This is a genomic window from Thermovenabulum sp. (genome assembly GCF_049723235.1).
Classification (GTDB): Bacteria; Bacillota; Thermosediminibacteria; order Thermosediminibacterales; family Thermosediminibacteraceae; genus Thermovenabulum.
In genome coordinates, this window is record NZ_JBNARB010000017.1 from 1 (window position 1) to 55,124 (window position 55,124).

Consider the following 55,124-nt stretch of genomic DNA (forward strand, 5'->3'; position numbering starts at 1 on the left):
TTGTGGTGAGATGGTGAGTTTTTAAAAAAAAACCTAAAAATACTTGACGCGATCTCAAATGTAATTTACTATTGAATAATAAAAGATCTTGTGGTATTATATTTATTGCATCAGGATGTGCCGAAGTGGTGGAATTGGCAGACGCGCTGGACTCAAAATCCAGTGGGCCCCAAACCCGTGCGGGTTCGACTCCCGCCTTCGGCACCATTTTATTTTGATAGAAACTTCCCCAAAAGGGGAAGTTTATTGTTTGGTATGTATTGGTATGTATTGATATGTTATAATATTGGTGTAAAGTAAAAATATTTAAGAAGGGTAGTTCGTGCAAAATGAGAAAAATTCTGAATAAAGATGAAGTTATTTCTTGTATAAAAGGGATAATCGATCCTAAGGAATATATAAAATTCGCTTATATTTTTGGTTCGTTTGCAGAAAACAGAGAAAAAAAAGATAGTGATATTGATATAGGATTGTTTATTTCGGGGATTGGGGAGGAAAATTACTTTAACATAAAAGTTGATATACAATTGGAAATTCAAGAAATTATTAAAAAAACTGTAGATGTTATAATTATGAATACCGCGCCTCCTTTTTTAAACCATGAAATTTTTAGAAATGGTATTATTATAAAAAACGACGATCCTGCGTTACTTTCACAATTCAGAGCAAAGAACTTTTATTATTACCTGGATCAAATGTATATTATAAATTCTTATTTAAAATCGGTTAAAGAAAAGATAGGGATGAATTTGAAAAATGGTTAAAAAGGAAATAATTTCAAAAAAGATTAATTTAATAAAATATCATTTAGATAGAATAGTTTTAAAAAGTAATATTTCTTTGCAGGAATTTTTGAATAATGAAGATGTTAAAGATATCGTTTGTCACAATTTATTTGTTGTACTGCAAAATATCATTGATATTTGCAATCACATTATTTCGGATGAGGGAATGGAAGAGCCCGTTTATTTATCGGATATGGCGGATATTTTAGCAAAAGAAAAGGTAATACGAAAAGAATTGATAAAGCCCTTAAAAAAAATGATGGGTTTGAGGAATTTACTGGCTCATCAATATGGAGATATAGATTTTAAGGTTATTTATTTTATCGTGCAAAATGAGTTAAAAGATATATATGTTTTCATGGAAGATATAATCTCGTATTCAAAGTTATAATAAAAGCCAATTCAAGCACTTTATCGGATACTCTATATATTGATTATTTCGTACAATTTTTTATAATATATTATAAAAGATATCTTTTAGCTTTCAGGTGCCCCAAAAAAGGGGAGAATAGGGAACCGGGTGAAAATCCCGGGCGGTCCCGCCACTGTAACGGGGATTCCCTTGCAATGTGCCACTGGGAAACCGGGAAGGCGTAAGGGAAGGTGAACCGAAGCCAGGAGACCTGCCTGAAGAGCTTACATCCTCGGGATGATGGTAAAGTCCCTGAGTTGTGTATTTATACGCAGCTTGGGGACTTTTTAATTTATAAAATTTAAAGGAGGGACTTTATGGAGATTTTAAAAGAAGCCATAAAGAGTATTGGCGTGCTGGATGAGATGTCAATGAAAAAGGCTCAAGAAAGGCTTGACAGTCTTACAAAGCCGCGGGGAAGCCTGGGAGTTTTAGAAGAACTGGCGGTAAAGGTAGCGGGTATAAAAAAAGAGGTATTTCCCCGGATAAATAACAAGTTTGTTATTGTAATGGCCGGGGATCACGGAGTGGTAAAAGAAGGAGTAAGCGCTTTCCCCCAGGAAGTAACACCTCAGATGATCATAAATTTCCTTTCCGGTGGTGCGGCAATTAATGTACTTTCCCGTCATGAAGGGGCAAAAATAGTATGTGTGGATGTGGGCACAGCAGCGGATGTGGAGCATCCGGATTTACTTGTAAAAAAAGTAAAAAAAGGTACCGACAATATGACAAAAGGGCCGGCCATGAGCAGGGAAGAAGCCATAAAGGCAATTGAAGTGGGTATTGAAACCGCCTGGGAAGTTATAGATAAAGGAGCCGACCTACTTGCAACGGGCGATATGGGCATAGGTAACACAACGCCGAGCAGCGCTATTTTGGCGGTTTACGCCGATGAACCGATTGAAAATTTGGTGGGGAGGGGGACCGGCGTTGACGATGAAAGGTTATTAAAGAAAATAAATGCGGTGAAAGAAGCTATAAAAATAAACAGGCCTGACCCCGATGATCCAATTGACGTACTGTCTAAGGTGGGTGGTTTGGAGATTGGCGCAATTGCGGGCTGCATTCTTGGGGCGGCTTCCAGAAGGGTTCCTGTTATTATAGACGGGTTTATTTCTACTGCCGGCGCATTGATAGCATCAAAAATCGAGCCTAAGACGGTAAACTTTATGATCCCGTCTCATGTTTCGCAGGAACCCGGGCATAAAGTTATGCTGAAACTTTTAGGGCTTGAACCCATGCTCCATATGAATATGCGCCTCGGAGAGGGCACCGGGGCCGTCCTGGCAATGAATTTGGTAGAAGCTGCTTTAAAAATAATTAAAGAAATGGCTACCTTTGAGGAAGCCGGTGTTTCAAAAGAATTATAATTTATTTATATTTTAAATCATCTACATCCTGTTGGCATAAAACGCAATTTTTCCCTTTTTCTTTTGCCCTGTACATCAGGTCATCCGCCCTTTTTATCAAACTATCAATTGTATCGCCCTCCATGTAACTTGCCACCCCAAAGCTTGCGGTGACTTTTTCGGGGCAAGGTAGAGTGATTCGGGATATATTCTCCCTCAACGTTTCTGCTAAAATAGAAGCTTTATCTACCGGCGTGCTGGGGAGAAATATAATAAATTCTTCACCACCCCAGCGCGCCAAAGTATCAGCCTTCCTGATTCTTTCTTTTATAGTTTTTACTACATACTTTAAGGTTAAGTCACCTATATTGTGACCGTAAAGGTCGTTTATTCTTTTAAAATTATCAATATCGAGCAAAATAATCGAAAAGCTTCCACCGTAACGTTTAACCCTTTCAATCTCTTCTTGCAGTTTTTTTAAAAGATATCTCCGGTTAAAAGCTCCTGTTAAATCATCCGTATAGGATAATCTGCGAAGTCTTATTGCCTGTCTTTTTATTTTTTCCTCAAGAATTTTTCTTTCGGTGATATCATCAAGTATAATTAGAGCCCCTGCAACTTTCCCGCTCTCAATATGGGGTTTTATATGAACCCTTGCCCAGAATTCCTTTCCCCATATGGATTTATAAAATACTTCATAAATTATGGTTTTATTATTTTTCAGGCATTCCTTTAGTTTTGCCGAGAATCCGTATCCCACAAGGTGAGGGAAAGTCAGCAAATTTATTTTTTTGGTTACCTCTTCTGAAGGTGAGCCCAGAATTTCCAGAACCTTGTTATTGATATATATTATATTCCCGTTATTGTCACATCTTAAAATGCCTACGGGTGCATTTTCTGCCAATTCATAATATATCCTCCACATGTTCTCAATTTCTGTCTGAGATTTTTTTCTTTCGGTAATATCTCTTGCTATGCCAACCGCATGCCATTTTTCATTTAATTTCAAAGGTGAAAGCGTTAGCTCAATAAAAACTTTTTCACCATTTTTGTTTTTTGCAGTCAATTCTATCGGGTTTTCCAAAAAACTCAGGTCTCCAGTTTTTCTAAAATTATCAAGGTAATCCTTAAACAGTGTTTCTGCTTTCTCATAGTTATAAGCGAGTATTCTGTGTACATCCTGGTTTATAATTTCCTTTTCCGAATACCCAAAGATTCTTTCGGCAGCGGGATTCCAGAAAACTACTTTTCCCTCGTCGTTAATAACTACAATAGCATCAAAGGCAAAAACGGTAAGTAATTTAATTATATAGTCCTTTTCCGCAAGCTTTTTTTCAAAGACTTTTTGATAGGTAAGATCTTGTACATTAGCAACGCATAATTTCTTTCCAAGGTAATCCAGCATATTCAGTTCTACCTGTACAGGATAGGTAGTTTTATCCTTTCGAAGATGATAGGTTTTAAAAGTTACTGAGGTTTCCTTCTTATCGGATAATTTCTGGATTAATTCCCTGATGGGACTTTTAATGATTTCTGGCGCTATATCGCGAGGAGATAAATTTTTTATTTCCTCTTCTGAATAGCCAAGGTTTTCCCGGGCTTTATTATTTGCGGTGATAAATTTATTGATTTGTAAATCCGTAATTAAAAGCTCATTGGGAGCGTTTTCAAAAATATATTTAAACATACTGGCAAGGCTGTTTGCTCTGTAAAGCTTTAATGCCATTTCAATAGCGGAAATAATTGCCTCATTGCTTACCTTTTTTTCTAAGTAACCATATGCCGTTGTTTCCTTTATTCGATTGATTATTTCCGGGGAGGTCTTAGCCGTCAAAAATATTATGGGAATATCCTTTTTTTGAAGGATCTTTTTTGCTGCCTCTATTCCGTCCATTTCGTCTCCGAGTTCTATATCCATTAAAATCAGGTCGGGTAAAAATGTATAAAAGACCATATCCATAGCTTCAAAAGGATTAGATGCGGTCTGGACTTCATAGCCATTTGCAGAAAGAAGATCCGACATCATTAACCTTAAAAGACGGCTGTCATCTACGACAAGTATTTTTATCCTTTCAGAATCTGAAGTTCTATTGTCAGATATTCCCATTTACGTGCCCCCTCAAGAAAATGTTAAAATTTAGCTTTTAATCAGTATTATACCATTTTGATTTTTATATGTTATCAGGTATTTACAGGTTTATGAAATTTTTTATTATTATCAAAGAATGATAAAGGATGTGGTTCTACCGGCAGGTTTTTAAAATACGGATTTTTTGAGCTTAAGAAGCTTTAAAATTCTTACAGATAAGATATAATTAAAATGATGATTATGTTATTTTCTTTTTTAAAAAATAGACAAAATAAAACGGGGGGGAACTCGCCGGTCCATTCCCCGCGGGTGGTGTCCTTCTGAGTTTTAGGAGGTAAAATTGTGAACATCGAAAGGAACAAGGATAATTTTCGGGAGATGTTTAGAAAAAAGGACTTTATGGCATTAAAAGAAGAAATGTCTATGTTACCCAGTCAGGATGTGGCTGAAATATTAAACCAAATGGAAGCAAAAGAAAGTTTAATTGCTTTTAGACTCCTACCCAAGGATAAAGCAGCAGATGTATTTTCGTATTTATCTGACAAAATAAGAGCCGCTTTTTCCAAAATGATTGAAGAAGATGAATTGAAAAGCCTCATCGAAGATTTATTTTTTGATGATAAAATAGATTTTTTGGAAGAAATGCCAGCTAATGTGGTTAAGAAAATACTCCAAGGGACACCGGAAAGCGAACGAAGGTTAATTAATCAATTTCTGCAGTATCCAGAGCATTCAGCTGGAAGTATTATGACGATTGAATTCGTAGATTTAAAAGCCGATATGACTGTAGAAGAAGCCCTTTCTCATATACGCTATACAGCACCAAAGAAAGAGACCATTTACACATGCTACGTTATAGATAAGCAAAGGCACCTTTTAGGAACTGTCTCTTTAAAAGACCTTGTAGTATCTGAAACGAATCGAAAAATCGAGGATCTTATGGACAAACATATAATTGCGGTAAAAACCGATGATGACCGGGAATACGTAGCTTCACTTTTTAAAAAATACGACCTATTAAGTATGCCCGTAGTGGATCGAGAAAACCGGCTGGTTGGGATAATTACAATCGATGACGTTGTGGATGTTCTAGAACAAGAAAATACAGAAGATATTCAGAGGATGGGAGGAATAAGACCAAGCGAGGAATCGTATTTTAATCAGAGCCCTTTTACGATGGCCAAAAATCGATTACTATGGTTAATTGCCCTTATGGTTTCTGCTACCTTTACTGGGCGTATTATACAATGGTATGAAGAACTTTTACAAACTATGGTAATACTTGCCGCATTTATTCCAATGCTTATGGATACTGGAGGGAATGCAGGTTCTCAATCTTCCACAATGGTTATTAGAGGACTGGCTCTGGGTGAAATAAAATCACGAGATGCTTTAAAAGTTATGTGGAAAGAACTTGTCGTTAGTATTATTGTAGGTATATCTCTTGCAGGTTTAAATTTTATAAGGCTTATCGCTATCGAAAAAGTAAATTATTCAATAGCTTTTGTGGTAAGTACTACTTTGATTGTTGTGGTAGTACTGGCGAAAGTAGTAGGCGGACTGCTTCCACTTCTTGCTAAAATGGTTAAAATCGATCCTGCGATAATGGCAAGTCCCTTAATTACTACAATAGTCGATGCCATGGCGCTTATTTCTTATTTTAAGATTGCCAGGGTATTTTTAAAAATTTAAGATTTTTATGCTACGTTTGATATTGAAAAATAAACGATTTGTATTATAATAAAAATAAAGTAAATTCAAACTGAATACGGTGAACTCAGGGGTGCTTTTAGCTTAAAAGGGAAAGCGGTGAAAATCCGCTGCAGCCCCCGCTACTGTATACGGCGACGAATCCAGTCCCACTGGGAAACCGGGAAGGGTGGAGGAGGATGACCCGTGAGCCAGGAGACCTGCCTCTGGGTAAATGCCGGTCCTTCGGTGGGAAGGGAAAGGCAAAAGGACGAACTTTAAACTGCAAAAAGCCTACCCTTTGGGTAGGTTTTTTTAATACTCTCCGCCGAAGGTGGAGAGTAATTTTTTTGATGAGGTGCGTTATGAAGGGAATCGTAATCTCAGCTCCTTCCAGCGGAAACGGAAAAACTTTGTTTACAATGGGGTTGATAAAAGTATTAAAAGATATGAGTTTTTCAGTATTCCCGTGCAAGGTAGGACCGGATTACATCGATACGGGGTTTCTAGGGAGGGCCGCGGAGGTAACCGCTCAGAATATAGATCCTTTTCTTCAGGGGAAGGATTATAAAAAACTGATAGAAAAAAATAACGACCTTTGTGTAATTGAAGGGGTCATGGGCTTTTTCGACGGTATTTCCAATACATTTATAAATTCCACCTTTCATATAACGAGGGAACTCGGCTTGAATTCGGTGCTCGTATACACACCGAGGGGAGAAATGTTTTCGGCAGCGGTAAAGATCAAGGGGATGGTGGATTTCAGTAAAGGGGCAATAAAAGGTGTGGTGTTAAACAGGGTTTCCCCTACCACTTATAAGTTATTAAAAGAGGCCATAGAAAAATGCGCGGGTGTAAAGGTGCTGGGTTATATTGAAGAGGACAAAGGGCTTGCAGTAAATTCCCGGCATCTCGGGCTCATTCAGAATACGGAGATAGAGGGGTTTGACGAAATCCTGGACAGAATGGCCTATCGTATAAAAGAAAGCGTGGATGTAAAAGCGCTGCTTGGGCTTTTTGAAGAAATAGACCTGCCCGGAGACGGATTTATCCAGCCCTTAAAAACCAACCGCAAAGCAGCTGTAGCATTTGATAAAGCCTTTTCCTTTTACTACAGGGAAAACATTAATATTTTATCAAACCTTTTTGATGTTACTTTTTTTTCTCCGATGAAAGATAAACGCCTTCCCGATTGCGATTTCCTTTATATAGGCGGGGGATATCCCGAGGTCTTTAAAGAGGAGCTTTCGGAAAACCGCTCCATTCTCAGTTCCATAAGGGAATTTGCCGAAGGAGGGGGGTATATATTCGCCGAGTGCGGAGGGCTTATGTACCTCACCCGAAAAATTGACGGGTTTGAGATGGTCGGGGTATTTGACGGAGAAAGCCATATGACCGATAGGCTGCAGAACTTTGGATACGGTAGGGCAAAGGTTCTGGAAGACTGCCTCATAGGACCGAAAGGCTTTCAATTTAACGTCCATGAATTTCACAGGTCCGTTTCAAATATCAACAGAAAAAGCTGCCTGCTGATTAAGAGGATAAGGGATGATGGGGAAAACTTGTGCGGTTATCAGTACAAAAATACCTTCGGCATGTATCCCCACGTGAGTTTTCTCGGCAGCTTTAAAATCCTCGAAAGTATATTAAATAAAATGGGGAGGAGATGAAATGGAAGCGATTTTACTGGTAAGCCACGGAAGCAGGGAAAGCTCCACGGCAATGACGGTGGAAAGGGTGGCGCGGGAGCTGGAAAATACCCTGGGGAGAACGGTGGTTCCTGCTTTTATGGAGTTCAACGAACCCGGAGTAGGAAAAGCCCTGGAACTATTATACCAGCAGGGGTATAAGAAAGTTACGGTGCTTCCCTATTTCCTCTTTTCGGGAATTCATATAAAAAAAGACGTACCAAAAATAATAAATTCCTTTGTAAGGGATAAAGGGGACGTGAAGGTAAATATGGTTTCACCCATAGGCTATCACCCCCTCTTAATAGAAATTTTAAAGGACAGGTTAAACGAAGGGAGGGAAAAAATAAACGATGTTCATTAAGGACCCCGAATTGATAGAAAAAAAGAGCTTTGAAATTATAAAATCGGGGCTTTTAAAAAGCCACGGGGATGGAGAACTTCAAATAATCCTCAGAGCCATACACGCCACAGGGGATTTCGATTACGAAAACCTGCTGGTTTTCAAAAATAACCCCGTGGAGGCGGCGCGCGGGGCATTTGATAAAGGCTGCAGGGTATTTGCGGATACCCGAATGGCTTATTCGGGAATAAATAAAAGGTTTTTGGGTGAAATGGGTGGGAAAATCTTTTGCTTCATAGATGAGGATGAAACCAGGGTTATTGCCGAGAAAAAAAGGATTACCCGATCCATGGCATCCGTAGAAAGGGCTCTCATGGAGGGAGTGGATGTTTTCGTCATAGGCAACGCCCCCACCGCTCTTTTTTACCTTTGTTCCCTAATCGAAAGGGGAAGGGTGCTTCCCTCGCTGGTCATTGGGGTGCCGGTGGGTTTCGTGGGAGCCTGCGAGTCAAAGGAGTATTTGAGGACCATTAATGTGGCGTCCATATCCACCCGGGGAAGCAAGGGTGGCAGCAACGTGGCGGCTGCCATTTTCAACGCGTTGATGTATTCGTACCGTCCGGAGGTGAAAAGGTGGAGGTAATAAGATACGGAAAAAAGATGAGATGCGGCTATACCACGGGAAGCTGCGCTGCCGCTGCCGCAAAAGCCGCTGTGATAAGGCTTCTGGGCGGGGACTGCCGCGAGGTCCAGGTGAATACACCTTCTGGCGAAGTGCTATTGATTGAAATATCCGAATGCCGCGTGGAAAGGGACGAGGCTATATGCCGGGTGGTGAAGGATGCAGGGGATGATGCGGACGCTACCGACGGCATAGCTATTTACGCTAAGGTTTCCCTGAAAGGGGACGGCAGGGTGCTGATCGAGGGGGGCGAGGGCATAGGAAGGTTTAAAGAAAATTCTCCCTACGGAAAAAAGGGTGAGGCGGCGATAAATAAAGTTCCCAGAAGGATGATAGAGGCCTCGGTGCTCGAAGCGCACCCGGGAGGAGCTAATGTTTTAATCTTTGCGCCGGAGGGAAGGGAAATTGCAAAAAAAACTTATAATCCCAGGATGGGCATAGAAGGCGGTATATCCATTCTCGGCACCACCGGAATAGTTTATCCCATGTCCGAAGAAGCTTACAAAAAGGTGATGTACACCGAACTTGAGGTGATGAGGAAGAATACCGACGAAGCGGTATTGACCTTCGGTAATTACGGTATGGAATACATAAGAAAAGCAGGGCTTTCAAAAGAAATGGTGAAAATATCTAACTTTGTGGGCGAGGCGCTGCTTTACTGCAGGGAACTCGGTTTTAAGAAGGTCACCCTGGTGGGACACGTGGGAAAGATGTGTAAGATTTCCATCGGGGCATTCAACACCTCCAGCAGGGTGGTGGATTCCCGGGTGGAAGCATTCGTCTACTATCTGGCGAAAAACGGCGCGCCGCGGGATTTAATAGAAAGCGTGGAGCGCTTTAAAACTGCTGAGGAATGCGCAAATTTTTTGCGGGAATCGGGGTATGAGGGCGTGCTGGAGGACATGAAGGAGGGCATAGTGCGAAGGATTAAGGCTTATTTGAAGGATGATAATATGAAAATCGAGGTTTTCATGTATACCTTTAAAGAAATGCAGGGGTGGGGAAAATGGTCCTCGTGGGGATAGGCCCCGGGAATCCGAAATATGCAAGCGTCCGGGCAGTGGAAGTGATAAAAAGCTCCAAGCGGGTTATTGCCTTCAAAAGGGTAGCCGAAAGCATAGGAGGGTTAAACAGGGTAGAATGCATACAAAATTTGGAGGACCTTTTAAAAATCGAAGGGGATTACACCCTGGTGGTATCGGGGGATCCGCTGCTTTACAGCGCGGCGGATTTTTTGAAAAGGAACAACGTGAAAATTGACGAAATAATTCCCTCCATATCTTGTTTTCAGTACATGTTATCGAAAATACAAAAAAACTGGGAGGATGCTTCATTTTTGAGCCTTCACGGTAAGAATCCGGATTGGACAAAGGTCAAAAATCCGGGAATAACCATAGTATTTACCGATTCGCAAAATACTCCGGATAAAATTTCCAAAACGTTATTTCAAAAGGGATTCAGGGGCAAGATTTACGCGGGTTTTAATCTCTCCTATGAGGATGAAATTATTCTGGAAAAAAGCATAGGGGATGAAATAGAAATTTTTTCGGATTTGAGCTTGGCGGTGGTGGAAACATGTGGATAAAAGACGAGGAGTTTATCAGGGGCAATATCCCGATGACCAAGTTCGAGGTAAGGGCTGTCACCCTTTCCTATTTGGATATTTCAATGGGGGATGTGCTTTTGGACCTCGGCGCGGGGACGGGAAGCATTTCCGTTCAGAGCGCCCTTTTGGGCGCAAGGGTTGTTGCTGTTGACAGGGAAAAAAAAGCAGTGAAGTTAATAAAGGAAAACGCGCAAAAGTTCAATGTTGACATAGAGATTTTTGAAGGAGATGCGGTGGAAGCGGTCGGCAGGTTTAATTTCAATAAGTGCTTTATCGGAGGAAGCGGCGGGAAAATGGAGGCCATACTGGAAGCCGTAGATGACAGGCTGCCCCCCGGGGGAGTGGTGGCTGCAAACTTTATAAAACCCGAAAACGCATGGAAGTTTCATGAAAGGCTAAAAAAATTAAATTACGAAGTAGATTCCTGCATGGTGAGCGTTGTCAGGGTGGACGAAAGGGGAATTTTTAAAGCCCTGACTCCGGTGATGATAGTGCGGGCTAAAAAAGGGGGATTGGGATGGGCATACTTTACGGAATAGGAATAGGACCGGGCGACCCCGAGCTGATAACCTTGAAGGCGCTGAACGTTTTAAAATCCTGCGATGTAATTTTTTTGCCCTCAAACAGGGGATACAGCCTTGCGGAGGTTGTAATAAGGGATTACCTTGGGGATGCAAAAAGGGTGTACTTAGAATTCCCAATGGGAGAGGACAACAGCCGGGCTTACAAAAACGCAGCTATGGAAATTTTTCGCATTCTCTGCGGCGATAAAAAAGGTGCTTTTGTAACCCTGGGTGATCCCATGTGTTACAGCACATTTATTTACCTTTTTGAAGAAATTAAAGCCCTCGGGGTTGAAGTGAGCATAATCCCCGGCGTACCCTCCTTCAGCGCGGTGTTTTCCCTGCTGAAAATACCCTTTGCCCGAAAGGGGCAGGCGGTGCTTGTGGCGGATAAGTGGTTTAATAATGATGAAGTTGTTAACACCGACAGGGTGCTGCTTTTGAAGGGCAGTGGGAATAAGGAGGCGATTTTTGCCCTGAAAAAGATGGGCTATGAGGTGTATTATGCCAAAAGGATTTTCATGGAAGGTGAGGGAATTTACACCCGGGAAGAGGACATAATGAACGATGCGGATTATTTTTCGATGATTATAGGGGTAAGGGGATGAGCGCATGGTTTACTTTGTAGGGGCTGGGCCCGGGGATGTGGACCTCATCACCGTCAGGGGGAGGAAACTGCTTGAAAAGGCGGATGTGGTTATTTATACGGGGTCGCTCGTTTCTCGGGAGCATTTGAAGTTCTGCAAAAAAAAAGCTGTCCTCATTGACAGCTCCGGGCTGACCTTGGAGGAAATACTGGAGGTTATTAAAACCTATGAAGGTGAGAATAAGATAATTGTCCGGCTTCATACCGGAGACCCGACTATATACGGTGCCATTGCAGAGCAGATGGAGGGACTGCAAAAGATGGGCATAGATTACGAAGTAGTGCCCGGTGTGAGCTCTTTTACTGCAGCGGGAGCGGTATTAAAAAAGGAATTTACCGTTCCGGGGCTTTCCCAGACGGTGATACTCACCAGACTTGCCGGGAAAACCCCCGTTCCAGAAAGGGAGGATTTAGCACAGCTTTCTAAAATAGGTGCTTCCATGGCGATATTTCTTTCGGTAAAGAATATAGAAGATGTGGTAAAAAAACTCAGGACGGGTTACCGGGAGGATACTCCGGTGGCGGTGGTTTACAAAGCCACGTGGGAAGACCAAAAAATTGTCTTAGGTACTTTAAAAAACATTTGCGATAGGGTAAGGGAGGAGGGCTTTGAAAGCACTGCGATCATACTGGTGGGAGAATTTTTAACCGGGACCGGTAAAAGCAGACTCTACTCGAAAGATTTTTCCCATGCCTTCAGGGAGGCGAAAAATTGATTGCGTGCATTTATTTTACCCAAGAGGGGGAAAAAATTGCCTTTAAGATAAAGGAGCATTTTCAAGATGCAGAGATTTATAAAAAAGATAGTTATAAAGAAAATTTGAAAGCTGTTTTTGAGAATTACGACAAAATTATTTTTATCTCTGCCGCAGGTATTGCGGTAAGGCTTATAGCCCCGTACATACGGGATAAATGGAACGACCCGGCAGTGTTGGTGGTTGACGATATGGGGCGGCACGTGATAAGCCTCCTTTCTGGTCACTTCGGCGGTGCAAACGAATTTGCTGTAAAGGTGGCCGAAGTATTAAATGCCATTCCGGTCATAACCACCGCTTCGGATTCCCGGGGATTTGAGAGCATAGACCTTTTTGCTAAAAAAAGAAATTTTGTTATAGAAAATCCGGAGGATGTGAAGGTCATCACCTCACTAATGCTGCAAAAACGGAAAATCGCGGTGTTTTCCGATATAGGTCCGGTTGAAATTAATTACCCCTTTCTTTCCCGGGAAGGGGAGGGCTTTATTTATATAACTTATAAGGATAAGTTTGATAAAAAATACCCTTCCTGTGTGTTAAGGCCTAAGGTACTGAACGTAGGAATAGGGTGCAAAAGGGGAACTACTGAAAAACAAATTGAAGAAGCCATAAACAGGGTATTTTTAGAAAATAATCTCAGCGTAAAATGCATAAAAAGGATGGCCACCGTGGATTTAAAACGGGATGAAAGGGGCCTTATTAAGTTTGCCGGGGAAAAAAACTTACCTTTAAGGTTTTTCTCAAGAGAAGAGATAAGAAAGGTTCAGGGGATGTTTACAAAAAGCGAATTTGTTTATCAGAGCCTGGGGGTCTACTCGGTGGCTGAACCCTGCGCCTTCCTTCTTTCTCCGGAAATTATTGTAAGAAAAACGGCGGTGAATGGGGTGACCCTTTCGGTATCCAGGGAGGTATTCGATGTCTAAACTTTATATTGTCGGCATAGGCTCGGGAAATGTTAAAACAATGACAATTAGAGCTTTGGAATGCATTAAATCTACCCGGGTGGTGGTGGGATACCATGGCTATATTGAGCTCATTAAAGACCTTTTAAAAGATAAAATTGTAATAAGTTCCGGTATGGGGCAGGAGGTAAAAAGATGCCGCATTGCCGTCGAAAAGGTCAAAGAGGGCTATGACACCTGCATTGTTTCTTCAGGCGATGCGGGTCTTTACGGTATGGCGGGACTCGTTCTGGAAATAGAAAGTTGTATAGATTTTGAGGTGGTGCCCGGGGTAAGTGCCGCCTTCCTTGCAGCATCCTGTTTAGGAGCCCCTCTCATGGACGATATGTGCACGGTAAGTTTAAGCGACCACCTGACGCCATGGGAGGTTGTAAAAAAGCGTTTGGTGGCGGCAGCCCAGGGGGATTTTGTGATTGCGTTGTACAATCCGAGAAGTATTTTGCGCCCGGATAACCTTGAAAGAGCGGTTCAGCTGCTTTTGAGCTACAGGGATGAAAACACTCCGGTGGGAATTGTTAAAAATGCAGGAAGGGAAGGGGAAAGTGTAATTATTACCACCCTCGGGAATATAAAATACGAGGTGGTCGATATGATGACAACGCTAATAGTGGGTAACAGCAGAACTTATATAAAGGATAATACAATAATAACCCCGAGGGGGTATCCTATTTGATCTGGATAATAGGGGGAACTTCCGATGTGAAAAAGCTGCTTTTGATGATACATAAAAAGGCGGATTATGCTGTTACCGTGGCCACTGATGAGGGGAAAAGGGAGCTCGAAGGATACCATTGTCTTGTGAAGAAAATGAACTGCGAAGAGATGAGGGTGTTTATAAGGGATTTTTCCGTAAAGGCGGTGGTGGACATGTCCCACCCCTTTGCAGTGGAGGTCACCTGCAATGCCCGAAAAGCCGCACAGGAAGAGGGAATAGAATATATAAGGTATCTGAGAAGGGGCGAAGAAGTAAAAGGCTACAGGGTATTTGAAACCTTTGAGGATTGCGCCCGTTATCTTAAGGAAAAAGAAGGGAATGTATTTTTTACCATAGGCTCAAAAAATATCGAACTTTTTGAAAGGATTAAAGGTAACAGCAGGTACGTTTACAGGATTTTGCCGGCAGAATTCAGCATTTCCCGCTGCAAAGAATTGAACATACCTATGGAAAACATAGTTGCCATGAAGGGCCCTTTTTCCGTACAGCTAAATGCGGCTCTTTTTAAGGAATACGAAGCAAAATACGTGGTGATGAAGGAAAGCGGGGAGGAGGGAGGTTTCAGAGAAAAAATAAAAGCTTGTGAGATACTGGGGATCGAGCCCCTTGTGATAAAAAGGCCCGAAGAAAGCGGGATCCAGAGCGTTGAAGAAATACTTAATAGAATAAAAAAATTAGGATTGATAAAGTAGGGGATAGATATGCTTGGGGTACTGGGAGTAAACCCTGAGCTGAATATAAGGCTCAGGGAAAAGATGGTTTTAGTGGAAAAGCGCGTGGACAAAAAACTGGAAGATTTAAGGGAAATCTGCCGGGAAAACATCATTTTGAATACCTGCAACAGGACAGAAGTATATTTCGTTTACGATGAGGAAGAAACGAAGGACGAAATATTAAAAATCCTGGGGTGGGAAGATTTCAAGGATTACGCCTTTTTTTACAAGGATGAAAAAGCGGCAAAACACCTTTTTGAGGTGGCCTGCGGCTTTGATTCACTGATACTGGGAGAAGAACAAATACTTGGTCAGGTGAAAAGGTCCTTAGAGAGGGGAAGGAATTTAAAGAGCGCGGGACCCGTATTAAACAGGCTTTTTTTACAGGCCATTACCTGCGGCAAAGAGTTCAGGACTAAAGCAAAGCTCTACGAAGTGCCCGTTTCCGTAGCATCCATAGTATCGAAGGAGATAGAAAAAAGGGGAAAAAAGAGGATACTTATCCTCGGTTACGGTGAAATAGGAAGGCTCTGTGCAAAATACCTTTGTTCGAAACATTCCTTAGAGAAGGTTTACATAGCAGTAAGGGACCTTTGCAAGGGGGAAAACCTTGGGCCTAAGGTATTGTTCGTAGAATTTTCTTTCTGGAGGGATTACCTTAAAGAAGTGGAGGTATTGATATCTTGCACTTCATCTCCCCATATCGTGGTAAAGAAGGAAGATGTGGAGGGAAAAAAGCTTTTAATTTTCGACCTGGCGGTTCCCCGGGATGTGGAGGAAGGGGCATTGGGTGTTGAAGGGCATTACAACATAGACGAAGTTTCGAGGATGAACGAGGAGAATTTGGAAGAAAGAAGAACCCTCATGGAAAATAACAGAGCAGTATTAGAAAAACATGTGAAGGAGTTTACGGAATGGTACAGGCTCAGGGAGATTACTCCGTTAATAGAAAATATAAAAAACTTTGCTGAAAGGGTTTACAAACCTCGGTTCGAACGGTTTAAAAATAAATACCGCATAGACGATGTGAGGACCGCTGAACTGCTTTTCAAGAGCACTGCGGATGCCTTCGCAGAAAACGCCATCAGGGTTTTGAAGGAAGAATTTTTGGAGGGCAGGGGTGAAGAATGCATGAGGTTAATAGCGAAGATATTCCCGGGATGAAATTCCTTGGCATTTCATTAATAGCCTGCAAGATAAGGGTTGGCATAATAGGAGGCGGAAAGGCTGCCTTTATAAAGGCCCTTTCCATTGCCGGTCGGGATTCTGAAGTAGAGGTGCTTTCCCCTAATTTTTTCAAAGGGTTTTACGGGTTAAAAAATGAAAATGTGAAACTAATAACAGGGGAGTACGAAACGGGTTTTATAAAGGATAAGCACCTGGTGATTATTGCGGTAACGGGAGAAGATGAAGAGAGAATTATAAAGGACTGCGAAAAGGCAAATAAACTTTACTTGGTTTGCAGCGACTTTAGAAAGGGCAATTTCATTAAGCCCTTTCAGGATAATACCAAAAATATATTTTTTACAGTGAATACAAGAGGCAACCCTATGGGAGCGGTATTCTTAGGCGAAAAGGTAAGGGAGGTTTTGAAGGGTTACGACGATTTTATGGATTTTATTATCAAAGTAAGAGAAAAATTTAGGGGCAGAAGGATTAAAAAAGAACTTATGAAATATGTAAACAGTGAGGAATTTTACCGTATATTCAAATCGGGAAGGCATGAAGAAGTTATAAAGGGGTTTTTAAAAGATGAGGGTAATAAGGGTGGCAACGAGGAAGAGCAATTTAGCGCTGATACAGACCGATGAAATAATAGGGCTTATAGAAAAAAAACTGAAGGTGAAGTGCGAAAAAAAATTGTTTTCAACAAAGGGAGACGAGGTTTTGGATACATCCTTGGAAAAAATAGGAGGAAAGGGACTTTTCATAAAAGAGCTGGAAAAGGCCCTTCTTTTAAAAGAAGCAGACATTGCGGTGAACAGCATGAAGGATGTGCCTACTTTATTGGAAGAACCTTTTGAAATTTGCGCGGTCCCGGTACGGGAAGACCCGCGGGACGTATTTATTTCTTTCAACAGAAAAAACTTTTACGCCCAGAAAAAGGGTGCAAGGATAGGGACGAGCAGCGTCAGGAGGGGCAAGCAACTTCTTCTCCTCAGAAAGGATTTGAACATCGTTCCCATCAGGGGCAATGTGGAGACAAGGCTGGAAAAGCTGAAGAGTGAGGATCTGGACGGCATTGTGCTTGCTGCTGCCGGAATTAAAAGGCTCGGGCTGGAGGAATACATAACCGGTTATTTTGAATTGGATGAAATGATTCCCGCTTGCGGACAGGGGGCCATTGCGGTGGAAGCATTGAGGGGCAGTGAAATAGCAGCATTGATTAAAGGCTTGGACAATGAAGAAGTTCGAATTTGTATTGAAGCAGAAAGAACTATTATGAGGATATTAAACGGCGGATGTCATACCCCCGTTGCGGCTCATGCCCGGATTGAGGGGGAATGGATAAAAATATGGGGGGTAAACCAGGTGGGGGATACCCTGGTTAAATTGCAGGTCAAAGGGAAAAAGGAAGATTACCTTAACTTATCCTGTAAACTTGCTATGAAATTACTGGAGGGGTAAGATGGGCAAGGTTTATCTTATCGGAGCTGGGCCCTACGATGAGGAGCTCCTTACTTTAAAGGCGGTAAGGGCTTTGGGAAAGTGCGATGTGGCGATATACGACAGGCTCGTAAATAAAAATATCCTCAATTACCTGAAAGAGGGCTGCAAAGTTTTTTACTGCGGTAAGGAGAGCGGGTGCCACTATAAAACCCAGGAAGAAATAAACCGGATGCTGGTCAGCTTTGCCAGGGAAGGTTACACCGTGGGAAGGGTTAAAGGAGGGGACCCCTTTGTATTCGGGAGGGGCGGGGAGGAAGCGCTTTACCTTCGGCAAAACGGGATAGACTTCGAAGTTATACCCGGAATTACATCAGCGGTGGCGGTACCGTGCTACGGCGGTATTCCGGTTACCCACAGGAGCGTATCCCGCAGCTTTCACGTGTTTACCGGAAAAACCAAAGATGAATGGGATTACGATTGGGAGGTAATTTCAAAACTCAATGGGACTTTGATTTTTTTAATGGGGATGGAAAATCTGGAAGGGATAGTTAAAAATTTGCTGGAACGCGGAATGAATAAAGAAAAACCGTGCGCGGTCATATCCAACGGTGCATCCTCTAAGCAAAGGGTTGTGACCGGTAGATTGCTCGATATCCGGGAAAGGGTAAAAAAAATGGGAATAAAACCCCCTGCGGTGGTGGTGATCGGTGAGGTGGTGAAACTAAGGGAAAACCTCAACTGGTATGAGGAAAAGCCCCTTTTCGGGAAAAAGATATGCATCACCCGGCCGCGAAAGAAAGCTTTAGAATTTAAGGAAAGACTTTACGACCTTGGTGCCGATGTGGTGGAGGTAAACTCAATAAAAATAAAGGATACGAGCGAAAATTTGGGAGAGGTTATTAAGCTGCTTGAAGATTTTGATTATATAATTTTTACCAGCGCTAACGGTGTTAGTATCTTTTTTGATTATCTTAGGAAAGTGAAGTACGACCTCAGGAGGATAAAGGCGGGTTTTGCCGTGATCGGAGAAAAGACGAAGGAAGCACTGGAAGAAAGGGGCATAATTCCCGACATCGTCCCCGGGGAGTATGTCGCCGAATCCCTGTATGAAGCATTGAAACCTCATTTGCATCCCGGACAAAAAATCCTGCTGCCCCGGGCGAAAAATTCCAGGAGCTTTTTAAAGGATGCCCTTTCAAAAACGGGAGCGGAGGTTTTCGAGGTAGAAATTTACGAGGCCGTGCCCGGTGAAGACTTTCGGGATGATATTCTGGATGCGGACTATTTTACCTTTGCCAGCCCTTCTGCGGTGAAGAGTTTCGTGGAAATGTACGGTTCGAATATTTTAAAGGGGAAAAAAGTGGTGGCAATAGGTCCGGTAACGGCGGCGGAGCTTGAAAAATACGGAGTTGACGCGGTGAAGGCCGACAAATATACCGCCGGTGGGATTGTAGAAAAAATACTCACAATGGAGGAAAATCATGTTTGCAAGGACGAGAAGGCTAAGACAAAATGAGGCGATAAGGACCTTAGTTCGAGAAACGCGAGTATCAAAGGAGGACCTGATTTATCCCGTTTTCGTGGTGGACGGGAAGGATAAAAAAGAAGAAATACCGTCCATGCCGGGAGTTTACAGGTACTCCATCGACCGGCTGGAAGAAATACTGGAAAGGGTGGAAAAGGCGGGCATAAAGGGAATAATGCTTTTTGGCATACCCTCTTATAAGGACGAATGCGCGTCCTCAGCCTACGATGACGAAGGGGTGGTCCAGAGGGCATTAAGGAGGATAAAGGAGATTTCGAAGGTTTACTGCATCACCGATGTATGCCTTTGCCAGTATACAAGTCACGGGCATTGCGGAATAATCAGGGATGGTGCTGTGGACAACGATGCAACCTTAGAATATATTGCAAAAGTTGCCCTTTCTCACGTAAGGGCGGGGGCGGATATGGTGGCTCCTTCGGATATGATGGATGGAAGGGTTGCGAGGATAAGGGCGGTGCTGGATGAAAAAGGTTTTTATTATACCCCCATTATGGCTTACAGCGCAAAATACGCCTCCTGCTTTTACGGGCCCTTCAGGGAGGCGGCTCATTCCGCCCCCCGGTTTAAAGATCGGAAAACCTATCAGATGGACCCCGCTAATATCAGGGAGGCCCTGCGGGAAATAGAAAGCGATATAAACGAAGGTGCGGACATCGTCATGGTGAAGCCAGCATTGGCCTACCTTGACGTTATAAGGTGGGCAAAGGACAAATTTAACGTACCCGTTGCCGCTTACAACGTGAGCGGGGAGTATTCCATGATAAAAGCCGCATCGAGAATGGGCTGGCTTGATGAAAAAAAGGCTATTTTTGAGGTGCTCACATCCATAAAGCGAGCGGGAGCGGATATAATAATCACCTACTTTGCGCTGGAAGAAATGTGAACCGCACATTAATAAAAAACGAGGAGGAATTTAATTATGAAAAAAGTTTTCCCTCTTTTAGTAATTTTTTTGCTTGCACCGGGGGTAGCGTACGCGATGCACATTGCCGAAGGTTTTTTGCCGCTTGGCTGGTGCTTGTTTTACTTCGTGCTGGTTGTCCCCTTTATCGCTGCGGGAATGAAAAAAATAACATCCCTTTACGGGCAGGATACGAAAAACAAAATGCTTATAGCGGTATGCGGAGCTTACATTTTTTTACTTTCAGCTTTAAAACTCCCTTCCGTGACGGGATCGTGTTCCCATCCCACAGGGTGCGGGCTTTCGGCAATATTATTCGGGCCTTTAGTAACTTCAGTCTTATCTTTAATTGTGCTGCTGTTTCAGGCTCTGCTTTTGGCCCACGGCGGGTTGTCCACCTTGGGGGCAAATACCTTTTCTATGGGTATTGCGGGGCCCTTTGTAGCCTATGTTATTTACTCAATCCTCAAAAGGAAAAACCTTAAAATAGCCGTGTTTTTGGCCGCTGGACTGGGAGATTTATTCACCTATGTAGTTACTTCTCTGCAGCTTTCGCTGGCTTTTCCGTCAAATAGCGGAATATTTTCATCTGCGGTTAAATTTTTGTCCATTTTTTCCATTACCCAGATACCCTTAGCCATTACCGAGGGGTTATTTACCGTGGTACTTTTTGACTATTTGGCGAAAAATTATCCTGAGATAAAAAAACTGGGGGAATTTAGGATATGAAAAAAAATATTCTATTAATCGCATTGGCTTTTGCCATCATAATTTTTTCCCTTTACATGGGATCTCAAAGGGGAGATCTGGGAGGTGCAGACGAAAAAATCGAAGAAGTGATAAAAGAAATATCCCCTGATTATCAACCGGCTTTCAAAAACATTTTCGAACCTCCTTCGGGAGAGATTGAGAGCTTGCTTTTTGCTCTTCAGGCATCGATAGGAGCTTTTGTCATAGGATATTTTGTGGGAAAGGTGAAAAATGATTAAAGAGGTAATTTTGTATTCCACCTCGAGCAGGGGTAGGCTTGTAAACCCCCTCGAAAAACTTATATTTGTCCTTACAGCCGTGATATCATCAAATTATTTTAATGCACCGCTGCCTTTCGCGATAAATTTTACGGTTTTTTTGTTCCTCCACCTATATTTTAAAACTCCATTTAATAAGGTAATGAAACTTCTTTGTGAAATTGCCGGCTTTTATTTTGCGTCTTCCCTTGTTTTTCTTGCGGATAAAAATATAAAGGGCTTTCTAATCGCAAATGCAAAGGGTGTTGTGAACTCTTCAGCTCTCACCTTTTTAATTTTTACAACTCCGGTAGATGATTTTCTATATTTGATGTCCAGGACGATTTTTTTAAAAGAAATAGCCGATTTAGCAAAGACTATGGAATGCTTTATACTGCTTCTTGAGGACGAACTTAGCCTGATGATACTATCTGCAAAAGCAAGAGGAGGCTTCGATGGATTTTTGAACGGCATAAGAAGCTGTGCAAAAATTGCTGCACTTTTATTGATAGATGTTTTAAAACGGTGGAAAAGCATCGATGAAGCGATTTCAAGCAGGTGCTTTTCGGGCAAAATCCCCTACTCAAAAAGGGAATTTAACCGTTCCGGGAAAAGGATTATCCTTATTTGCCTTTTTGCGATCCTGGAGGTCATTTTAGCAGTAAAATTTTAAAAAGGGGTGTCTCAGATGCAAAACCATGTAATTTACCATGAGTCAAAAAAGTACATGCCCGGCGGTGTAAACAGTCCCGTGCGGGCATTTACCGGCTTAAATATTGCTCCTCCTGCCCTTGTAAGGGGAGAAGGTGCTTATGTTTACGACGTAGAAGGTAAAAGGTATGTGGATTACGTAGGGGCATGGGGGCCGATGATCCTCGGTCACTGCGATGAAGATGTGGTAAAGGCTATAGAAGATACGGCCAATTCTTCAATAGCTTTCGGTGCTGTAACGGAATTGGAGTTGAGATTTGCAAAAATTTTATGCGACACTACAGGGATTGACATGATAAGATTTGTGAATTCGGGAACGGAAGCTACCATGAGTGCCGTCAGGCTCGCAAGGGGTTTTACAAGAAGGGATAAGGTGGTAAAATTTTCAGGGTGTTATCACGGGCACTACGACGCTTTTCTCGTTGCCGCCGGTTCTGGGATAATGACGCAGGGTATCGCAGGAAGTGCGGGAGTGCCCGAGGATCATGTGAAAAATACTATAATTTGCGAATACAATGATATAGAAAAAATTTACTATGTTTTCAGCAAATTCGGCGAGCAGATTGCCTGTGTGATTGTGGAGCCCATAGCCGGGAATATGGGCGTTGTTCCTGCAAAAAGGGAGTTTTTGGCGGAATTGAGAAGATTGTGCGATTTATACGGCAGCCTTCTAATTTTCGATGAAGTGATTACAGGATTCAGGGTTGCTTATAAAGGCGCGCGAGAAATATACGGCATAGAGCCGGACATTGTAACCTACGGAAAAATAATCGGTGGAGGATTGCCCTGCGGTGCATACGGTGGAAAAAGAGATATTATGAGTTTGCTATCGCCCATAGGGCCCGTTTACCAGGCGGGCACCATGTCGGGGAATCCAGTTATAATGGCTGCCGGTTATGCAACAGTAAAAAAAATTTATGATAATAGGGATAAGTTTTATTCATATCTTGAATCCTTGGGACAAAAACTGGAAAACGGCCTTAAAAAGGCATTTTCGGAAAAAGGAATAAAAGTTGTGATTAACAGGGTTGGTTCAATGTTTACTATCTTTTTTAATGATAATGACAAAGTTGAGAATTACGAGCAGGTAAAAGAAAGCAATGTTAATATTTACAGACATTTTGCAGAACAAATGATATTAAAAGGAAATTATATTTCTCCATCCCAGTTTGAAGCCCTGTTTTTATCAATTAAACATACGGATTATGAAGTTGAAAAATTTATTGAGGATGTTTATCAAATTTTTTAATTTGGAGGGTTAAAAAATGGCTGGGAAAGGTCTTATTCTTTTATACACAGGAAATGGAAAGGGAAAGACGACGGCAGCCCTGGGGCTTGCATTGAGAGCTGCAGGGCACGGTCAGAAAATCTTTATGATACAGTTTATGAAGGGAAATCCTAATTACGGAGAGATTCAAGCATCCAAATTAATCCCCAATTTCACCGTAGTGCAAAAGGGCAGGGATGCCTTTGTAAAAAAAGGCAATCCGGAGCCTGTAGATTTGGAGCTTGCTAAAGAAGCCATAGATCTTGCTAAAGATATTTTACAGAAAGGAGAACACGATTTGGTGATCCTTGATGAAATAAATGTGGCCATTGATTTCGGGTTATTAAAAGAAGAAGATGTGGTGGATCTAATAAAATTTAAAAAGCCAAGTACTACTTTGGTCTTAACGGGAAGGTATGCATCGGAGAAATTAATTTCCATAGCGGATATGGTAAGCGAGGTAGAAGAGATAAAACATCATTATAAAAAGGGCATACCGGCACAAGCGGGTATCGAATTTTGAAATTTTAAAGACTTCAGTAAGTTTATAAGCTAAAAAAGAAACTTTCGATGTTACAATACTTTCTTATTGATTGACGTTGACAAAGATCTTATGTGTATTATAATACACATAAGGAGGTGTATAATATGAGGACGAATATTATTATCGACGAAAATTTAATTAAAGAAGCATTAAAAATTTCAGGATTAAAAACTAAAAAAGAAGTGGTCAACTTGGCTTTAAAAGAATTTGTTGAAAATCGTAAAAGGAAGAACTTAATGGATTTAAAAGGCAGAATAGAGTTCGATGAAAATTATGATTACAAAAAAATGAGGGAAGAAAAATGATATTGGTAGATACATCGGTTTTAATATCGTTTCTAAAAGGTGTGAATAAAGAGCAGGTTAGAAAATTTGAAGAAGTAATTCAAAAAAATATACCTTTTGGAATAAATTACTTTATTTATCAGGAACTATTGCAGGGAGCAAAAAATGAAAAAGAGTTTGCTCTAATTAAAAACTATTTTAGCACTCAGAAATTTTATGACCTGAAATATGGCGCAAGGTCTTATGAAAATGCTGCAAAATTGTATATAAAATGCAGAAAAAAAGGAATAACTATTCGAAGTACCATTGATTTACTCATAGCGGAAACCGCTATAGAAAATGATTTATACTTGCTGCATGATGACAATGACTTCTCCCTAATAGCAAAAGTTGATGAAAGATTGAAGGAGTATTAAGCTTAGAGGCAGAGCCTTATCCTTTATACAAATTGGATTCCGTGGTTGAAAGATCATGCTAAAACTCCTTGGACTTGAACCGATGATTTACATGAAGATGCTCTTTGAGAGAGGGGACGGGGCAACTTTTTATTAGGCCGGAGTATCAAAAGAGATAATGGGCAAAAACTATTTCACAACGTCCACCTGACGATCCCGCTGGAGTAAAGGAGGCAAAAAGTGCAGCAGAAGCTTTCAGACTAATTGCCGAAAAAAAGCATTTTTCATATCAAGAGGAGATGAAGACAAATCCGGAATATGTAAGGCAAAATAACCCAAATGCTGCTAAGATGATTAATGTAGAGGGTGCAAAGGCCTTTGTAGAATTTATGGTGAGTCCCGAGACTCAAAAAGTGATAGGTGAATTTGGTAAAGAAAAACTCGGTCAATCGCTTTTTGTTCCTGATGCTGGCAAGAGAAATTAAACTTTCAATAACAAGATTGACAAAAAGCAAACAATATCATATAATTTAGTCAAAAGCACGTGTCAAGAAGATACGAGAACATGACCATGAAGGTCTACGGCGGATGAATCCGTCAGGGCTTCATGGTTTTTTATTTTAATATCGGGAGGTTATCTCAAATGCCATCGAAAAATTATCATCTTACTGCTTCCGGTTTGCTGATCGCCATTGGTATCCTTTTACCCGTAGCTTTTCACTCATTTAAGTTAGGAGGACAGATTTTTTTGCCCATGCACCTGCCGGTGTTCATGGCTGGTTTTATGTTGCCCTGGAAATTTGCCGGGGCCGTAGGATTAATTACCCCATTCCTCAGCTTCCTATTTACTTCCATGCCTCCGGTACCGGCAGTTTTTAGTATGATGGCAGAACTTTTTACATACGGGTTTGTTACGTCTATAGTTTATAATAAACACAGACTGGGAATCTATTCATCTTTGATAGCATCAATGCTTGCCGGGAGATTTGTATCTATTGTAAGCAACTGGATTATAACTGAATTTATAATAGGAAAAACCTTTAACTTTGTAAAATTTACATACGGGCTTTTTGTGGTAGCGCTACCGGGAATAGCAATTCAATTAATTCTGATACCGATTCTTGTAAAGTTGATTGTAATTCGGCAGCAGAAACGGGAAAGCGAGTAAAATTAAAGAAGGTGATAAAATTGGCATTGACTCAGAAAGAATTTTTTAATAATTTGGCTTTGGAATGGGACGATAAGGTAAAACACGATCCTTTCAAATTGAGGGAAATAATAAATTTAGTTAATTTTTCAGAAGGTGCTGCTGTTTTGGATGTGGGATGCGGCACCGGAGTGTTGGTCCCTTATATTAATGAAAAGATAGGGAAATCCGGGCGTATAGTGGGTCTTGATATTGCAGAAAAAATGATCCAGAGAGCTCGTGAAAAATTTTCAGAGAAAGATTTTCCGAATGTAAATTTTGTCGTAGGAGACATTATGGATTATAATTTTTCCGATTCTTTTGACTTTATTATATGTTATTCGTCTTTTCCTCATTTCCCTGAAAAGCTGCAGAGCATTGTAAAAATGGCTTCACTGTTAAAACCAAAAGGCAAGCTAATAATTTGCCATTCTGAAAGCAGGGAAAAGATAAACAACCTGCACAGGTCTTTAGATAAACCCGTATGTTCGGACATACTGCCCACCGGGCAAGAAGTTGCAGACTATATGCGTTCTGCTGGATTAGAAGTAGAGATTGTGATTGATGATGACGATAAATACGTGGTTATTGGTATTCGTGCAGCGTTATAGGATTTAAACCCCTATTGCCTGTAGTATCCTTTTCTGAGAAAATATATTTATAAGTATTGCGGATAAAAGGGGGAAAAATTTTGCTATACATAAGAAATACCTCCAACGATCCTTATTTTAATATGGCTTTAGAAGAATATGTGATAAAGAATATTGATCCTGCAAAGGAGTATTTCATATTGTGGCAGAACCGGCCAACAGTAGTAATCGGTAAAAATCAGAACGCAATCGAAGAAGTTAACCTGGAATACGTAAAAGAAAACAACATAGCTGTGGTGAGAAGGCTTTCGGGAGGCGGTGCGGTTTACCACGACTTAGGGAATGTAAATTTTACCTATGTGGTAGACTACAGGCCGGAATTTTTCAACAGTATTGAAAGATTTGCCCGGGCGGTGGTAAAAGCTTTAGAAAAACTGGGAATAAAAGCAGAATTTACCGGTAGAAACGATATAACCATCGAAGGAAGAAAGATATCAGGGAATGCCCAGTATCTTTACAAAAAAAGACTTTTACACCACGGGACGCTTCTTTTTGATTCCGATTTAACGAGGCTTTCTTCTGCACTAAATGTCAAGCCTCAAAAGATTGCTTCTAAAGGTGTAAAATCCGTCAAAAGCAGGGTGGCAAATATAAAAGAATATCTCAAAGAAGATATAGGGGTGGAAGAATTTAAGGAATTGCTTTTAAAGTATATTTTTGAAGTAGAGGGGCGGGCTTTAATAGAATACAATTTGACAAAAGAAGATATAGAAAATATAAACCGCTTAAGGGATGAAAAATACGCCACCTGGGAGTGGAATTTTGGAACATCTCCGGAATTTGACCTGGTAAAATCCGAGCGTTTTGATGGTGGGGAGTTAGAGGCAAGGATAAATGTAAAGGATGGGCGCATCACCGAACTAAAATTTTACGGTGACTTTTTGAGCATGAGGGATGTTTCTGAAGTTGAAGAAAAATTAAAGGGCCTCCGGTACAAGGAAGAAGACGTAAGGGAAGCCCTGAACGGTTTGAATTTAAAAGAGTATTTTGGCGGTATAACATTGGATGAAATATTAAAGGTTATTTTTTAATATTTTATACAAAAATATTCGCCGAGAGGCCCCTTTTTATTTATTATATTTTTTATTTCCCTTGTGGGAATTGGGAAAGTCACAAAGCCGTATGCGTAAGGCGCCAGTTCGTACAATTGAAAATATATCACTAAGGTTCTATTTTCTATATAAAAATCCTGATCGGGTTTAATTGACTTAAAATCTACTATTACCGGGATGTTTCTTTCCTTTATTTGCCTTTTTATTATATTTGATAAAGGTGTAATATAATCCACATTTTCTTTAAATAAATCTTTTAATTGATACACCTTACCGTTTTTTACATCAAAGGTCAAAGATTTTAATATGGTTATACCATGGGCGCCACCTGCAAACCAGTACATCTCAATGGATATGCTTAAAATACATCTTTCATTGGTTCTAATATGATATCTTCCTGTAACTTCAGTCATAGGGTTTTCGTAATAGCCGGTCTGTTCTATTAATTTATTGACACTACTTAATATAACTGAATTAATATAATGCTTAACGTTTTCATTTTTTATTCCGTTAACCTCCGGATATTCCACATCCAATCTTTCTTTTTTTATATAACGGGTTTTAATGGTTACTGGACCTTGATAGGAGGTCATTATTTCTCACTCCTTAAACTATTTAATATTTATTTATTGTAATATAATTTATTCAAAAAAGAGTTTTGGGGTTAATGGTAGAAGAACCTAATAAGAAAGTCTTCGGGGCAAGGTGAGAAGGCGGATTGCCTTCAATTCCTGACCGGCGGTGATAGGTTAAAAGCCTTAAGCCCGCGAGCCGCAAGGCAGATCCGGTGAGATTCCGGAGCCGACGGTATAGTCCGGATGGGAGGAGACCGGTTTTATTTTTATCTCGGAAAAGTACCCCCGAAGTCGGGGGTATTTTTTTGCAATTATTTTTAATAACCTAAGAATAATATTATTGAAAATTAGCTTTCTTAATAAAGTGAAGTTGAAAAAGGATTTATGCATATGATAATACACCTTAGGAGGTGTATATATGAGGACAAATATTATTATAGATGAAAATCTTATTAAAGAGGCGTTAGAAATTTCAGGATTGAAAACAAAAAAAGAAGTAGTAAATATGGCATTAAAAGAATTTGTTGAAAATCGTAAGAGGAAGAATCTGATGGATTTAAAGGGGAAAATACAATTTGATGAAAATTACGATTATAAAAAATGAGGTTTTCAGCACACAGAAATTTTATGACCTAAAATATGGTTTGAAATCTTATGAAAATGCTGCAAAATTGTATTTTAAATGTAGAAAAAAGGGAATCACAATTCGAAGCACTATTGATTTATTAATAGCGGAAACAGCTATAGAAAATGATTTGTATTTATTGCATGATGATAATGATTTCTCTCTGATAGCAAAAGTTGATGAAAGATTGAAGGAGTATTAGATAGATTCTTAAAAATAATCCTTTTGTATGATGTTGACATTTATAAGAAGAAAAATAATAGGGCTTCCAATTTATAGGAGATATAAAGGAAGCCCTTTACTTTTAATTTTTAATGTCTTCACCGTATTTAGCCACAACCTTTGTAGATATACCTCCTCTTGCAAGGAAATCACCGGTGATTTCCATGTACTTTGGCTTTAGTAGATTTACCAAATCATCCAATATCCTGTTTACTGCATGTTCTTGAAGTATTCCGATGTTTCTGTAAGAAGTAAGGTAGTATTTTAAAGACTTTAGTTCCACCAACTTTTCATTAGGGATATACTTAATCGTTAGTTTAGCATTGTCGGGTAGACCGGTCCACGGACAAACCGAAGAAAATTCCTCGGTATAGTATTCAACAACTGTATCTCTTCCGGGGTATTCGTAATCAATTGCTTCCAATACCCCGGTATCTATTTTTTCATATCCGTAAATATCAAATCTTCTTTCGGCATATTTATCCATCTATTTTCAAACCTCCTTTTTTAAAAACAATTAAAAGTATGAGATAACCTGCGGTCATTAGAATTGTTTCGGCAAATAAAACACCGGTAAAGGTTTGAACAAAAGGAAAATTTGCTGCTATTTTTAAAGTGATGGCGACACTTGTGGAAATCCATATACCGATAAAAATTGAACCTAAAAATTTGTTAGAATATTTACCGATATAATACCCGAGAAGGCAACCTATTAGGTTGCTTAAAGGCATGAAAATAAGTTCCATGGGACCGGCAAAGGGACTGAAAAGGTTGGAAAGGAAGTTTCCTATCATCATTGATAGCACAAATTTTTTTTGAAAGGTGGATATGGGTTTGATTAGTTCACCTATGCGAAATTGTGCCGGAAGATAGGAAAACGATGAAAAGGTTACGGTAAGAACCGCATAAAGACAGGCAACCACGGAAATTTGGACAATGTCTTCTATTCTTTTTGACATATAGATACCTCCTTGTTTTTTTTAACCGGGGTGGCTGCGACCCGGGCAAGCTTTGCTTGCTTTTTTCATTATAATAGTTTTAAGTTTGATTGACAATAATAAAACCTGCTATATAAAAAACAGAAATGCTAAAGTAAACAATATTAAAGCAGAAAAATTATATAGTGAAAATTTAATAAGATATTTTCTTTTCTGGTCTTTATATTCATTAGTGTAGATTTTATAGGATATTACGCTGGCGAGGGAAGCTATTAACGTCCCCATTCCTCCAATATCTACTCCTAAAAGAAGTTCTCTGTAATTGGTGGTAAACCCTGATAAGAAAATAGCGCAGGGTACATTGCTTATAAATTGGCTTAGAGTAATTGAAGCCAGAAAGGTAGATCTGGGTTTATCGAGAATTTTAGAAACCACAATTTTTATATACTCAAAATGAGAAAGATTGCCTATAAAAATAAAAAAGAACACAAAGGTAAAAAGCAATATGTAGTCAACCCTCTTAAAAAGTTTTTTATCAAAAATAAAGGTGACAAATAGGGTAATTATAAAAGCCGAAAGGTAGCTTATAAAGTTGAAAATAGATAACAAAATTACTGCGAAAAGCCCTGTAAAAATCAGGGCACTTTTTTTGTCTTCAATCTTAACCTCTTCAATGTGAAATATTATTTTCTTGTTAGGGATTATCCAATTAAAAAGAATTAAAAAAATGAATCCGGAAAATGCAAAAGGAAACATTATTTTAAAAAATTCGGCCGTCTTAATATTATATTTCGAATATAAAAATAAGTTTTGTGGATTTCCCATGGGTGTAAGGCTGCTTCCTATATTTGCAGCGAGGGTCTGAAAAATTACGATTTCTGCAGGATCGACCTTTGTCTTTTTTGCAATTATTAAGCTTAAAGGTACAAAAGTAATAAGGGCCACATCGTTAGTTACAAGCATCGAAAAAAGAAAAGTAATAAGCATCAGCATTAAAGAAACAGTTCTTTCGGTATTGCATCTGTCCAAAATATTAATTGAAATCATCTCCAAAATTTTTAATTTTTTAAAAGCTTCAACTACAACCATTAAATTAAATAAAGAAAGTAATACTTTAAAATCAATGTATTCTATTTTTGGTGGAGAGATAAAACATGAAAGTAAAGCAAGAAAAAATGATGCGATGAATACCGCATCTTCTTTTACTTTATTTTTTAGCTGATTTATCAAAGGTTATCCTCCTTATTTATAAGATTTTTTTCATAGTAAATAACAATGTAATTATATAAGATAAAAGATAAATTTTCTATTGCCTAAAAGCTATCAATCTAATCTATAAATTTTTTATAGCTATTTTTTATTAAAAAAAATGAATTAAAAGAAGGAATTTTAAAAAAAAGAGAGAATATTATATTTAAAATGATTGTATCCCGCATCCCGAATCCCATATAATGAGGTGATACTTTGGAAAAAACTATGGAATTGGAGTTTTCCCATCTAAAACCTATAAGAGATTTGATATATGAACATATTCGGAAAATGATATTCAGCGGAGAATTAAAAGAAGGAGAAAGGCTTGTAGAAAAAGATTTAGCCGAAAAGCTGAAAGTAAGCAGAACTCCGGTTAGAGAAGCTTTAAGAAAATTGGAAACCGAGGGCCTGGTCGTTCATCTTCCGAGAAAAGGCGTGGTGGTAAAAGGATTCAGCAAAGAGGACGTAATAGAGATATATTCGATAAGAAAGTCCTTAGAGGCCCTTGCCATATCGTTTACTGTCCAAAATATTACCGAAAAAGAGATTGAAAAACTTAAAAATTTAAATGAAAAAATGAAAGAAGTTGCGAAAGAAGAGGATGCGGAAAAACTTTTTGAGCTTTTAAGGGAGTTTAATAAAGTGCTGATAGAATCTTGCAGGATGCCAAGGTTAATTAGTTTAATAAATACTTATAGAGAGTACTTAGAACGCTTCAGGGTAGTTACAATGTCGAAGAAGGAGAGAAAACTTTTAGCACTTAAAGAACATGATGAAATAATAGATGCGATTATAAAAAGGGATGCAAAACGAGCCCAGTCTCTTGTTCAAGAGCATTTACAGGGGGCGTTGGAAGCTTTTTTGGCTAATTTTTAATTTTTTTTAAAAACAATTTGCATCCCGTATCCAATACAGAAAATTTAAAAATTTTGTTGAAGGAGATGGATAAAGATGAGAGAAGAAATAAGAGTTTTAACTCCTGCGGGAATGCTGGGTTACGGTTTTCCCGTAAAATGGTTCAAAGAGGGTTTAAAACGAAATCCAGATGTTATTGCTATTGATTCAGGCTCTACCGATAGTGGTCCTCATAAATTGGGAACGGGAGCCATGACCTGTTCGAGAGAAGCGTATATTAAGGACATTTCTTTAATGCTGGAAGCTTGTTATGAGAGAAAAATACCGGTGTTCATCAGTTCAGCCGGTGGAGATGGTAGTGATCAGCATGTAGACGAATTTTTAGAAATCATTAAAGGCATAGCTAAAGAAAAAGGTTATCATTTTAAAATAGCGGCAATTTACAGCAATGTGGATAAATCATATCTAAAAAGCAAGCTGAAACAAGGAAAAGTAAGTCCATGTGGCCCGGTACCCGAATTAACGGAGGAAGAAATTGACAGAGCTACCACTATCGTTGCACAAATGGGTGTAGAGCCATATTTAAAAGTTTTAAGGGAACATAGGGATATAGATGTAATTGTTTCAGGGAGGACCTATGACCCTGTACCGATAGCTGCTCTTGGAATATTGGAAGGATTTGACCCGGGACTTTGCTGGCATATGGGTAAAATAATGGAATGTGGAGCGATATGTGCAGAACCAGCTGGAAAAAACATTTTTGGAATTTTAAGGAAGGATCATTTTATTGTGGAGCCTTTGAATCCTGCGGAAAGGTGCACGGTCGCCTCGGTGGCTGCTCATACATTATACGAAAAAACCCATCCCTTTCTCCTACCGGGGCCGGGAGGTATAACCGATCTTTCAAATACAAAATTTGAACAGATTGACGAAAGAAGTGTAAGGGTAACTGGAAGCAAATTTTTACCTTCAGAAAAATATACTTTAAAGCTTGAAGGAGCAAAGAAGGTAGGTTACAGGAGCATTTTCATTGCAGGGGTAAGAGATCCAATTGAAATAGAACGTATTGATGAAATAATTGAAAGGGTTACAAAAGACGTAGAAGAATATTTCAGCGAAATTCCCAAAGATAGTTATAAAATGATTTTCCATCTTTATGGCAAGAACGGAGTAATGGGGGAATTTGAACCGGTAAAAGATTTTAAACCTCTTGAACTTTGCGTAATACTTGAGGTAACGGCCCAAACTCAGGAATTGGCTACTGCTATTTGTTCACGAGCAAGAACCGAGATGCTTCATTCGCCTTATGAGGGCAGGATTGCTACTGCGGGCAATATAGCATTTCCCTTTACACCTTTAGAAATACCGCTGGGCGTTGTTTGTGAATTTAATGTTTACCACTTGTTGGAAGTCGAAGACCCCTTAGAAGTAATAAGGTTTAAGTATTTGGAGGTGTAAAAAATGAAAAAGGTTTATCTAAAGGATATAGCAAAAGTTCTAAGGAGTAAGAATTCCGGGCCTTTTGAAATGACACTGGATATCATTTTTAAAAGTAAAGAGGATTACGAGAAAATAAAAAAATTAGGGGTTATAAATGAAGATTTAATTTCTAAAATTTACGGTATTGATAAGGAAAAAATAATCACCTTCGTTTATTTTGATGCTGCCAATGCGATTAAAATAACAATACCGAGACTTAGACCTCAAGGTACAGTAGGAGAAACCGATATGCACGCAGCTCAGCAGCATGTTCCTTTGATGTTTGTAGAAATACCATGGGAATAAGAGGAGGTGGGATTAGAAACATATAACTAATACTATTAAATTGAGATTTGTGAAAGGAGGATTCAATATGAAAAAAATGCTGAAGAGAAATTATTACTTAAGTGCTTTATTGATTCTAATTTTGTTACTAACTGCAGGTTGTTCATCAAATAAATCTGCACAAAACAATCAAGTAAATTATCCTACAAAACCCTTTGAATTTGTGGCTCCCGCAGGACCGGGGGGCGGCTGGGATACTACCATAAGAACAGTAGCGAAAGTGCTTCAGGACACTAAATTAATTACCCAGCCCATGCCGGTGGTAAATAAACCCGGTGGTGGTGGCGCGGTTGGACTTGCCTACATGCAGGAGAAAAAAGGAGACCCGTATGAGGTAATAGTATTTTCACCACCTTTACTATTGATAAATCTTACCGGACAAACCCAATACTCTTACAAAAATTTAACACCTCTTGCTATGCTCATACACGATTACGGTGCTTTTGCAGTGCCGAAAAACTCGAAATTTAATAATATTAACGAGGTAATGGAAGCCCTAAAGAAGGATCCAAAAAGTGTAAAGATTGGCGGTGTTTCTTCACCTGGCAGTATGGATCACATACAGTTTTTAGCTGCTGCAAAAGCTGCAGGTGTTGAAAACTTGAAAGACATACAATATATTTCTTTCCAGGGCGGGGAACATCTTGCAGCCTTGATGGGTGGACATATTGACCTTTTATCTACAGGAATGGCAGAAGTAGTGGGGCCAATGCAGAGCGGTGATATAAAAGTGCTTGCAGTAACAGCACCCGAAAGAATAAAAGAAGGGCCTTTATCTCAGGTTCCCACTTTAAAAGAACAGGGAATTAATGCTGAATTCATAAACTGGAGAGGGCTTTTTGGTCCACCCGAAATGCCTGATTACGCAGTAAAATATTTAACGGATGCATTGTCAAAAATGGTAAATACCCCTGAATGGGATGAAATGGTTAAGAAATATGGATGGACAAAAGCATTTATGGGAAGCGAAGAATTCAAAGCGTTCTTAGAAAAGACAAATGAAAGCTATAAAGAAATATTGAAGGAAATTGATATGTACAAAGGACAGTAATAACTGCCTCGCTCCGCAGGTATACAGCCTGCGGAGCGGCTTTAAAAAAGGGGTGAGATAATAATGAAAAAGGACATGGTTACTGGGCTAAGTGCAATAATTTTAGGGCTTTTATACACATACAAAGCATTGAGCCTTCCCAAGGCATCCATAGGTAATCCAATGGCTCCATTATATTTTCCACTTAGCCTTGGTGTTTTAATGGTTTTAATGGGAGTAATAGGGATACTTACGGAAATGGGTAAAAAAATAAACCTAGAAGATAAAAAGGAAATAAAAGAGGAAAAAGATAAAAGCTACGTAAAACTTATAGCAGGGACAGTGATCGCTTCTATAATATATACTGTACTTTTTGATAAAATCGGGTTTATAATTTCTACCGTATTATTTCTAAGTTTTATTCTTTTTATGGTCAATGGAAAGGATAAGTGGATAACGAATATATTGGTATCAGTATTATTTTCGTTTTCGGTTTGGTATGTTTTTGAAAAATTGATCAATATAAGTTTACCGTAAGAGAGGTGCCCAAAATGGATATTTTACAGTACTTACTATATGGCTTTAAAGTTGCCATGACTCCTATTAATATCATCTGGCTTATTTTTGGTTCCATACTGGGGACGGTTCTCGGTATGCTTCCTGGTATCGGTCCTACCACAGGTATAGCTTTATTGCTTCCTCTTACCTTTACCATGAATCCTACTACGGCTTTGATTACCATGTGCGCTGTTTATTACGGTGCTATGTTCGGTGGGTCAAGGAGTGCAATATTGCTAAATATACCGGGAGATGGGGCAGCGGTAGCTTCTTGCTTTGATGGTTACCCTATGGCAAAGAACGGTCAGGCTGAAGCCGCGTTAGCAATTTCTGCAATAGCTTCCTTCATCGGTGGTATGCTTTCAACAATAGCCTTCGTGTTTCTGGCACTGCCGATAGCAAGATTTGCTTTGAAATTTGGGCCTCCTGAATATTTCGCTCTAATGATTTTTGCACTTGCGGCTACTGCTTCTATATCAAAGGATGAACTTGTAAAGGGATTCATATCTTTACTTCTGGGATTAATGATTTCCACTGTGGGAATTGATTTACAATCGGGTGTACAAAGGTTTACTTTCGGAATTCCGGAACTTCAGATGGGTATAGATTTTGTTGTAGTGATTATAGGTATATACGGAATGAGCGAGGTATTTATAAACTTTGAAAAAATTGCCAGACAGCATTCTTTTTCGGTTCAAACAAAGTTCAAAAGGATATGGATTACTTTGGAACAATGGAAAAGAAGTATACTGCCAATATTAAGAGAAACACCCGTAGGTTTTTTAATCGGTGTCCTTCCGGGAGCGGGCGGTACTATTGCTGCTATGATGGCATATAATAATGAAAAACAGCTGTCTAAGCAACCTGAAAAATTTGGTAAGGGTGCCATAGAAGGGCTTGCTGCGCCGGAAGCTGCAAATAACGCTTGTTCCGTAGGAGCCCTTATTCCTATGCTAACTCTTGGTGTTCCCGGGTCCGGAACGACAGCGGTCATGCTCGGCGCTTTGATGATATACGGACTTCAACCAGGACCGCTTCTTTTTCAGCAACATCCCGAAATAGGCTGGGGTGTAATTGCAAGCATGTTTTTGGGTAATGTAATATGTGCGATAATCAATATTCCTCTGGCTGGTTTACTTGTAAGGGTACTTTCTGTTCCTCCTAAAATTTTATATCCAGTTATAATTGGTATTTGTTTTATAGGTGTTTATGCAATAAACATGAGCATAATTGATTTTTATCTATTAATAATTTTTGGAATACTTGGTTACTTCATGAAAAAGTTGGATATTCCATCAGCACCTTTAATATTAGCTTGTATAGTTGGAGAAAAGATCGAACAATACTTTAGACAGTCTTTGATGTTGTCAAACGGAAGTTTAAGTATTTTTTTCCGTTCGGGAATTTCTGTAACGCTTTTATTACTTGCCTTTATTTCAATAGTGTATCCTTTCATATCTGACTATGTAAAAACAAAAAAACAAAGTCCAAAAGTTATATAAATTTGATAGCCCACCTTTTACATTGGTGGGTTTTATTATTTATTTGCTTTTATTCTTGGATTTATAGAATACTTTAAAAAATCTATGCATATTTTCAAATTAAAAAATATATATTTATGTGTGAAATAAAATATTTAAGTAAAATTTAAAAAATTTACAATTGTAATGCAGGAAAATTCCATAAAATGGAGAATACTTATATGAACCCTGCGCCTGAAAAAAATTTATATAAAGGAGGTGTGGCTGGCGTCAGGGGAACCTGGCGGCCGGCGGTGGTCATGAGGAAGATACTTATGATATCACCGGAAAAATGCACTGGCTGCAGGACCTGCGAGCTTGCCTGTTCTTTTGTCAAAACGGATGTATTTAACCCGAAAGTATCACGAATTACCGTATTTGCCTTCGATGAAGCGGCAGTTTCGGTACCAATGACTTGCATGCAGTGCGATACGCCCTACTGCATGAAGGTATGTCCGACCTCGGCTATTTCTAAAACGGAAGATGGTGTGGTAAAGGTTAACGGCGAAAAGTGTATAGGTTGCAAACTCTGCATAGCAGCATGCCCTCTGGGAAATATCACCTTAAGCACCGTAGAAGGTAAGATAGTAAAATGCGATCTCTGCGGCGGAGAACCCAAATGTGCGGAATTTTGTCCGACCGGTGCAATAGAATTTAAGGAAGTTTCCCCAAATGTTTTAGAAAGGAAGAAAGCAATAGCCAGGAAATTTAAAGAACTTTTAGGGGAGGCGAAGGAATAATGTTCGGTTGGACTGGAAAAATTATCAGGGTAAATCTCAGTGAGGGCAGCATAAAGGTAGAAAACCTAAGGATGAAAGATGCATATGAATATCTCGGCGGGAGGGGTCTTGGGGTTAAAATACTCTCTGATGAGGTTGACCCGAAAGTTGACCCTTTAAGCCCTGAGAATAAATTGATTTTTATGACCGGTCCCCTTACCGGTACTCTGGCACCTTGCTCGGGAAGATATGAAGTGGTAGCAAAGGCTCCACTTACGGGAACGGTGGGAGGTGCCAATTCGGGTGGACATTTTGGACCGGAATTAAAATTTGCCGGATATGACGGCATAATATTTGAAGGCAAAGCTGAAAAACCCGTTTACCTGTGGATAAACGATGACAAAATAGAGCTGAGATCTGCCGAACATTTGTGGGGGAAAAATGTGTTTGATACCACCGATGAGCTTTTAAAGGAGACCTCAGAGGATGCAAGGGTGGCATGCATTGGTCCCGGTGGAGAAAAAATGGTGCTTTTTGCTACTGTTATGAACGATAAGCACAGGGCTGCGGGACGTTCGGGCATGGGAGCGGTTATGGGCTCCAAGAATTTAAAGGCGGTTGTTGTAAGAGGAACGGGCTCAATAAAAGTAAAGGACCCGGATACCTTTATGAATGCAGTAAAAGAAGCCTATAAAAAATTGAAGGAACAACCAGTAACCAGTGCGGGGCTTCCCACCTACGGTACGGCAATTCTTATAAATATCCTGAACCAGGTAGGATCTCTTCCGACGAGAAACTGGAGGGATGGCGGATATTTCGAATATGCCGAAGAAATAAGCGGCGAAGCTCTCAGGGAAAAATATCTTGTTAAAAATAAAGCCTGCTTTGGATGTCCTATTGCTTGCGGCAGGGTTACAAGGATTCCGGAAGGAAAATTTAAGGGATTTGGCGAAGGACCGGAATACGAAGCTGCCTGGGCTTTAGGGGCGGATTGCGGTGTAAGGGATTTAGCGGCGGTAAGCAAAGCAAACTTTATTTGCAATGAACTGGGGATTGACCCGATAACCATGGGCGCTACCATTGCCTGCGTAATGGAGATGTATGAAAAAGGGATCATTTCCAAAGAAGAAATAGGCTTTGAGGCTCCCTTCGGAAGCGCCGATGCTCTTGTGGAATTGACCAGAATGGCAGGTTTACGGGAAGGTTTTGGCGATAAGCTGGCTTTGGGGTCCTACCGGTTGGCTGACTTTTACGGACATCCCGAACTTTCCATGTCGGTCAAGAAGCAGGAAATGCCCGCCTATGACGGTAGGGGAGTACAGGGTATGGGCCTGGAATACGCCACATCAAACCGCGGTGGGTGCCATGTAAGGGGTTATATGACCTCGGTAGAGGTTTTAGGAATCCCCATAAAACTTGATCCTCTTGTAACTACGGATAAAGCCAAGTGGCTTAAGGCTTTTCAGGATGCAACCGCGGTTGTGGATTCTTCCAATATTTGTCTTTTCACCACCTTTGCCCTAGGTGTTCCCGATATAAATGCAATGATGAAAGGCGCCGCGGGCTGGGATTATACCGATGAAGATGTTTTGAAAATTGGAGAAAGGATCTGGAATTTAGAAAGATTATTTAACTTAAATGCCGGAATTACGAAAGATGATGATACATTACCGCCAAGACTTTTAACGGAGCCTTTAAAAGAAGGCCCGGCAAAGGGCAAGGTGGTAGAGCTGGACACAATGTTAAAGGAGTACTACGAAGTAAGAGGATGGGATGAAGAAGGGATACCCACAGAAGAGAAATTAAAGGAGCTCGGGATAAAGTAATTTTAAAAAAGGTTTAATATTGCCGCGGGCCCCGTAGAAGGGGCCTACGGTATACTTAGAAGGGGAATTTTTATGAAAGTGAAATTTTTTGCCCATTACAGGGAATATACCGGAGCAAAAGAAATTGATATAAAAAACTGTAAAACGATAGGGGAACTGTTAAAAAAACTATCGGAAATCTACGGAGAAAAACTTTCAAAGGAATTTTTTGATGGAGAAAGTTTAAGCAGCAGGGTAATAGTGCTTGTAAACGGTAGAAATATAGTTCACCTGCAAAATCTAAATACTCCGTTAAATGATGATGACGAAATAAGCCTTTTTCCGGTCGTCGCCGGCGGCCTGTAAAACGGCTTTTTATTTTTGAGGAAGGTGAGCTTATGATTGAATCCATACTGAAGAGGTATCCGAAAGAAAAACGGTTTCTTCTTGCAATACTCCAGGATATTCAAAGGACTTACAACTATTTACCGCGAGAAGCCTTAAACGAAGTCCGGGAGTATCTCGATATTCCTTTAAGCAGCCTTTACAGCATGGCTACTTTTTACAGGGCATTAAGCCTGAAACCCAAAGGGAAATACGTTATAAGGATATGCGACGGTACCGCCTGCCATATAAGGGGCTCCATGAATCTTTTGGAGGAAATTAAAAGGGAGCTCTCCCTTTCGCCGGGGGAAATAACTCCGGACGGTAAATTTTCTTTGGAGACGGTTAACTGCCTCGGCTCCTGCGCGATAGCTCCCGTTATGATGATAAACGAAAGGGTTTACGGCAACCTTAAGCCGGATATGTTAAGGGAAATTTTTAGCAGCTACGGGGGTGAGGAAAATGGCCGAGGATAATATGCACAATAAAAAAATGGTACTGATATGCTGCGGTACGGGCTGTTTGGCTAACAACAGTTTTGAAATATATAGAGAGCTTAAAAAAAGGGTAGAAGCTACCGGTAAAGATATATCGGTTAAGCCGGTGCTTAAAACAACGGGTTGTAATGGCCTTTGTGAAAAAGGGCCGGTAATTACAATTCTGCCGGAGGATATTTTTTACTCCAAGGTTAAGGTTTCGGATGTCGATGAAATTTTCGAAAAGACCCTCTTAAAAGGTGAGATAATTGAAAGGCTTCTATATCTGGATATAAAAACGGGGAAAAAGGTCAAATCCCATAAGGAAAGCGAGTTTTTTAAAAGGCAAAAAAAGATTGCCCTGCGAAATATTGGTCAGATAGACCCGGCCGATATAGAGGATTATATTCAAAGGGGAGGCTACAGGGCACTTAAAAAGGCTTTGTTTGAAATGTCGCCCGATGAGATAATTAATGAAATAGAAAAATCGGGTTTAAGGGGAAGGGGAGGTGCGGGATTTCCCACCGGTTACAAGTGGAAGCAGGCAAAGAAAATAAACAGTTTTCCGAAATACGTGATATGTAACGGCGATGAGGGAGACCCCGGGGCTTTTATGGACAGGAGCGTTATGGAAGGAGATCCGCACAGCATCATAGAGGGGATGATAATAGGTGCCTATGCCGTAGGGGCCCAAAAAGGTTTCGTCTATATAAGGGATGAGTACGCCCTTGCGGTAAAGAACGTTTCAAGGGCAATAAAGGATGCCTATGAAAGGGGATTCTTAGGCGAGAATATTTTGGGCAGCGGTTTTAACCTGGATATAGAAATAGTCAGGGGCGGAGGGGCTTTTGTGTGCGGAGAATCCACAGCCCTTATGGCTTCAATAGAGGGAAGGGTGGGAGAACCGAGGGTAAAATACATAAGGTCTACCGAAAAAGGATTATGGGGACAGCCTACGGTTTTAAACAATGTGGAGACATGGGCAAACGTACCTGTCATTATTGAACGGGGAGCGGAGTGGTTTTCCTCCATAGGCACCGAAAAAAGCAAGGGTACAAAAGTTTTTTCACTGGTAGGCAAGGTAAACAATACGGGGCTTATAGAAGTACCCATGGGGGTTACCCTGAGGGAAATCATTTTCGATATCGGCGGAGGCATCCCCGGCGGAAAAAAATTTAAGGCTGTACAGACGGGAGGGCCTTCGGGAGGATGCATACCCGAATCCCTTCTGGATTTACCCATTGATTTCGATTCCCTCGATAAGGCAGGATCCATGATGGGCTCTGGCGGTATGATAGTAATGGATGAGAGCACCTGCATGGTGGAGGTGGCAAGATATTATCTGAAATTCCTTTCGGAAGAATCCTGCGGAAAGTGCACTCCCTGCCGGGAAGGAATAAGGCGGATGCTGGAAATACTGGAGGATATATGCGCCGGTAAAGGAAGGGAAGAAGATATCGAGCTTTTACTGGAACTTGCGGAAACGGTAAGGGAAGCTTCTTTGTGCGGGCTTGGGAAAACCGCCCCTAATCCGGTTATTACTACAATTAAATACTTCAAAGATGAATACCTGGCTCATATAAAAGGAAAGAGATGTCCTGCAGGGGTATGCAAGGAGCTTACCTCTTACAGGATAAATCAGGAGCTCTGCAGAAGGTGCGGAGTGTGTGTAAAAAAATGCCCTGCCGGTGCTATTTTTTCAAAACCCAAAAGCCCCTATGTAATAGACAACGACAAATGCATAGTCTGCGGAGCCTGCAGGGAAGCCTGCAGATTTAATGCAGTAGAAATTTTGGGGAGGCGGGAAGGATGAAAATAAAGATTGACGGCAAAGAGTGCGAAGCAGATCACGGTGAATATATACTCGATGTTGCTAAAAGAAACGGCATACACATACCCACATTGTGCCATACGGACGCCCTGCCGGGACAGGGAAGCTGCAGGCTCTGCATTGTAGAGGTGATTGAAGGGGGTAAAAATAAGGTAGTTGTGTCCTGCCTTTACCCCGTTACCAGTGAAATAGAAGTTGTAACAAATTCGGACAAAATAAGAAGGCTGAGGAAAAACATAATTAGGCTTCTTGCGGCAAGGGCACCGGAAAGCGAACGGATAAAAAAGCTTAAGGAAGAATACGGAGTCTATGAAGAAAAAAGGTTTGAGATAGATAAAGGAGAAAAGTGCGTACTTTGCGGACTTTGCGTGAGGGCATGCGAGGCAATGGGCGTTTATGCCATTTCATCGGTGGAGAGGGGCATAAAAAAGAGGATATCTCCTCCCTTTGAAGAACCTCCCGTAGACTGTATAGGATGCAGTGCGTGTGCCGTGGTTTGTCCTACGGGGGCGATAGCTTTAACGGAATTTGAGGGCAAAAGGATTATTTGGGATAAAACCTTTGAGCTTGTAAAATGCAGCGTTTGCGAAAACTATTTTGCGACCCGCGAACAGTATGAATTTTTAAAGCAAAAATACGGCTTAGAGGCAGGAGAGCTTCTTTGTGACAAATGCCGGAAAAAGTTTACTGCTCAAAAATTGGTTTTCTAAAATTTTACCGCCCTGTTGGAAATTTCGGGGCGGTTTTTAAAAATATGTTGATAAATTTTACGAAATAGTGATAAAATTTTAGTAGATTCTCACCTTTTCCGGTATAAATCGTTAATTAGCTCCGTTATATCTAAGATGTACTCTCCTCGCCCGGGCCAATCTATTTTAATATAGGGCGAATTCAGTGCGGCTATGTGAGAATTTTTTTCCGAGTAAATTTTTAAAGATAGTTCCTCCACGAATCTACCGGGATCTAAAAAAATATTTGTGTTCACCTTCAGGTAAATTTTATCTTCGGGATCTAAAAAAAGTATTTTAAACGGTTTTGCCGGTTCTGCTTCAAAAGTCTCCGCATAGTTTTTAAAATCGTAAACTTTTTTTCTTCCTATGGCAGCAATTCTCTTTCCTCCAAGAACACAGCCGGAAAACTTGAAAATATCGCTGGATGAGGTTTCTTTTATTTCGGAATTATTAATAAGTATTATATTATGAAACTCATAAAAATCCGAAATGAATGTAGTCCTGTTGGTAAAAAACTCAACGCCTATTTCCATTTTATTTTACCCCTCCTCAAGTTAACGGTATATCTTATATTATTCAAAATATAGTAAATAGGTTACTTATTTTATTAAAGGAGGAGACTATGAATCCAAAAAAGCTTGGGGACTTTAAACAGCTAATTATGAAAATAAATAACAAAGTAAATGAGGAAATGTACGGCAGGGGGCTGGACTGGCAGAAGGTAGAAATCTTTGGAGATAAAATAGTGATAATAGCCTGCAATAAAAGAATTTCCGTTTTAAAACACTTAGATGAAAAGGAATATTTTGTCACCAGGTTGATGGATTTAGCGCTACTCTCCGAATTTAAACTGAGGTTCAAACAAAAGTTTGAAGAAGATACCGGACTTAAAATAAAAAGCCTCCTGAAAGATTACGATCCGGAACAGGAATATGCTGGCACTATTATAATTACCGCAATGCCCGTGGAAGAATTTTTGGAGAAATCTTCGTAGTGAAAATAAATACTATTGACAAAATAATATATTCACTGTATATTTTTATATAGACAAGCTTATACTACTAAAATGACTGGATAAGAGAGATCCCCTGTGAGGGATAGCTCGAGGCCGTCAGATAAATGCTGCAGGGTGTAAGATTTTCTTACATACCCTTTTGCGGTATTTATTTGACGGCCTTTTAAATTTTTTAAAAGGAGGAATAAATTTTGAAAATTAAGGAAATTGTCAGCGCTTTAAACGAAATAACGGGAGGAAGGGTAGTTGCGGACCTGTCGGATATCACCCTGGGTAAAAACCCTTTTGTGGTAATGAAATCTTCAAATATACCGGGCAAGGAGGTTATTGAAATCCCGGGACTGGTGTTTGGCGATCCGGAAAAAGAAGTTAAAAAGGTTGCTATTACCATGACCCTCACCGAGCAGTCCATCGAGCTTGCCGGGGCTACGGGCGTGGACCTGATAGTTGCTCATCATCCAGTAGCGGATGCGGCGAATTCGGGAGGAGTTACCCTGAAAAACTACCTCGGATTATACGGAATATCGGTAATAGAATTGCACGAAGCTTTTCACGGCCTGCACCCGGGAATATCTTACATTCACGGTCACAGGGCGTATAAGGTGGATATAAGTTACGGAGGGATACCGGGGAATATAATGTATGTGGGTAAAGTCTTGGAAGGCATCAATACGTTGAAGGATATAATAGAAAGAATAAATTCCTTTATGGATATTAAAAGAGAATTTCTGTCTTTAGAGAATGAAAAGAGCGTATACGGCGAAAAGGATATGGTCAATTCGGCCACCGGAGCGCTGGCAGAGGTTTTTTTGGGAGAACCGGATTCTAAAGTGGAATACATTTTACATATATTCCCCCATACCGGCTTCGAACCGGTGCACCTCTTAAAAGCCAAGTCGGAATATCCCGAGATAGATACGGTGATATGTTCCATAAGCAGGGTAAAAAGGGAAAGCCCGCTTGTAAAAAAGGCGGAGGAACTGGGACTAAATTTCATATGCGGGAATTCCCATGCGTACGAGATCTTCGAAAATGGCCTCCCCCTCGCGCTCGCTTTAAAATCCTACGTGAAGGACGATATCGAGATACGCATTTTCAGAGAAAAGGTGTATTCATTTCCCGTAAGTTCCTTCGGTTCGGACAGAATAAAGGAATATGCAGATTATATTAGCCAGAATTATCTAATAAAAAATCCATGCGGGAGGTGATGGGAAAACAAAAAAGGGAATTTACCTTTAGTTTCTATTAAAAATTATTAAGGAGGGGTATTATGGCGGTTAAGGAAAAGGAAGTAATAAGTACCAGAAAAATGGAAAGGATTGAATATGTAGGGCTTACTGTCCTGGGGTTATCTCTTGCCGTGCTTTTTTTCAGGCCCGGAGTAATAGGCGGAATTTTCGATGCCATGGTTAACAAAACCGTCCCCGTTATAGTAAAGGTGTATTTAACGGGGACCCTTGGATGCGCTATAATCCTGAGTGTTATGACCGGAAGGATTCTTGAAAGACTCGGATTCACTGATGCTCTTGTAAGATTATATGTACCTTTGGCTCGATGGATTAAAATAACACCCCTTGTAATAGTTCCCGCAATTTACAATATCCTGGGAGATATAAATGCCGCGGGCAGAATAACAGCACCCTATTTAAAAAAGGTAGGAGCAACAAAAGACGAGCAAAAAATTGCAGTAGCCACCATGTGTCAGGGGAATCAGTCCTTTTCCACTTTGATGCTGGGCATTTTAGCCTTTGCTACCGGCGGCATCTGGGCTTTTCCTGTAATATTTATAGGGCTTTTTTTGCCGGTTATACTCGTTCCTCTATTATTAAAGGTCACCCTTTACAGAAACGTCAGCTTTAAAGATATTTCCGATATGCCCCGGTTTACCCCCAGCACGCCTATTGTCCCCACTATCTTTAACGGTGCCCGGGAAGGCGCGGAACTTTTGTTCCTGCTTTTAATACCGGCAGCAGCGGTAATTTTTGCAATAATGGGGGCCTTGGAGTATATCGGCATTTGGAAGCCCATAGAAAATGCTTTGACAGGATTTCTCGGAGCTCTTTCCATTGATCCTCAGACGGGAATACAGTCCATACTGGTTTCTCCAACCCTTGCCATGAACACCCTTGTTCAGACCATAAAAAATATACCTCCCCGTTTTGCCATAGGTTCCTTTATCCTTGCAGCTTCGGGCTTTCCTCTTCAAATACCCTTGGCGCAGATTCCGGCAGTTTGGTCGCAGAATTCCGATTTGACCGCCCAGGAAGCCTTAGAAGCAGCGGTTGTTGGAATTATTATAAGGATAATTTCAGCTTTTGTACTGGCAATGATTATCACGCCTCTGGTGGTGTAACCGATGGAATATTTTATATCGATGCCGAAACACGGTTTGACGATTAGAGAAGGAACCTTTATTAAGTGGGTTTACGCCCATTGGAATAATTGAAATAGATAAATAAAAAAAGAGGCAGGAAGATTTCCTGCCTCTTGCTTTTGCATATATATTAAGTTATTTTAAAATTTTATTGAAAAATTTTCTTAATTTTGTAATAATCTAATTATAAACAAAGATAATTTAAATTAAAAAAAGGGGTATTTTATATGATTTATATTGTAACTGATAGTGCGGCGGACCTTCCACCGGAGATTATAAAGGAGCACAATATTCATGTAGTGCCTCTTACGGTGAAAATTGACGGAGTAGAATACAGAGAGGGAATTGACCTTTCCCCAATTGAATTTCAGCAAAAGATGTTAAGTTCCCGGCAGCTTCCGGTAACATCTCAGCCCTCACCCTATAACTTTTTTAATGTATTTCAGGAACTATCGGAAAAAGGACAGGTGCTTTGCCTTACGCTCTCTTCAAAGCTAAGCGGTACTTTCCAATCAGCCTGTGTAGCAAAAAACATGCTGGGGGAAAAGGTAAAGGTTTATGATACCCTGGCAGGTTCTCTCGGCCAGGGAATTCAGGTGATAAAAGCAGCTAAATGGGCAGCTGAAGGACTGAGCATTGATGAGATTATAAAAAGGTTGGATGCGGTAAGAAGGGAAATGAATATACTAATTCTTTTGGATACCCTGGAGAACATAGTAAAGGGTGGAAGGTTGAGCAAATTTCAGGGCTCCCTGGCAAAGGTGCTTGATATCAAAGTAATTTTACACGCGGTGGAAGGTGCGGTAGAGGTTCTGGAGAAGGTAAGAGGTAAAAAGAGATTTCTTATGAGGGCGGTAGAAGTTATATCGGAAAGGGGCAAAGACTTTTCGGAAAAAATCTTTGGAATCACTCATTTAGATAATGAAGAAGACGTGAATTTCCTAAAAGAGGTAATAGAGGAAAGATTTAACCCCAAAGAGGTTATAGTAGGACCTATGGGCTCCACCATGGGAACCTATGCGGGTAAGGGCGGTATCATCATTTCCTTCGGATAAAAATTATCCCTTGGTAATTTATGACAAGTTAGAACATTTTTTTTCAAAATCAATAAAAAAATTGTCAATAAGAAAAATATAAAAATAAGTAAAAAAATTTCAAAAACATATTGAAAAAAATATTTGTGTTTGATATATTAATGCATGGTAGCTTAAAAATAAAAGAGCCTCAGCAAAGTGGGGGGATAGGGGAATGCTGAGGCTTCGGAAAGGGAGGTTTCGAAGAACTCCCTTATTTGCACAATTTTTAAAATATTAATTCTTCTAAAAATAATTTTAATATACTTGTCCAGCAATGTCAATAGAAATTTTATTGTTTAGATAATTTATAACCCGGTGAAAAACTCAGTATTTTCACGGGTTTTTTATTTTCTTTGATTAATATTATAAACCTAAATTCTTACGAATTTGTTAATTTTTTTTGAAAATATTGTTATAAAATGATAAAGTTACCTTATTCGAGATTTCTTATTTAAGATTTATTAATTATAAAACAGCTAATTCTTCATTCTTTAAATCCGTTATAAACATATGTCCGGGGGAATGAGTAATCATAATTTCCGGTTTTGAATTTAATGCTACAGCCTGCGGTGTAACGCCGCATGCCCAGAAAACTGGCACTTCATTTTCCTTAATCTCAACGGGGTCCCCAAAATCGGGCTTTTCAATATCTTTGATTCCAATTTTCTTAGGGTCGCCTATATGAACGGGTGCGCCGTGCACTGAAGGGAATCTTGATGTTACCTGAACGGCGCGGATTACCAATTTTTCCGGTATTGGTCTCATGCTTACTACCATTTTTCCCGAAAAAACACCGGCAGGAACGGTGTCAATGTTTGTAATATACATAGGGACATTTTTGTTTTCTTCTATGTGCCTTACGGGTATACCGTTTTCTAACAAAGCCTTTTCAAAGGTAAAACTGCATCCTATTAAAAAGGAGACAAAGTCGTTCCGCCATATATCCTTTATATCCGTTACTTCATCGATCAGATTCCCTTCTTTATAAATCCTGTATTTTGGGATATCGGTTCTTATATCTGCATCCTTTGCTATATTGGGGACCGGATTTCCTGCATCTAACACATCCAGTAAAGGACAGGGTTTAGGGTTTCTGAAGGAAAATAGCAGAAAATCATAGGCATATTTTTTCGGAAGTATTACCAGATTTGCCTGAACAAAACCAAGGGCCATACCGCATGTCGGCCCCTGCCACTTACCTTCTCTAATTAATTTTCTTGCTTCATAAGAATTTAAATTATTCATACAAAATATCACCTCTTGTCTATATATCTCGTTATAATACCTCCACTATAGAAAAATACTTTTTATCTTTTATCTTTATATTGTAGTAATTTAACAAAACCGCTGTTTCTTTTATAATCCTTATCCTTTCCTCCCTTTCCGTAAAAATATTGTAGGCCTCTTCAATAGTTACCGCTTTAAATTTTACCCTGTCGCCGGGTTTTAACTGAGAAAGCATATCTAAATCAGTAGAAATACAGGTGGCGATTTTTACGTATCCTCCCGTTGTCTGAGCATCCTTGTGCATGACAATCGGTTTTCCATTTGCGGGTATTTGAATAGCACCCGGAACGAGTCCATCGGTTATTATATCATGTTTTTTTGCTTTAATTTCCGGACCTTCCAAACGAAATCCCATTCTATCCGAATCCTTGCTTATTGTGTATTCGGAGCTCAAAAATTTATCAATCATTCCCTTTTCAAAATAGTCGTCCTGAGGTCCCAAAATAACCCTTACTTCTAAAAAAGAGAAGTATTTAGGGATAAATTCGTCCCTTACTTTTACGAATTTACATTTTGTATTAGTTTCCTTTGCCTTTAAGATATCGTCTTTTAAAAGTCTTCTACCCATGTAGCCCCCAATGTTTCCCCTTGTATATGTGGAGTAGCTTCCCATCTTAAAGTCCCCTTCAAATCCCCCTTTAACCGCAAGGTAGGCACGGCATCCGGACTTTAATTGCCCAAAAGATACTATATCACCTTTCCTTACCGGAATTACGGACCAGCCGTGCACCAAATTGCCGTTTAAATAGACGGGGATTTCTGCCCCTGTTACTGAAATACACGTATCATTAAGGGCTTCTAATTGAGGACCTAACATTGTGATTTCAAGAGTGGGGGTATTTTCGGGATTTCCCAATAAAATATTAGAAATCCTGAAGGCAAATTCATCCATTGCACCGGAAGTGGGGACCCCCTGGTGCTCAAAACCGAACCTTCCCAAATCCTGTATAGTTGTAAACAAGCCGGGGCTTATCACCCTGAAAACATCCAATTTTTAACTACCTCCCAAAAATCAATTGGTGTAATCGTACATATTTACCTTAAATTTACCTTGATTTACTTCTTCTTTGATTTTAAAGAATTCCTCTTTGGTTATTCTTACAAATTTCAAATAATTGCCCGCCTCCAAAAGTATCGGTTTCTCGCTTTTTGGGTCGTAAATTTTTACCGGTGTCTGTCCTATCAGCCTCCAACCGCCAGGGCTTTCAATGGGGTATATGCCCGTCTGTTTATCCGCAATACCCACCGACCCTGCTGGTATTTTTTCCCTGGGCCTTTCCAAGCGGGGGGTAGCAATTTTTTCGGACATTCCGCCAAGATACGCAAAGCCCATTGTAAATCCCAGCATGTATATGCGGTACAGGGGTTTTGTGTGTATTTCTATTACCTCTTCAGGGGTCAATTTATTATAGGATGCTACGAATTCCAAGTCGGGACCAAACTCATCTCCGTAAACCACCGGGATTTCTATAACCTTTGCGTTTTTATATGAAGCTTTGTCGATAGAAGAAAGTATATTCTTTATTTTTGCGGTAATTTCTGTATATGGGATTATAAGCGGTTCGTATTTAATCAAAAGAGACCGATAAGTTGGTATAAGGGATATTATTCCTTTAATTTTTTCTTCTTTTAAAAAGCTGTAAAGGGCCATTACCCTGTCATTGCATTCTTCGGATATTTCGTTTCCGAATTCAACGAGAACAGCTTTGTCTCCTTCGGGCAAAATTTTTGGTTTTTCGTACATCTTTTATCTCTCCCGATTAGAATAAATTTTTCATTGGTTGAATTTCAATGCCGTTTTCCTCAAACAGTTTATTCAGCTTAGACGCAAAATCAACGGCTTTGGGGTTATCACCGTGGATGCATATGGTTTTTGCTTTTACATCTACCTCACTGCCGTCTACAGCTACTACCTTTCCTTCTTTTACCATTTTTAAAATCCTTCGGCAGGCTTCATCTTCGTCGTGGATTACTGCATTTGCGGCGCTCCTTGGTACAAGGGTGCCGTCGGGATTATAATTCCTGTCAGCAAAGAACTCTATGGCGTATTTAATGCCTTTTTTATTGGATTGGTATTCAAGCTCAGAATTGCCCAATCCTACGCAGATTAAATCCTCGTCCACCAATCCTATTGTTTCCACAATTGCTTCTGCAAGTTTTGCATTCTTCATGGCCATGTTATAAAGGGCACCGTGGGCTTTTACGTGTTGAAGCTTTAATCCTTGAGCCTCTGCAAAAGCCTTTAATGCGCCAATTTGATATATAAGGTAGTTTTTGACCTCTTCGGGTGAAACATCCATATTCCTCCTGCCGAAACCTAAAAGGTCTGGAAAACCCGGATGGGCTCCTACTGCTACGTTGTTTTCTTTGCAGTAATTTACCGTCTTTGCCATTACATTTGGGTCTCCTGCATGGAAGCCGCAGGCGATATTAGCGGAAGATATGTATTTTACTATTTCTTCATCCCTTCCTATCTTATAGGCTCCGAAGCTTTCACCTATGTCACTGTTCAGGTCGATTTTGAAAAGCATTTTTAAACCTCCCCATAAGGAATTTTAACTTTATTATATTGCAAAATTTATACCCGTAAATCTATTAATTCTAAATGAATTTGTTTAATATTTGTAACGGCGGAATTCTTTTTAACAAATATTTTTATTATAATTATTTTATACCGTTGCTATTTTAAGATATTTGCAAACCATGTGCGATATTGCACGTATTGTATATTTTAAGATAATTGGAGGAATTATTATGGTTAAATCATTTTTATTTATGTCCTTCTTCTTCATTTATACAATTTTAATAGTTTATTCCACTCGCAGCGGTTTTTACGATACCTATAATGTGGAAGATTTTTTTCTTGCGGGTAAAAAATTAAATACCTTTTACAGTACGGGTACCTTTATTGCAACTTGGTTTTCGGCAGCTTCCATACTGGGATTGGGTAGCTATCTTTATATTTACGGCATATCGGCGGTCTTTTACAGCATCCTGCCGTGGTTTTTCGGAGCCGTTTTACTGTATTTTCTGTCCGAAACTATAAGAAAAAGTAATATTCACACCTTTCCTGAATTTTTTCAGGAAAAATATAATTCCCAGCTTTTACAAATAAGTTCGTCCATTATAATGATTATTTCATATATATTTTATATTACCATGCAGATAAAAGGTTTCGGTATGGTTATGAGTATGCTCCTTGATATTCCGTACACCCTTTCCCTTTTACTTGTATATCTTTATATTTTTTATACTACCTTCGGCGGCCTTTTTTCCGTCGTTAAATCTGATGCATTAAACGCTTCTGTAATATTTGTATCTTTTTTAATCTTTGCCGTTTATGTTGTGATGTTAAACAAAGGTTTGACCAATTTATATATAAACGCTATAAATGTGGATACACCGCCTTTATTAACCTGGAATATATCCACCCCCAAGGGAGGGTTGCTTGATCCTTTTTGTAAAGGGCTCAGGCCGCCCTTATACCTTTTATCTTCGTTTTTCGGATGGGGTTTAGGGCTTGCTGCCAATCCCCAGTACATAATAAGGATTATTTCGGCAAAAAGCGATAAAACAGCAAAGAATATGATAGTTTATTCTTTAATCATACTTTCCCTGATTTACTTTTTTGTAATTTTCGGGTCCATAGGTTTACGGGTTCTAATACCTATTTTTATTGACAGTTCAAACAAAAACATAGATGATATAGTGCCGCTCTTGTTTAATCGTATTGCACCATCGTGGATAACCGGGGTATTTTTAATTGGCATTATTGCGGCATCGGTGTCCACCGCAAACTCCGAATTACTGCTGATATCCACCAGTTTCTGGAATGATCTCTTAAAAAGGTTTTATAAAAATCTTGACGATGAAGATAAAATCCTGAATATAAACCGAACTTTAATAGGGATTGCTGGAACTGTATCAATGATACTTTCCTTAAATCCGCCGAAAAACCTTATAGAATACGGAGGAAATATATGGGGAATTTTTTCTTCATCGATATTTGTACCGCTTTATGCCACCATGTTTATTAAAAAACCTAAAAAGATAAGTGCCGAAATATCTTTTTTCTCAGGACTTATTACATATATGCTGTTTTTTATACTTCAAAACAGGACAAATATTTCTTTTATAAAGTTGATTCACCCGGGAATGCCCGGTTTTATAGTATCTCTTTTAGGATTTATTGCAGGGGAGCTGAAAAAACATGAGGAGCATTGAGTCGAGGATACTCATACCTTTTTTGATAATAATAATAATTTCTTTAGCAATTCTTGGATTTACCTCCTACTACGGGTCGTATAAGATTTTTAAAAGTTTATTATATTATCTCCCCGACTATAATGAAAGCCTTTATACGGGTTTTGTTGCTTCAAAGCTGCTGGAACTTCAAAAGTACACAATACTTGTTGCTATAATATCTATAATCGTAGCATCCCAGCTTACCTTTTTCTTTACCTACGGTATAGTAAGACCCATAAAGAAGCTGTCCATTGCATGCGAGCGGGTGGCAAAGGGCGATTTTGAGGTAAAGGTGGAGTATAAAAGCGAGGATGAAATAGGTACTTTAAAGGATGCCTTCAATACTATGGTAGCAAAAATAAAAGAATACATAGAGAATATAGAGAAAATAAACAGGCTTACTCTGGTGGGGGAAATGTCCGCATCTCTTGCCCATGAAATAAGAAATCCCCTTCAGGGCATAAAATCCTGCCTTCAGGTAATGGAGACGGACCTTAAAGAAAGCAAACTTTCAAAAGAACTTTTTCCTTTGGTATATAACGAAATAAACCGCATAGACAGGATAATTTCGGATCTGTTAAGCTACGGAAGGCCTTCAGATCCATATTTTGAATGGATAGCTTTGGATAAGGTTTTGGATGAAATTTTACCCTTTGTGGATTCCATGATAAAAAAGAAAGGTTTGAACCTTAAAATTGATGTGGAAAAAGGTCTTGAGATTTATGTTGATTCTTCTCATTTTAAGCAGATTATTATTAACGTAATATCCAATGCAGTGAAAGCCTGCAGGCAGAAGGATTCTATTTTCATAAAGGCACTAAGAAAGGAAGATGAAGTTATAATCGAGATAAAAGATACCGGAATAGGAATCTCAAAGGAAAACCTTTCAAAAATTTTTAATCCCTTCTTTACCGCTTTTGGTGAAGGTACGGGGTTGGGGCTATGCGTGGTTCAGGCTCTGGTAAATCAAAATCACGGTAAATTAAAAGTAGAAAGTGAAGAAAACAAGGGTACATCAGTATATATATCATTTCCTTGTGCGATATCGCACGATATGAGCGGAAACTAACAAAAATATAATAATATATTTTTTTATTAAAGCCCTATTATTGCTAAAACGGGCTTTTTTATTTTTTGGAATGATATTTGCAAATTTATAAATTTAAAACACTATATTATTCGGGAGGTGAAAAAGGCTAATTTATCCCTTTGGGAAATCCCTAAAAAACATTAATAAAAAAAAGGGAGGTAAATGGAGTGGAAAAGAAGACATTATGGGAAAGGTTAAAAAACATCGGACCCGGAGCGATAGTGGTTGCTGCATTTATAGGACCGGGAACCGTTACCACATGCACCCTTGCAGGCGTAACCTACAAGTATACCCTTTTGTGGGCAATGCTTTTTGCTACCATAGCGACAATAATTCTCCAGGAAATGTCTGCAAGAATAGGTATAGTATCCAATAGAGGTCTAGGAGATGCCATAAGGGAGGCTTTTGCCGAAAATCCGGGAGTAAAATACCTTGTTATTGCTCTGGTTATTGCCGCTTTAGGTATCGGCAACTCCGCTTTCCAGAGCGGGAATATCAGCGGTGCATCGATGGGCCTTGAAGTTATTTTGGGTGGCACCAGGAAAATGTGGGTTGCTATAATTGCGGTGGTTGCAAGCCTTCTTTTGTGGACGGGAAGTTACAGGCTTATTGAGAAGGTTTTGATCGGACTTGTAATTTTAATGAGCGTTGTTTTCGTGATCACTTCAATCGTTATCTCCCCCAATTGGTCGGAGGTAATGGCGGGGCTTTTCATACCGAAAATACCGGCGGGTGCCCTTGTCGTTACCTTGGGTCTTATAGGTACGACGGTTGTACCTTATAACCTTTATCTGCACTCGTCAGCTGCTGCTGAAAGATGGGGCAAAGAAAAGGATAAAAAAGAAGCCATTTCGGATTCAAGGTTAGACTCAATACTTTCAATAGGTTTGGGTGGAATCATATCAATAGCAATCATAATCACCTCCGCATCTATGTTCGGTCAGGGCGTTACCATAAAATCCGCTGCCGATATGGCACGCCAATTGGAACCCTTACTTGGACCATGGGCAAAATGGTTCTTTGCTTTGGGATTGTTCGGTGCGGGCATTTCCTCGGCTATTACCGCACCAATGGCAGCGGCTTTTGCTATTACTGGAGTGTTGGGCCTCGGAAGGGACCTCAAAAATTCTACATTTAGATTAATATGGTTAATCGTAATGCTCGTAGGTGCCTGTGTGGCATTCATGGGAGCAAATCCGGTACAGATAATAGTTTTTGCTCAAGCAATAAACGGTGTACTACTTCCCATTTCCGCGGTACTACTGCTGGTGGTTATGAACAAAAAGAATATAATGAACGAATATGTAAACAACGCCACATCAAATATTTTGGGGTATTTTATAGTTGTATTTACAATAATTTTAGGTATAAGGATGATACTCAAGGCATTGAAGATAATATAATTTTTTCATTTAAGGCAGGTCGGGAAAAAAGACCTGCTTTTTTTATTTTAGGAGAATATTTATAATAAAGTAGTATAGAGATTATTTTTAGCAAGAAAATAAAATAACACTAAAAAGGAATATCCACTAAAAAAGTAAAT

Annotated in this window: 61 protein-coding genes, 1 tRNA gene, 1 pseudogene and 3 riboswitches; of the genes and pseudogenes, 53 read left to right on the forward strand and 10 right to left on the reverse strand. The window is 39.8% G+C overall.

Going from position 1 to position 55,124, the window contains the following annotated elements; translation table 11 throughout:
- Positions 1 to 119: 119 nt before the first annotated feature.
- The 4 genes from ACPLOV_RS08690 to cobT all read left to right on the forward strand — a co-directional run bounded on the left by ACPLOV_RS08690 (position 120) and on the right by cobT (position 2,567).
- Positions 120 to 207, forward strand: a tRNA-Leu gene (locus tag ACPLOV_RS08690).
- Between the two features lie 122 nt (positions 208 to 329).
- Positions 330 to 764: a type VII toxin-antitoxin system MntA family adenylyltransferase antitoxin gene (mntA, locus tag ACPLOV_RS08695; protein WP_424911028.1), complete on the forward strand. Its 435-nt coding sequence runs from the start codon at positions 330 to 332 to the stop codon at positions 762 to 764.
- Positions 757 to 1,176, forward strand: a complete 420-nt coding sequence (gene hepT / locus ACPLOV_RS08700) for a type VII toxin-antitoxin system HepT family RNase toxin (protein ID WP_424911029.1) — start codon at positions 757 to 759, stop codon at positions 1,174 to 1,176. The genes mntA and hepT overlap by 8 nt, the downstream gene beginning before the upstream one ends.
- A gap of 79 nt (positions 1,177 to 1,255) precedes the next feature.
- Positions 1,256 to 1,430: riboswitch (cobalamin riboswitch) on the forward strand.
- Positions 1,431 to 1,514: 84 nt separating this feature from the next.
- The gene (gene cobT, locus ACPLOV_RS08705; protein ID WP_424909860.1) at positions 1,515 to 2,567 is read left to right on the forward strand and encodes a nicotinate-nucleotide--dimethylbenzimidazole phosphoribosyltransferase; all 1,053 of its coding nucleotides are present in this window, start codon (positions 1,515 to 1,517) and stop codon (positions 2,565 to 2,567) included.
- Position 2,568: 1 nt separating this feature from the next.
- Here cobT and ACPLOV_RS08710 read toward each other — a convergent pair whose 3' ends face one another.
- Complete coding sequence (locus ACPLOV_RS08710; RefSeq protein WP_424911030.1) at positions 2,569 to 4,653, reverse strand: PAS domain S-box protein; 2,085 nt, start codon at positions 4,651 to 4,653, stop codon at positions 2,569 to 2,571.
- A 360-nt stretch (positions 4,654 to 5,013) separates the two neighbouring features.
- Here ACPLOV_RS08710 and mgtE point away from each other — a divergent pair, with 360 nt between their 5' ends.
- The 28 genes from mgtE to ACPLOV_RS08850 all read left to right on the forward strand — a co-directional run bounded on the left by mgtE (position 5,014) and on the right by ACPLOV_RS08850 (position 27,129).
- Positions 5,014 to 6,327, forward strand: a complete 1,314-nt coding sequence (mgtE, locus tag ACPLOV_RS08715) for a magnesium transporter (RefSeq protein WP_424911053.1) — start codon at positions 5,014 to 5,016, stop codon at positions 6,325 to 6,327.
- Positions 6,328 to 6,399: 72 nt separating this feature from the next.
- A riboswitch (cobalamin riboswitch) is annotated at positions 6,400 to 6,567 on the forward strand.
- A complete protein-coding gene (locus ACPLOV_RS08720) occupies positions 6,525 to 7,994 on the forward strand; it encodes a cobyrinate a,c-diamide synthase (RefSeq protein ID WP_424911031.1) in 1,470 nt (489 codons plus the stop codon). It overlaps the preceding riboswitch by 43 nt.
- A gap of 1 nt (position 7,995) precedes the next feature.
- A complete protein-coding gene (locus ACPLOV_RS08725; RefSeq protein ID WP_424909863.1) occupies positions 7,996 to 8,376 on the forward strand; it encodes a sirohydrochlorin chelatase in 381 nt (126 codons plus the stop codon).
- Entirely contained in the window at positions 8,366 to 8,998 is a 633-nt protein-coding gene (locus ACPLOV_RS08730) for a precorrin-8X methylmutase (protein WP_424911032.1), read from the forward strand. Before ACPLOV_RS08725 ends, ACPLOV_RS08730 begins: the two co-directional genes overlap by 11 nt.
- On the forward strand, positions 8,989 to 10,062 hold the full coding sequence (gene cbiD / locus ACPLOV_RS08735) for a cobalt-precorrin-5B (C(1))-methyltransferase CbiD (RefSeq protein ID WP_424911033.1): 1,074 nt from the start codon (positions 8,989 to 8,991) through the stop codon (positions 10,060 to 10,062). Before ACPLOV_RS08730 ends, cbiD begins: the two co-directional genes overlap by 10 nt.
- Positions 10,044 to 10,622 (forward strand): precorrin-6y C5,15-methyltransferase (decarboxylating) subunit CbiE, encoded by a 579-nt coding sequence (cbiE, locus tag ACPLOV_RS08740; protein ID WP_424909573.1) that lies wholly within the window; start codon positions 10,044 to 10,046, stop codon positions 10,620 to 10,622. Before cbiD ends, cbiE begins: the two co-directional genes overlap by 19 nt.
- Positions 10,613 to 11,182 carry a precorrin-6Y C5,15-methyltransferase (decarboxylating) subunit CbiT gene (gene cbiT, locus ACPLOV_RS08745; RefSeq protein WP_424909574.1) on the forward strand — a complete coding sequence of 190 codons (570 nt, stop codon included), beginning with the start codon at positions 10,613 to 10,615 and terminating at the stop codon, positions 11,180 to 11,182. Before cbiE ends, cbiT begins: the two co-directional genes overlap by 10 nt.
- A complete protein-coding gene (gene cobI / locus ACPLOV_RS08750; RefSeq protein WP_424911034.1) occupies positions 11,161 to 11,814 on the forward strand; it encodes a precorrin-2 C(20)-methyltransferase in 654 nt (217 codons plus the stop codon). The genes cbiT and cobI overlap by 22 nt, the downstream gene beginning before the upstream one ends.
- A gap of 4 nt (positions 11,815 to 11,818) precedes the next feature.
- Positions 11,819 to 12,568 carry a precorrin-4 C(11)-methyltransferase gene (gene cobM / locus ACPLOV_RS08755; RefSeq protein WP_424909577.1) on the forward strand — a complete coding sequence of 250 codons (750 nt, stop codon included), beginning with the start codon at positions 11,819 to 11,821 and terminating at the stop codon, positions 12,566 to 12,568.
- The gene (gene cbiG, locus ACPLOV_RS08760; RefSeq protein ID WP_424909578.1) at positions 12,565 to 13,530 is read left to right on the forward strand and encodes a cobalt-precorrin 5A hydrolase; all 966 of its coding nucleotides are present in this window, start codon (positions 12,565 to 12,567) and stop codon (positions 13,528 to 13,530) included. The genes cobM and cbiG overlap by 4 nt, the downstream gene beginning before the upstream one ends.
- A complete protein-coding gene (cobJ, locus tag ACPLOV_RS08765; RefSeq protein WP_424909579.1) occupies positions 13,523 to 14,242 on the forward strand; it encodes a precorrin-3B C(17)-methyltransferase in 720 nt (239 codons plus the stop codon). Before cbiG ends, cobJ begins: the two co-directional genes overlap by 8 nt.
- Positions 14,239 to 14,976: a precorrin-6A reductase gene (gene cobK / locus ACPLOV_RS08770; protein WP_424911036.1), complete on the forward strand. Its 738-nt coding sequence runs from the start codon at positions 14,239 to 14,241 to the stop codon at positions 14,974 to 14,976. The genes cobJ and cobK overlap by 4 nt, the downstream gene beginning before the upstream one ends.
- Positions 14,977 to 14,985: 9 nt before the next feature.
- A complete protein-coding gene (gene hemA, locus ACPLOV_RS08775; protein WP_424911037.1) occupies positions 14,986 to 16,161 on the forward strand; it encodes a glutamyl-tRNA reductase in 1,176 nt (391 codons plus the stop codon).
- Entirely contained in the window at positions 16,125 to 16,808 is a 684-nt protein-coding gene (locus ACPLOV_RS08780) for an NAD(P)-dependent oxidoreductase (protein ID WP_424909582.1), read from the forward strand. Before hemA ends, ACPLOV_RS08780 begins: the two co-directional genes overlap by 37 nt.
- The gene (hemC, locus tag ACPLOV_RS08785; RefSeq protein ID WP_424911038.1) at positions 16,750 to 17,625 is read left to right on the forward strand and encodes a hydroxymethylbilane synthase; all 876 of its coding nucleotides are present in this window, start codon (positions 16,750 to 16,752) and stop codon (positions 17,623 to 17,625) included. Before ACPLOV_RS08780 ends, hemC begins: the two co-directional genes overlap by 59 nt.
- A gap of 1 nt (position 17,626) precedes the next feature.
- Positions 17,627 to 19,123 carry a uroporphyrinogen-III C-methyltransferase gene (gene cobA / locus ACPLOV_RS08790; RefSeq protein WP_424911039.1) on the forward strand — a complete coding sequence of 499 codons (1,497 nt, stop codon included), beginning with the start codon at positions 17,627 to 17,629 and terminating at the stop codon, positions 19,121 to 19,123.
- Positions 19,089 to 20,036 (forward strand): porphobilinogen synthase, encoded by a 948-nt coding sequence (hemB, locus tag ACPLOV_RS08795; protein WP_424911040.1) that lies wholly within the window; start codon positions 19,089 to 19,091, stop codon positions 20,034 to 20,036. Before cobA ends, hemB begins: the two co-directional genes overlap by 35 nt.
- Before the next feature lie 36 nt (positions 20,037 to 20,072).
- Entirely contained in the window at positions 20,073 to 20,783 is a 711-nt protein-coding gene (locus ACPLOV_RS08800) for an energy-coupling factor ABC transporter permease (RefSeq protein ID WP_424909812.1), read from the forward strand.
- Positions 20,780 to 21,043 (forward strand): energy-coupling factor ABC transporter substrate-binding protein, encoded by a 264-nt coding sequence (locus ACPLOV_RS08805; RefSeq protein ID WP_424909811.1) that lies wholly within the window; start codon positions 20,780 to 20,782, stop codon positions 21,041 to 21,043. The genes ACPLOV_RS08800 and ACPLOV_RS08805 overlap by 4 nt, the downstream gene beginning before the upstream one ends.
- Positions 21,036 to 21,734: a CbiQ family ECF transporter T component gene (locus ACPLOV_RS08810; RefSeq protein WP_424911041.1), complete on the forward strand. Its 699-nt coding sequence runs from the start codon at positions 21,036 to 21,038 to the stop codon at positions 21,732 to 21,734. Before ACPLOV_RS08805 ends, ACPLOV_RS08810 begins: the two co-directional genes overlap by 8 nt.
- A gap of 15 nt (positions 21,735 to 21,749) precedes the next feature.
- Entirely contained in the window at positions 21,750 to 23,021 is a 1,272-nt protein-coding gene (gene hemL / locus ACPLOV_RS08815) for a glutamate-1-semialdehyde 2,1-aminomutase (protein WP_424909809.1), read from the forward strand.
- A gap of 16 nt (positions 23,022 to 23,037) precedes the next feature.
- Positions 23,038 to 23,562 (forward strand): cob(I)yrinic acid a,c-diamide adenosyltransferase, encoded by a 525-nt coding sequence (gene cobO / locus ACPLOV_RS08820; RefSeq protein WP_424909808.1) that lies wholly within the window; start codon positions 23,038 to 23,040, stop codon positions 23,560 to 23,562.
- 125 nt (positions 23,563 to 23,687) lie between these two features.
- Positions 23,688 to 23,888, forward strand: coding sequence for a type II toxin-antitoxin system VapB family antitoxin (locus ACPLOV_RS08825; RefSeq protein WP_068747980.1), 201 nt, complete (start codon positions 23,688 to 23,690; stop codon positions 23,886 to 23,888).
- A complete protein-coding gene (gene vapC, locus ACPLOV_RS08830; RefSeq protein WP_424909807.1) occupies positions 23,885 to 24,283 on the forward strand; it encodes a type II toxin-antitoxin system VapC family toxin in 399 nt (132 codons plus the stop codon). The genes ACPLOV_RS08825 and vapC overlap by 4 nt, the downstream gene beginning before the upstream one ends.
- A gap of 278 nt (positions 24,284 to 24,561) precedes the next feature.
- Positions 24,562 to 24,747, forward strand: a complete 186-nt coding sequence (locus tag ACPLOV_RS08835) for a hypothetical protein (protein ID WP_424909806.1) — start codon at positions 24,562 to 24,564, stop codon at positions 24,745 to 24,747.
- Between the two features lie 158 nt (positions 24,748 to 24,905).
- Entirely contained in the window at positions 24,906 to 25,430 is a 525-nt protein-coding gene (locus ACPLOV_RS08840; protein WP_424911042.1) for an ECF transporter S component, read from the forward strand.
- A 20-nt stretch (positions 25,431 to 25,450) separates the two neighbouring features.
- Positions 25,451 to 26,059 (forward strand): class I SAM-dependent methyltransferase, encoded by a 609-nt coding sequence (locus ACPLOV_RS08845; RefSeq protein WP_424911043.1) that lies wholly within the window; start codon positions 25,451 to 25,453, stop codon positions 26,057 to 26,059.
- A gap of 80 nt (positions 26,060 to 26,139) precedes the next feature.
- Entirely contained in the window at positions 26,140 to 27,129 is a 990-nt protein-coding gene (locus ACPLOV_RS08850) for a lipoate--protein ligase (protein WP_424911044.1), read from the forward strand.
- Here ACPLOV_RS08850 and ACPLOV_RS08855 read toward each other — a convergent pair.
- Positions 27,126 to 27,743: a DUF3298 domain-containing protein gene (locus ACPLOV_RS08855; protein WP_424910040.1), complete on the reverse strand. Its 618-nt coding sequence runs from the start codon at positions 27,741 to 27,743 to the stop codon at positions 27,126 to 27,128. The two genes, ACPLOV_RS08850 and ACPLOV_RS08855, sit on opposite strands and share 4 nt — an antisense overlap.
- A 94-nt stretch (positions 27,744 to 27,837) precedes the next feature.
- Positions 27,838 to 27,984, forward strand: a riboswitch (FMN riboswitch).
- A 159-nt stretch (positions 27,985 to 28,143) separates the two neighbouring features.
- Between ACPLOV_RS08855 and ACPLOV_RS08860 the strand changes: the two genes are divergently transcribed.
- Together ACPLOV_RS08860 and ACPLOV_RS08865 are read left to right on the forward strand one after the other, a co-directional pair.
- Positions 28,144 to 28,329 (forward strand): type II toxin-antitoxin system VapB family antitoxin, encoded by a 186-nt coding sequence (locus ACPLOV_RS08860; RefSeq protein ID WP_424909424.1) that lies wholly within the window; start codon positions 28,144 to 28,146, stop codon positions 28,327 to 28,329.
- 4 nt (positions 28,330 to 28,333) lie between these two features.
- A pseudogene (locus tag ACPLOV_RS08865) lies at positions 28,334 to 28,552 on the forward strand (type II toxin-antitoxin system VapC family toxin); the annotation flags it as partial.
- Between the two features lie 102 nt (positions 28,553 to 28,654).
- Here ACPLOV_RS08865 and queF read toward each other — a convergent pair.
- From queF to ACPLOV_RS08880, 3 genes are all read right to left on the reverse strand, one after another.
- Entirely contained in the window at positions 28,655 to 29,059 is a 405-nt protein-coding gene (gene queF, locus ACPLOV_RS08870) for a preQ(1) synthase (protein ID WP_424909423.1), read from the reverse strand.
- Entirely contained in the window at positions 29,052 to 29,531 is a 480-nt protein-coding gene (locus tag ACPLOV_RS08875) for a QueT transporter family protein (RefSeq protein WP_424909422.1), read from the reverse strand. The genes queF and ACPLOV_RS08875 overlap by 8 nt, the downstream gene beginning before the upstream one ends.
- 108 nt (positions 29,532 to 29,639) lie before the next feature.
- A complete protein-coding gene (locus ACPLOV_RS08880) occupies positions 29,640 to 30,740 on the reverse strand; it encodes an SLC13 family permease (protein ID WP_424911045.1) in 1,101 nt (366 codons plus the stop codon).
- 234 nt (positions 30,741 to 30,974) lie between these two features.
- Here ACPLOV_RS08880 and ACPLOV_RS08885 point away from each other — a divergent pair, with 234 nt between their 5' ends.
- The 12 genes from ACPLOV_RS08885 to ACPLOV_RS08940 all read left to right on the forward strand — a co-directional run bounded on the left by ACPLOV_RS08885 (position 30,975) and on the right by ACPLOV_RS08940 (position 42,473).
- Positions 30,975 to 31,637 (forward strand): GntR family transcriptional regulator, encoded by a 663-nt coding sequence (locus ACPLOV_RS08885; RefSeq protein WP_424909420.1) that lies wholly within the window; start codon positions 30,975 to 30,977, stop codon positions 31,635 to 31,637.
- Between the two features lie 75 nt (positions 31,638 to 31,712).
- Entirely contained in the window at positions 31,713 to 33,074 is a 1,362-nt protein-coding gene (locus tag ACPLOV_RS08890) for an acyclic terpene utilization AtuA family protein (RefSeq protein ID WP_424909419.1), read from the forward strand.
- A 3-nt stretch (positions 33,075 to 33,077) separates the two neighbouring features.
- Positions 33,078 to 33,401 carry a DUF4387 domain-containing protein gene (locus tag ACPLOV_RS08895; protein WP_424909418.1) on the forward strand — a complete coding sequence of 108 codons (324 nt, stop codon included), beginning with the start codon at positions 33,078 to 33,080 and terminating at the stop codon, positions 33,399 to 33,401.
- 67 nt (positions 33,402 to 33,468) lie between these two features.
- A complete protein-coding gene (locus ACPLOV_RS08900; RefSeq protein WP_424909417.1) occupies positions 33,469 to 34,491 on the forward strand; it encodes a tripartite tricarboxylate transporter substrate binding protein in 1,023 nt (340 codons plus the stop codon).
- A 63-nt stretch (positions 34,492 to 34,554) separates the two neighbouring features.
- Positions 34,555 to 35,007, forward strand: a complete 453-nt coding sequence (locus tag ACPLOV_RS08905) for a tripartite tricarboxylate transporter TctB family protein (RefSeq protein ID WP_424909416.1) — start codon at positions 34,555 to 34,557, stop codon at positions 35,005 to 35,007.
- 14 nt (positions 35,008 to 35,021) lie between these two features.
- Positions 35,022 to 36,530 carry a tripartite tricarboxylate transporter permease gene (locus ACPLOV_RS08910; protein ID WP_424909415.1) on the forward strand — a complete coding sequence of 503 codons (1,509 nt, stop codon included), beginning with the start codon at positions 35,022 to 35,024 and terminating at the stop codon, positions 36,528 to 36,530.
- Positions 36,531 to 36,769: 239 nt separating this feature from the next.
- A complete protein-coding gene (locus tag ACPLOV_RS08915; protein ID WP_424909414.1) occupies positions 36,770 to 37,288 on the forward strand; it encodes a 4Fe-4S dicluster domain-containing protein in 519 nt (172 codons plus the stop codon).
- Entirely contained in the window at positions 37,288 to 39,093 is a 1,806-nt protein-coding gene (locus tag ACPLOV_RS08920) for an aldehyde ferredoxin oxidoreductase family protein (RefSeq protein WP_424909413.1), read from the forward strand. The genes ACPLOV_RS08915 and ACPLOV_RS08920 overlap by 1 nt, the downstream gene beginning before the upstream one ends.
- Before the next feature lie 72 nt (positions 39,094 to 39,165).
- Positions 39,166 to 39,438, forward strand: a complete 273-nt coding sequence (locus ACPLOV_RS08925) for a ubiquitin-like small modifier protein 1 (RefSeq protein ID WP_424909412.1) — start codon at positions 39,166 to 39,168, stop codon at positions 39,436 to 39,438.
- A 32-nt stretch (positions 39,439 to 39,470) separates the two neighbouring features.
- A complete protein-coding gene (gene nuoE / locus ACPLOV_RS08930; protein ID WP_424911046.1) occupies positions 39,471 to 39,932 on the forward strand; it encodes an NADH-quinone oxidoreductase subunit NuoE in 462 nt (153 codons plus the stop codon).
- Positions 39,919 to 41,745: an NADH-quinone oxidoreductase subunit NuoF gene (gene nuoF / locus ACPLOV_RS08935; RefSeq protein ID WP_424911047.1), complete on the forward strand. Its 1,827-nt coding sequence runs from the start codon at positions 39,919 to 39,921 to the stop codon at positions 41,743 to 41,745. The genes nuoE and nuoF overlap by 14 nt, the downstream gene beginning before the upstream one ends.
- Positions 41,742 to 42,473: a 2Fe-2S iron-sulfur cluster-binding protein gene (locus ACPLOV_RS08940; protein WP_424911048.1), complete on the forward strand. Its 732-nt coding sequence runs from the start codon at positions 41,742 to 41,744 to the stop codon at positions 42,471 to 42,473. The genes nuoF and ACPLOV_RS08940 overlap by 4 nt, the downstream gene beginning before the upstream one ends.
- Positions 42,474 to 42,562: 89 nt before the next feature.
- Here ACPLOV_RS08940 and ACPLOV_RS08945 read toward each other — a convergent pair whose 3' ends face one another.
- Positions 42,563 to 43,027: a hypothetical protein gene (locus tag ACPLOV_RS08945; protein ID WP_424908964.1), complete on the reverse strand. Its 465-nt coding sequence runs from the start codon at positions 43,025 to 43,027 to the stop codon at positions 42,563 to 42,565.
- An 89-nt stretch (positions 43,028 to 43,116) separates the two neighbouring features.
- Between ACPLOV_RS08945 and ACPLOV_RS08950 the strand changes: the two genes are divergently transcribed.
- From ACPLOV_RS08950 to ACPLOV_RS08965, 4 genes are all read left to right on the forward strand, one after another.
- Positions 43,117 to 43,488: a DUF2294 domain-containing protein gene (locus ACPLOV_RS08950; RefSeq protein WP_424908965.1), complete on the forward strand. Its 372-nt coding sequence runs from the start codon at positions 43,117 to 43,119 to the stop codon at positions 43,486 to 43,488.
- A 212-nt stretch (positions 43,489 to 43,700) separates the two neighbouring features.
- The gene (locus ACPLOV_RS08955; protein ID WP_424911049.1) at positions 43,701 to 44,717 is read left to right on the forward strand and encodes a Nif3-like dinuclear metal center hexameric protein; all 1,017 of its coding nucleotides are present in this window, start codon (positions 43,701 to 43,703) and stop codon (positions 44,715 to 44,717) included.
- Between the two features lie 62 nt (positions 44,718 to 44,779).
- Positions 44,780 to 45,862: a hypothetical protein gene (locus ACPLOV_RS08960; RefSeq protein ID WP_424908967.1), complete on the forward strand. Its 1,083-nt coding sequence runs from the start codon at positions 44,780 to 44,782 to the stop codon at positions 45,860 to 45,862.
- Between the two features lie 248 nt (positions 45,863 to 46,110).
- Positions 46,111 to 46,938 carry a DegV family protein gene (locus ACPLOV_RS08965; protein WP_424911050.1) on the forward strand — a complete coding sequence of 276 codons (828 nt, stop codon included), beginning with the start codon at positions 46,111 to 46,113 and terminating at the stop codon, positions 46,936 to 46,938.
- A 486-nt stretch (positions 46,939 to 47,424) separates the two neighbouring features.
- Here the strand turns inward: ACPLOV_RS08965 and ACPLOV_RS08970 are convergent, their stop codons facing one another.
- The 4 genes from ACPLOV_RS08970 to ACPLOV_RS08985 are packed head-to-tail and all read right to left on the reverse strand — an operon-like array spanning position 47,425 to position 50,777.
- Entirely contained in the window at positions 47,425 to 48,204 is a 780-nt protein-coding gene (locus tag ACPLOV_RS08970; RefSeq protein WP_424911051.1) for a putative hydro-lyase, read from the reverse strand.
- Between the two features lie 31 nt (positions 48,205 to 48,235).
- On the reverse strand, positions 48,236 to 49,237 hold the full coding sequence (locus ACPLOV_RS08975; protein ID WP_424911052.1) for a biotin-dependent carboxyltransferase family protein: 1,002 nt from the start codon (positions 49,235 to 49,237) through the stop codon (positions 48,236 to 48,238).
- A gap of 21 nt (positions 49,238 to 49,258) precedes the next feature.
- Positions 49,259 to 49,990, reverse strand: a complete 732-nt coding sequence (gene pxpB / locus ACPLOV_RS08980) for a 5-oxoprolinase subunit PxpB (protein WP_424908971.1) — start codon at positions 49,988 to 49,990, stop codon at positions 49,259 to 49,261.
- Between the two features lie 16 nt (positions 49,991 to 50,006).
- Positions 50,007 to 50,777, reverse strand: coding sequence for a LamB/YcsF family protein (locus ACPLOV_RS08985; protein WP_424908972.1), 771 nt, complete (start codon positions 50,775 to 50,777; stop codon positions 50,007 to 50,009).
- Between the two features lie 223 nt (positions 50,778 to 51,000).
- Here ACPLOV_RS08985 and ACPLOV_RS08990 point away from each other — a divergent pair, with 223 nt between their 5' ends.
- The 3 genes from ACPLOV_RS08990 to ACPLOV_RS09000 all read left to right on the forward strand — a co-directional run bounded on the left by ACPLOV_RS08990 (position 51,001) and on the right by ACPLOV_RS09000 (position 54,984).
- Positions 51,001 to 52,470, forward strand: a complete 1,470-nt coding sequence (locus ACPLOV_RS08990) for a sodium:solute symporter family protein (protein WP_424908973.1) — start codon at positions 51,001 to 51,003, stop codon at positions 52,468 to 52,470.
- The gene (locus ACPLOV_RS08995; RefSeq protein WP_424908974.1) at positions 52,457 to 53,560 is read left to right on the forward strand and encodes a sensor histidine kinase; all 1,104 of its coding nucleotides are present in this window, start codon (positions 52,457 to 52,459) and stop codon (positions 53,558 to 53,560) included. The genes ACPLOV_RS08990 and ACPLOV_RS08995 overlap by 14 nt, the downstream gene beginning before the upstream one ends.
- A 188-nt stretch (positions 53,561 to 53,748) precedes the next feature.
- Positions 53,749 to 54,984 carry an Nramp family divalent metal transporter gene (locus ACPLOV_RS09000; RefSeq protein ID WP_424908975.1) on the forward strand — a complete coding sequence of 412 codons (1,236 nt, stop codon included), beginning with the start codon at positions 53,749 to 53,751 and terminating at the stop codon, positions 54,982 to 54,984.
- Positions 54,985 to 55,124 lie beyond the last annotated feature (140 nt).

What these genes read in the sequence shown, in the direction of transcription:
- cobI (WP_424911034.1), top strand. Translation starts at nt 11,161, where the DNA reads ATGGGCATACTTTACGGAATAGGAATAGGACCGGGCGACCCCGAGCTG.
- ACPLOV_RS08840 (WP_424911042.1), top strand. Translation starts at nt 24,906, where the DNA reads ATGCCATCGAAAAATTATCATCTTACTGCTTCCGGTTTGCTGATCGCC.
- ACPLOV_RS08875 (WP_424909422.1), bottom strand. Translation starts at nt 29,531, where the DNA reads ATGTCAAAAAGAATAGAAGACATTGTCCAAATTTCCGTGGTTGCCTGT.
- ACPLOV_RS08905 (WP_424909416.1), top strand. Translation starts at nt 34,555, where the DNA reads ATGAAAAAGGACATGGTTACTGGGCTAAGTGCAATAATTTTAGGGCTT.
- ACPLOV_RS08860 (WP_424909424.1), top strand. Translation starts at nt 28,144, where the DNA reads ATGAGGACAAATATTATTATAGATGAAAATCTTATTAAAGAGGCGTTA.
- ACPLOV_RS08965 (WP_424911050.1), top strand. Translation starts at nt 46,111, where the DNA reads ATGATTTATATTGTAACTGATAGTGCGGCGGACCTTCCACCGGAGATT.
- ACPLOV_RS08805 (WP_424909811.1), top strand. Translation starts at nt 20,780, where the DNA reads ATGAAAAAAAATATTCTATTAATCGCATTGGCTTTTGCCATCATAATT.
- ACPLOV_RS08890 (WP_424909419.1), top strand. Translation starts at nt 31,713, where the DNA reads ATGAGAGAAGAAATAAGAGTTTTAACTCCTGCGGGAATGCTGGGTTAC.
- ACPLOV_RS08730 (WP_424911032.1), top strand. Translation starts at nt 8,366, where the DNA reads ATGTTCATTAAGGACCCCGAATTGATAGAAAAAAAGAGCTTTGAAATT.
- ACPLOV_RS08990 (WP_424908973.1), top strand. Translation starts at nt 51,001, where the DNA reads ATGGTTAAATCATTTTTATTTATGTCCTTCTTCTTCATTTATACAATT.
- cobM (WP_424909577.1), top strand. Translation starts at nt 11,819, where the DNA reads ATGGTTTACTTTGTAGGGGCTGGGCCCGGGGATGTGGACCTCATCACC.
- ACPLOV_RS08995 (WP_424908974.1), top strand. Translation starts at nt 52,457, where the DNA reads ATGAGGAGCATTGAGTCGAGGATACTCATACCTTTTTTGATAATAATA.
- ACPLOV_RS08950 (WP_424908965.1), top strand. Translation starts at nt 43,117, where the DNA reads ATGAATCCAAAAAAGCTTGGGGACTTTAAACAGCTAATTATGAAAATA.
- nuoF (WP_424911047.1), top strand. Translation starts at nt 39,919, where the DNA reads ATGGCCGAGGATAATATGCACAATAAAAAAATGGTACTGATATGCTGC.
- ACPLOV_RS08900 (WP_424909417.1), top strand. Translation starts at nt 33,469, where the DNA reads ATGAAAAAAATGCTGAAGAGAAATTATTACTTAAGTGCTTTATTGATT.
- ACPLOV_RS08985 (WP_424908972.1), bottom strand. Translation starts at nt 50,777, where the DNA reads ATGCTTTTCAAAATCGACCTGAACAGTGACATAGGTGAAAGCTTCGGA.
- hemA (WP_424911037.1), top strand. Translation starts at nt 14,986, where the DNA reads ATGCTTGGGGTACTGGGAGTAAACCCTGAGCTGAATATAAGGCTCAGG.
- ACPLOV_RS08720 (WP_424911031.1), top strand. Translation starts at nt 6,525, where the DNA reads ATGACCCGTGAGCCAGGAGACCTGCCTCTGGGTAAATGCCGGTCCTTC.
- queF (WP_424909423.1), bottom strand. Translation starts at nt 29,059, where the DNA reads ATGGATAAATATGCCGAAAGAAGATTTGATATTTACGGATATGAAAAA.
- ACPLOV_RS08855 (WP_424910040.1), bottom strand. Translation starts at nt 27,743, where the DNA reads ATGACCTCCTATCAAGGTCCAGTAACCATTAAAACCCGTTATATAAAA.
- ACPLOV_RS08940 (WP_424911048.1), top strand. Translation starts at nt 41,742, where the DNA reads ATGAAAATAAAGATTGACGGCAAAGAGTGCGAAGCAGATCACGGTGAA.
- ACPLOV_RS08910 (WP_424909415.1), top strand. Translation starts at nt 35,022, where the DNA reads ATGGATATTTTACAGTACTTACTATATGGCTTTAAAGTTGCCATGACT.
- ACPLOV_RS08800 (WP_424909812.1), top strand. Translation starts at nt 20,073, where the DNA reads ATGAAAAAAGTTTTCCCTCTTTTAGTAATTTTTTTGCTTGCACCGGGG.
- ACPLOV_RS08810 (WP_424911041.1), top strand. Translation starts at nt 21,036, where the DNA reads ATGATTAAAGAGGTAATTTTGTATTCCACCTCGAGCAGGGGTAGGCTT.
- ACPLOV_RS08925 (WP_424909412.1), top strand. Translation starts at nt 39,166, where the DNA reads ATGAAAGTGAAATTTTTTGCCCATTACAGGGAATATACCGGAGCAAAA.
- ACPLOV_RS08725 (WP_424909863.1), top strand. Translation starts at nt 7,996, where the DNA reads ATGGAAGCGATTTTACTGGTAAGCCACGGAAGCAGGGAAAGCTCCACG.
- nuoE (WP_424911046.1), top strand. Translation starts at nt 39,471, where the DNA reads ATGATTGAATCCATACTGAAGAGGTATCCGAAAGAAAAACGGTTTCTT.
- ACPLOV_RS08895 (WP_424909418.1), top strand. Translation starts at nt 33,078, where the DNA reads ATGAAAAAGGTTTATCTAAAGGATATAGCAAAAGTTCTAAGGAGTAAG.
- hemC (WP_424911038.1), top strand. Translation starts at nt 16,750, where the DNA reads ATGAGGGTAATAAGGGTGGCAACGAGGAAGAGCAATTTAGCGCTGATA.
- mntA (WP_424911028.1), top strand. Translation starts at nt 330, where the DNA reads ATGAGAAAAATTCTGAATAAAGATGAAGTTATTTCTTGTATAAAAGGG.
- ACPLOV_RS08825 (WP_068747980.1), top strand. Translation starts at nt 23,688, where the DNA reads ATGAGGACGAATATTATTATCGACGAAAATTTAATTAAAGAAGCATTA.
- cobA (WP_424911039.1), top strand. Translation starts at nt 17,627, where the DNA reads ATGGGCAAGGTTTATCTTATCGGAGCTGGGCCCTACGATGAGGAGCTC.
- cobJ (WP_424909579.1), top strand. Translation starts at nt 13,523, where the DNA reads ATGTCTAAACTTTATATTGTCGGCATAGGCTCGGGAAATGTTAAAACA.
- vapC (WP_424909807.1), top strand. Translation starts at nt 23,885, where the DNA reads ATGATATTGGTAGATACATCGGTTTTAATATCGTTTCTAAAAGGTGTG.
- ACPLOV_RS08970 (WP_424911051.1), bottom strand. Translation starts at nt 48,204, where the DNA reads ATGAATAATTTAAATTCTTATGAAGCAAGAAAATTAATTAGAGAAGGT.
- ACPLOV_RS08710 (WP_424911030.1), bottom strand. Translation starts at nt 4,653, where the DNA reads ATGGGAATATCTGACAATAGAACTTCAGATTCTGAAAGGATAAAAATA.
- hemL (WP_424909809.1), top strand. Translation starts at nt 21,750, where the DNA reads ATGCAAAACCATGTAATTTACCATGAGTCAAAAAAGTACATGCCCGGC.
- ACPLOV_RS08835 (WP_424909806.1), top strand. Translation starts at nt 24,562, where the DNA reads ATGAAGACAAATCCGGAATATGTAAGGCAAAATAACCCAAATGCTGCT.
- mgtE (WP_424911053.1), top strand. Translation starts at nt 5,014, where the DNA reads ATGTTTAGAAAAAAGGACTTTATGGCATTAAAAGAAGAAATGTCTATG.
- ACPLOV_RS08920 (WP_424909413.1), top strand. Translation starts at nt 37,288, where the DNA reads ATGTTCGGTTGGACTGGAAAAATTATCAGGGTAAATCTCAGTGAGGGC.
- ACPLOV_RS08945 (WP_424908964.1), bottom strand. Translation starts at nt 43,027, where the DNA reads ATGGAAATAGGCGTTGAGTTTTTTACCAACAGGACTACATTCATTTCG.
- ACPLOV_RS08780 (WP_424909582.1), top strand. Translation starts at nt 16,125, where the DNA reads ATGCATGAGGTTAATAGCGAAGATATTCCCGGGATGAAATTCCTTGGC.
- cbiE (WP_424909573.1), top strand. Translation starts at nt 10,044, where the DNA reads ATGGTCCTCGTGGGGATAGGCCCCGGGAATCCGAAATATGCAAGCGTC.
- cobT (WP_424909860.1), top strand. Translation starts at nt 1,515, where the DNA reads ATGGAGATTTTAAAAGAAGCCATAAAGAGTATTGGCGTGCTGGATGAG.
- cbiT (WP_424909574.1), top strand. Translation starts at nt 10,613, where the DNA reads ATGTGGATAAAAGACGAGGAGTTTATCAGGGGCAATATCCCGATGACC.
- pxpB (WP_424908971.1), bottom strand. Translation starts at nt 49,990, where the DNA reads ATGTACGAAAAACCAAAAATTTTGCCCGAAGGAGACAAAGCTGTTCTC.
- hepT (WP_424911029.1), top strand. Translation starts at nt 757, where the DNA reads ATGGTTAAAAAGGAAATAATTTCAAAAAAGATTAATTTAATAAAATAT.
- hemB (WP_424911040.1), top strand. Translation starts at nt 19,089, where the DNA reads ATGTTTGCAAGGACGAGAAGGCTAAGACAAAATGAGGCGATAAGGACC.
- ACPLOV_RS08960 (WP_424908967.1), top strand. Translation starts at nt 44,780, where the DNA reads ATGGCGGTTAAGGAAAAGGAAGTAATAAGTACCAGAAAAATGGAAAGG.
- cobO (WP_424909808.1), top strand. Translation starts at nt 23,038, where the DNA reads ATGGCTGGGAAAGGTCTTATTCTTTTATACACAGGAAATGGAAAGGGA.